This is a genomic window from Helicobacter pylori, from assembly GCF_001998165.1.
In the GTDB taxonomy this organism is placed as follows: Bacteria; Campylobacterota; Campylobacteria; order Campylobacterales; family Helicobacteraceae; genus Helicobacter; species Helicobacter pylori_DL.
The window spans coordinates 1-42,921 of sequence record NZ_MTWR01000003.1; the positions used below are offsets into that span (position 1 = coordinate 1).

The following is a 42,921-nucleotide window of genomic DNA, read 5'->3' on the forward strand; positions in this document are numbered from 1 at the left end:
CCTTTCAATGTTATACCACAACGCAAGCAATTGGGAGTTGTCTCTAACCTATTCAACTATCCACCTGGATTAAACGCAAACGACCTTTTTAAATTCTATCAATTTTTTCACAAAAACTGCACTCCAAATCTATTTGAAAAAAATCTTTTGAATAAAACCTACGAACACCTAAGCGATGGACAAAAACAGTGCTTAAAGATTGACTTAGCTCTTAGCCACCACCCCCAATTAATTATTATGGATGAACCAGAAACTAGTTTAGAACAAAACGCTCTTATAAGACTATCAAATCTCATAAGCTTGTGCAACACCCAACAACTTACAAGTATCATCGCCACTCACATGATCCTATTGTCTTAGATAGTTGCGAATGGGTATTGCTCCTTAAGAATGGCAACATTGCTCAATACAAACCTTTAAATTCTATATTAAAATCTGTAGCTAAAACTTTTAACTTTAAAGAAAAACCAACCACAAAAGACTTATTAGCATTACTAAAGGATATTTAGTGGGAGCAATTCTATCTATCCTAAAACTTGAAATCAAATCTTATCTCACCAATACAAGCGCGTTATTTTGGACTTTTATTTATCCTATTTTAATGCTCCTATTACTAATTTTTGTTTTTTCAAAAAATACCACTGAAATTTTTTACTTTAATAACATTATAGGTCTAATGGGACTTCTTATTATTTCTAGCGCGATCTTTGGTCTCACTCAAGCTATAACAAGCTTGAGAATCGCATAATATATTCTTGTTCTACATGCTATCACCAGCAACTTTCAAACAAATAACTCTAGCATTAATCGCTTCAAGACTAATCGTTGTAATCCTATATGCTTTTATCTTTATTGTTCTCTCTTTTTATGCGCTCAATATCATCACTATTCTTAATTTTAAAGTGCTTATTTTGGGGTTTGTCAGTATTTTTTCAAGCGCATTGTTTTGTTTTTGCTTGGCCATTTTTGTAGCTAGAATTTTTCAAAACGAACAAAGCATCTTAGGATTTTGTAATATCATCAATCTCTATGCACTAATGTCTTGTAATGTTTTTGTTCCTTTAGAATACCTACCTAATATTGGTCAATTATTTATCAAAACATCTATTTTTTACTACCTTAATCAACTTCTAATCAAAGCTTTTCAAGGAATTGATACTATACTGGTTTTAGCAACTTCAACATTTTTCATTATTGGTGGCATCATTTTATTTTTACTAAGCGCTAATCGCATGTTACTAACACCAAAAGAACGCATGCGTTAAATCCTTAATCCCACCATTTATCAATCATTCAATTCTTTTTATTCAGTCGTGGGACAGCCCTTTAATGATACGAACGCTCACTAAATGGCATGAACGCTCCTTGAATTTATTCTCATCTCGCTCCCATTATGCGCTATCAATTAACAAGTTTCAATATAATAATACAAAATCTTTTTATAACTTGTCATTTGTTAAGGATCAAAATGCGCGTGTTTGTTTGCTTTTTAGGGGTTTTTGTGTCTAACGGCTTGGCTCGTTTTGGCTATGTGGTTTTAATCCCCCTACTCATTTTATCAGGGAGTTTAACCCCACACCAAAGCTTCCAACTGGGTATTGCGGTGTTAATGGGCTATGTTTTTGGGAGTTTTTTAATCCAATTTTTAAGCCCGTTAATGTCATTAGAAAGCATCGCTAAAATCAGTTTTGGCTTGATCGCTTTGAGTTTTTTAGTCTGTTATTTTGATAGTATCCCTTTCTTTTGGCTTTGGATCTGGCGTTTTATCGCCGGTGTGGCTAGCAGCGCGTTAATGATTTTAGTCGCTCCTCTCTCTTTGCCCTATGTCAAAGAACATAAAAAAGCCTTAGTGGGAGGGCTTATTTTTAGCGCTGTAGGCATTGGATCTGTCTTTAGCGGGTTTATTCTGCCTTGGATCAGCTCTTATAATATCAAATGGGCATGGATTTTTTTAGGGGGCAGTTGTTTGATAGCCTTCATCCTTTCCTTAGTGGGGTTAAAAACCCGTTCTTTAAGGAAAAAATCCGTTAAAAAAGAAGAAAGCACGTTTAAAATCCCCTTTCATTTGTGGTTATTGCTCATTTCTTGCGCGCTCAATGCGATTGGTTTTTTACCGCACACGCTTTTTTGGGTGGATTATTTGATCCGTCATTTAAATATCTCCCCCACTATCGCTGGGACTTCATGGGCGTTTTTTGGTTTTGGAGCCACGCTTGGCTCTTTAATCAGCGGCCCGATGGCTCAAAAGCTAGGGGCTAAAGAAGCCAATATCTTTATCCTCATTTTAAAATCTATCGCATGCTTTTTGCCCATTTTTTTCCACCAAATCTCTTTACTCAATTTAAGCATCTTTATAATGGGAGCAGCCACAACCGCCAATATCAATTTATTCAGCATGATGGCTTTAAAAATTGCAGGCGCGAAGCATTTCGCTAAAGCGTCTTCGTGGGTGGTGTTTTCTTTTGGCATTTTCCAAGCGCTTTTTTCGTATCTTTTTACGATCTTTTTAGGGGATTTGGGCTATGTTTTGATTTTTGTTATTTGTGGGGTGTGTTTGGTTTTAAGCTTCATCGTTCTTTTCCCTATCAAAATGCAAACAGCTACCAATAAATAGAAAAATTATGGGGTTTCAAAACCCTTGATGCCGAGAAAATCCTTAAAACCCTTTAAGGAATTTAAGATTTTTTCACGCTCTAAATGGCGCACAATAAAAACGAGGTTAGAGCCGTTTTGATCCTTTAAAATATGTTTAGGCGGGTAAATGATATGCATCACGCCGTTAATGCTCACTAAAAGATCGCTTCCAATGTCAATAATCCCCTTTATGCGTAAAATCTGCGTGCCGTATTGATACAACAACAAACTCAGCCAAATCCCAAACGCGCTCCATTCCATCGCCCCTTCAAACCTGATGCTTAAAGTCTCAAAGCCTTGCGAGTGCGAATCTTTTGGCATTCTTGGCATGAAATTTCGCACCCCATTTTTGCGTGAAAAAAAGCTTTCGTAATCTATATTTTTCTTGTCAAAAATTTCTGCGCTAGGGTTAAGGGATTGTATCCACTCTTTTAGTTTTATTAGATCCACGCTGTCGTTTTGCAAATCCGTTTTGGTCAATAAAACGCTATCAGCAAAAACGATTTGCTCTTTAGCTTCGTTGTTGGTTAAATGCGTTCTAGCGTTCAAAACATCCACGCAAGCCACCACGCTTTGAATCTCAAAATGCGCCCCTAAAAAAGTGTCGCTCAAAATCGTCCATAAAATCGGCGCCGGGTTGGCTAAACCGGTGGTTTCAATGATGATGCGCTTTAAAATTTCGCCGCGCCATTCATAGTTATTGAGCGTGGCTTTTAGAGACTCCACTAAATCTAAGCGTTTGTTGCAACACACGCACCCTGCGTTAAGATAGAGCATTTTTTCACCGCAATATTGAACGCTTAAGATGCGCTGATCCAAAGCGGCTTGACCGATTTCATTGATAATAAGGGCAACGCCTTGGTGATCTATTTGGTTTAAATATTCGCTCAAAAAACTCGTTTTACCGCTGCCTAAAAAACCGGTGATGAGCGTGATAGGGATTTTGGGCATCAGTGAGTGGTATTTGCATTTTGATTTAAAAACGCTAACAGATTAGAATCTAGCACGTCCATTTCTTTTTTGGCTAAGTTTTGTGCCTTATTCCACAAATCGCCTAAATCATTCACCATCACGCTCTGCCCTTTTTTATCGCACAGCACAAACTTCGCACCTTGCCAATCATTAATTTTTAGCCCATAAAACGCTAGGATTTGATTGAGCAATCTTACTCGTTTGAGCCTCGCTCTTTTGCGTTCCCTAGCGTTTTCATTCGCGCTAATAACCGCATTTGACCCTCTCAAATTTTCATCGCTCCCATCGGTCCAATGAAAAGAGCTGATAAGTTCCCCGCATAAAACGCACATCTTAATCTCCCAAATCAAACGCCAAAAATCTTTTTGGCGTTATCGCTATTTTTTCCTAGGGTTTCGTTTTAAGAAATCATCAGCGATTTCATTGAACGTTACCCAACGCACGCCCTCGTGCTGGTTGATATGCTCAATGATTTTTTCATGCATGAGCAACACTTGCGGACGGGCGCTCACATCAGGGTGGATTGTCATGCTAAACACCGCATAATCCATCTCACGATAAACCCAATCAAATTGATCGATCCACATTTGCCCTATATCGCGCGGGCTTACAAAACCAAAGCTATTGGGGGATTTTTTGATAAACATCATCGGCGGTAAATCGTCTAAATACCAGTTTGCAGGGATTTCCACTAAATTTGTTTCCACCCCACGGATTAAAGGCTTCATCCAATCCTTAGCCTCCAAACTATAATCAATCTTACTCCAACTATCCCCCACACGCACGAAATAGGGCGTGAAATCATTGTGCATGAGCGAGTGGTCGTATTTGAAGCCGTGTTTTAAAAGCAATTCATTAGTGATATTAGAAAACTCCCACCACGGCGCCACATAGCCTGTGGGGGCTTTGCCGGTGAGATCTTTAATCAACTCAACGCTTTTTAACAAAACGTCTTCTTCTTGCTTGGCCGTCATAGCGATAGGGTTTTCATGCGAATACCCATGTGCACCCACTTCATGCCCTGCATCCACGATCATTTTCATTTGTTCAGGAAAAGTTTCAATAGAATGCCCCGGCGCAAACCAAGTCGCCGGGAGATGGTATTTTTTAAACAATTTCAAAAGCCGTGGGATCCCCACTTCACCCGCAAAAAGCCCGCGCGAAATATCATCAGGCGAATCCTCCCCACCATAGCTCCCTAGCCAACCAGCTACCGCATCAATATCCACACCATAAGCCACTAAAATTTCTTTTGCCATAATCGCTCCTTTTTAAGTGAGTTTTCCAAACCCCTTTTTGGTGAGTTTGGTGTCAAAATCTTGTAAATAAGGGATTTTTTGGCGTTGCAGTGCCACTTCGTTCAAATCCATTTCAGCGATAATGACTTCATTAAGCTTGGTGGCTTGCACGATGATTTTCCCATTGGGCGCGATGATTCTTGAATCGCCGGCAAATTCTAGCGTTTGTTTCAATTGAGCGTTAGTTTCTTCCCCGCTATGATTGCACGCGCACACAAAACAACCATTTTCTAACGCTCTAGCCTTGCTCAATAAATCCCAATTATAAGCCCTGGCTTTGCCAAACGCACTAGGATAGATTAAAACCTCAGCCCCTTGTAACGCTAACAGATTCGCACCCACGCCAAAGCCGATTTCATAGCAAATTTGCAAACCCACTTTCGCGCTAAAATCCCCAAAATCCAGCGTAAAAACCTCGTATTTTTTGCCCCTTTTGAAGCGAGACTTCTCATCGCCCCACAAATAGATTTTACGATGCTTGCCAACGATCCCGACTTTTGGTGGAATGATATAAGCACTGTCGTAGAGTTTTTTATTCGTTTTTTCAATGCTGCATGCCACGATATGCGTATCGCTAGACTTCGCAAAACCGCTTAACGCTCTTAAAGTCTCGTTTTTTAGCGTTTCCTCACCATGCTTTATCGCTTTAAAATCTATCCCAAACTCTACATCCTTATCATTCACGCAATAACCGCTATCAAACAATTCCGGTAACACAATGAGATTCGCGCCTTTGTTGTGGGCTTCTTTGGCCAGATTGAGCGCTAATTGCAGGTTTTCATTTAAGGCGTAAGGTTTAGATTGCATTTGAATCACAGCGGTTTTTAGGATTCTTTTAGCGGGATTTTTTGTTTTCAAGATCCACTCCCATTTTTGTTTTTATTGTATAGGATTAAAAATTAAAAGAGGGTTAAAGGGGTTAAAATCCGCATGCGTTTGTGTCAAAACTTACCATTATTGTTTAAGAATCGCAATAACGCGCTAGAAAGCGAGCTCACAAACACGCCGATAAGAAACGACAATCCGTTAAAAAGATGCGAAAATAAAAGCGCTCCTAAAATGCCTAATAAAACCCCATACCCCCCTAAACGCCACACATTGAAAGACATTTCCAAACCTAGGGCGAATTTTTGGAATTTTTGCTTTTCTTCTTTTTCTCCGTTTTGTTTCCTCAAATCCAAACGCTTTTTAACGCCGTAATACGAAGACAACGCCACGATAAAAAACCCTAAAAACCCCCCTTCAAAATTCAAAACCCCTTGAAATGCTTGGAAAAAATAAACGATAATCGCGCTAACTATATTGATAAAAAGCAAAATAAGCAGGCATTGGATTTGGCACATGGGCTTTTTGATTTATTTAGTTTTATGCGTGTATTTAGGGTCTTTGGCTAGTTCTTCATAGTCTTTTTGCATGTTTTTATAAGCTTTATAGACATTGAGAAAGCTCGCTAACACGCCCCAAATAACCCCAAGCCAAAAAAGCCACGAAATGTGAGTGAGCTTTTTAAGCCCATAGCCTATAGCCACGCCCATAAGGATCGCTACCACCATAGAAAGCCCTAAGCTCAAATAATTCGCCCCCTCTATAAACTTGTAATACTTTGGCTTTTTCAAAAAATTCACACGCCTTTTATGATTTCATCAAAACTTTCATCGGCTTTTGCAACCACCAAATCAATCATCTCTTCAGTCATAGGCTCACAAATAAAGCCGGTTTCAAAGCTTGAACATGCCAAATACACGCCCTTAAAGAGCATTTTTTGGTGGAATTTCGCAAACATTTCGGTATCGCTTTTTAAAGCGTCATCAAAATCACGCACCGCATTTTCGTTAAAGAAAAAGCCAAACATGCTCCCCATATTGAGCGTTTGTAAGGCGATGTTATAGTTTTGAGCGCTCTTTTGTAAGCCTTGAGTCAAACGAACGGCTAAAGCGTTTAAGCGAGCATAAAGGGTTTTGTCTCTTTTGATTTTATAAAGCGCGCTCAACCCCGCACACACCGCTAGGGGGTTACCGCTTAAAGTGCCTGCTTGATACACGCCTCCAATGGGCGAAAGCAAGTCCATAATTTCCGCACGCCCCCCAAAACACGCCAAAGGAAGCCCAGCACCTATCACCTTACCAAAGGTTACCAAATCCGGCACGACGCCATAAAATTCTTGCGAACCGCTCAAACTCGCTCTAAACCCGCTCATCACTTCATCTAAAATCAGCACCGCTTGGTATTTTTCACACAAAGCCTTTAAGCCTAGTAAAAACTCTTTTTGAGCCGGCACTAACCCCATATTCCCGGCAATGGGTTCAATGATGACACAACCCACATCGCCTTTTTTAAAGCATTCTTCTGTGGAGTTCAAGTCGTTATAACGAGCCACTAGGGTGTGTTTGCTAAAATCGTTCGGCACGCCTAAAGAAGAAGGCGATCCAAAAGTAGCGCACCCACTACCCGCTTTCACTAATAAGGAGTCGCTATGCCCATGATAGCACCCCTCAAACTTGATCAAATCGTCTTTTTGGCTATAAGCTCTAGCGAGTCGTATCGCACTCATGGTCGCTTCCGTGCCGCTACTCACTAAACGCACCTTATCTAAGCCTTCATAACAAGAAATGATTTCCTTAGCTAAAGTGGTTTCTAATTCTGTGGGAGCACCAAAAGAAGTGCCTTTTTTTAATGCATTAATAATATTTTCTTCAATCTCTTCATCAGCATGCCCAAAAATCAAAGGCCCCCAGCTTTGCACAAAATCTATATAACGGTTGTTATCCACATCATAAAGATACGCCCCCTTACCTTTTAAAATAAAGGGTGGAGTGCCTTTAACGCTCTTAAACGCTCTCACAGGCGAATTGACCCCCCCAGCGATCACCTGCTTAGCTTCATTAAAATCATTAATGCTGTGCAACAACTCCATGATTTTACATTATCCCTTAATCATGCTTTCAAATTGGATTTCCACTTGCGACCAAGTCAAGCCCTCATGAAAACTCTCGCATCGTTTAGCCAAGCTCGCTAATTCGTTTTTCAAGCCAAAATTCAATAAATCCAAAACCCCTTTAACCACGAGCTTATCCTCAGCAATCGTGTATTGCATAGGCACTTTCACCAGCTTTTCATTCATCCTCACATAAGCCGTGAGAGAACCTACATGATCGCCTTCTATCACATTCCTGAAAGTTACTTTGATGTTAGTGTTTTTAAAAAGAGCGAAAAAAGCTTCTTTAACATTTTTGTTTTTAGTGTCATCGCCCAAATTGACTTTCAAGCTATCCATGCTCGCGCTCGCTCCCTCTAAAAGAGTTTTTAAACTATCTTGAGATTTACCCAATTTATAGGTGATGCTTTCAAAACTCCCATTTACCGGCGTTTTAGCCTTAGTTTTAAAGGTTGTCCATGTTAGCTTAGCCGAAGATAAATCCAAATTCACCGCTTGCAAAAACCCTGCTAGTAAAACCGATACCAAAACCATTTTTTTCATTCATTATCCTTTAATGTGGTCTTATCAATAACGCTTATTATTTTAGTGTAAACAAGCACGCTTACAACTAAAATTATCCATTTTGATAATCATTTGCACTCTAAAGACGACTCAAGAGATACAATTGCGTTTATTTTAAACTCTTTTTGTAAATAATAATGCTGACTGAAACAAACTTTCTAAACCATTCATAAAAAGGTTATAGCGCATGGCTATCCTTAAGGCTATAACCTTGGATACAGAAAAATTCACAGCGATCGGAGTTTCAGCCTGAAACCATCTTCATGCAAATCGCCTTGCTTTAAAAGCTCATCCGCGCTAGGGTTAGAATAATGCTTGGCTAAAATAATGAAATAGGCGTTGTTATGCACTCCGATAAGGTTAGGTTGGAAATAAGGGAAAGTTTCAGGGTTTAGAATCCATGTTGCAACTTTGTTATACGCCACAGAGAGCCTTTTTCCGGCTCCACTGCCCCACAAATCATACCCGTTCTCAAAAAGCAATTCGCCTGATATAGTTAGCGCAAGAAGCGCGAAATTGGTATAAGCTATCCCCTTAATGCCCTTTGTAGGGCCGCCATGATAATCGCTCGTATCGCTCCTAGTGATCGCGCTAGCAATAACCCCATTCTCATCTATGGCTTTAAACACCCACTCCTGCCACCGATTAGCGCTATTGTGCAAGAGGGCATTATCGTCTAACGCTAACGCAGAACTCACATCAAAAAGAATGCCCCACGCCCCATGGTTAGTGTTAAGAGCTGATTGAGAATACTGGCGCATCCGCTTAATAAACTCTTCATATTCTGGGCTAGGAAATTCTTTTTTGACAAACCAATAAGCCATGTTCATATAAGGCATGTAAAAATTGATATTATCCTCGCTCTGATAAGTGTCTACGCTTTGAAGCTCTTTAGCCCAAGCGTTTAAAATTTCTATAGCTTTTAAGCCGTATTGTTTGTTTTGGCTCACCCAATAGCCTAGGGCTAAGTCATAAGACATGAGAGCGGATTTTTTAAAACTCTTGGTGCAAGAATCAGGCTCTCTAACCCCAGTAGCAGTGTAGTGTTTTGATGCGTTAAGTTGCGCGCATGGCTGTATTGTTTGGGAGAGCTTTTTATCAAGATGGAGTTTTTTAGGCAAGTCTGTGGATTTAAAATCCCTAAAAAAGTAATCTTGCTCAGCGTAAGCTTGAACGCAAACGCAAACACACATGAACAATAAAAACAAAACAAATCTTTTCATTCCTCGCCTTTATTTGAATGGTTTAAAAATAGCGTTTTAGGGTAACGCTTTTAACAACACAAATTTAAGCACATGCGTATTAAGAGCGCTAAGCGCTGAAAGGGGCAAGACAAAGAGCGCTGATTTTTCATTAGGGTTATTTTCAAAATCGCTGGTTAAATGGGGGTGCAAAAACCCCAAATACGGCTCTAAACCAAACGCCTCTAATTTTTGCGCTTCTAAATTTAAAAAGGCACAAAAATCCTTAGTCATCTTATCAATGTTTTCTACAACATCGCATTTATTGAGCAACACCCCAAAAGGCTTATTGGCTAAAGCGGGTGAAAATTTTTCCAACTCCAATCTCAAGCGTTGGTATTGCTCTTTAATGCCCAAATCCAACCTGGAAGCGTCTAAAACAAAGGCTAGAACTTTGGTGCGTTCAATATGCTTTAAAAAGCTAATCCCTAAGCCTTTTCCTTGACTAGCCCCTTCAATAATGCCAGGAATATCCGCCATTAGAAATTCGCTTTTTTCATCTACGCTCACAACCCCTAAATTAGGCACTAGAGTCGTAAATTCATAATTAGCGATTTTAGGCTTAGCGTTAGAGATGGTGGAAATGAGCGTGGATTTACCCGCATTAGGGAAGCCCACTAACCCTATATCAGCGATAAGCTTTAATTCCAAACGCACGCTTTTTTCAACCCCCTCTAAGCCTTTTTGTGCGTAAGTGGGTTGCTGTTTAGTCGCGCTTTTAAAATGCGCATTCCCTAACCCCCCCTTGCCTCCTTTTAAGGCTAACACCCTTTCTTTAGGTTCCACTAAATCAAGCCACAACTCATCACCTACAAACACTTGCGTTCCTGGCGGCACGACAATAATTTTGTCTTCGCCCTTTTTACCTGCGCAATTTCGCGTGCCTCCTGGAGCCCCGTTTTTAGCCTTATGGTGTTTAGTGCCTCTAAAACTCGCTAAAGTGTCGGTATTGTTATCCACTTCAAAATACACATCGCCCCCATCGCCTCCATCGCCCCCATCAGGGCCTCCCTTGATGACAAATTTTTCTCGCCTAAAACTCACCATTCCAGGCCCCCCCTTACCCGAAGCGATGATAATTTCCACGCTATCTACAAACACAGCTTAAAAATCCTTTCTTTTATTTGGCAAATCTTTGCATGGATTTTTCCAAATGCGGCACCGCATTGAGTAATTTCTGCGTATAAGGGTGCTTTGGAGCGCTTATTACGCTATCCACATCCCCCGTTTCTACGATTTGCCCTTGATTCATTACGATGATTTTATCGCTTATATGCTCCACCACGCCTAAATCATGGCTGATAAAAATATAAGTCAGCCCCATTTCTTTTTGCAAATCCAAGAGTAAATTCAACACTTGCGCTTGAATGGACACATCTAGTGCAGACACAGGCTCATCGCAAATCACCACGCTAGGATGCAAAATGAGCGCCCTAGCAATGCCGATTCGCTGCCTTTGACCGCCTGAAAATTGGTGGGGGTAACGATCGATCCATTCTAATTTCAAGCCCACTTTTTGCATGATCTCTAGCACTTTTGCTTTGATTTCTTTTTTTGAAAAATGAGAATTTAACAGCAAAGGTTCAGCGATAATCTCGCCCACTTTCCACCGAGGGTTTAGGCTAGAATAAGGGTCTTGGAAAATCATTTGCACCTTTTTGCGGTAATCAAACCAATCCTGTTTGCTAAAATGCAAATGGCGCTTGCCATTGAAATAAATCGCCCCGCTATCTTGCCTTTCAATCCCAGCTAAAATTTTGGCTGTCGTGCTTTTCCCGCAACCGCTCTCCCCCACGATGCTTAAAACCTCATTTTGTTCCACTTCAAAACTGATCCCATTGAGCGCATGGATCACTCTTTTAGGCTTGAATAACCCCCTGTCTATCGCATAGGATTTTTTCAATTCTTTAACTTCTAAGAGCTTCATCGCAACTCCTTTGGAAAACTCAAATAATCTATATTTTCATCCACGGTTTCTAAGCGTTTTTTGCGGTATTCTTTGCCCGGTTTAGGGATCGCGCTTAAAAGAGCTTTCGTGTAAGGGTGTCTTGGATCAGCAAAAAGCTCTTTCGCACTCGCTTGCTCCACCACATGCCCTTTATACATCACCACCACTTCATCAGCGATTTGCGCCACCACGCCTAAATCATGGGTGATAAACAAAATAGAAGTGCCTTTTTTTTGTTGCAATTCTTTCATCAATTCTAAAATCTGCGCTTGAATAGTTACATCTAACGCTGTCGTCGGCTCATCAGCGATCAAGATTTCAGGCTCACACACCATAGCCATAGCGATCATCACCCTTTGGCGTTGCCCCCCGCTGAGATTGAAAGGGTATTCGTGGTATTTATCCCCTGCATGGGGAATGCCTACGCGCTCTAATTCATAGATCACCCTTTCTAAGCGTTCTTTTTTATTAAGGTTAGGGTGGTGGATTTTCAACACTTCATTGATTTGAAACCCCACGGTGTAGGAAGGGTTTAGGCTCGTCATAGGCTCTTGAAAGATCATGCCAATTTTTTTACCCCTGATTTCTTTTTGCATTTGCTTTTCTTTGAGCTGCAACAAATCCTGCCCTAAAAATTGAATGCTCCCCCCCACAATTTGACCCGGTTTTTCAATCAACCCTAAAATAGAGAGCGAAGTGATGCTTTTCCCGCTCCCGCTCTCCCCTACAATGCAGAGCGTTTGAGACTTTTTCAAGCCAAAACTCACGCCATCCACTGCTTTATTCACGCCCTTATCGGTGAAAAAATAAGTTTTTAAATCTTTAACTTCTAAAATCATGCAAGCTCCTTTTAAGAGGCCCGTTTAGGATCTAAAGCGTCCATGATGCCATCGCCTACCAGATTAAAACTCATAACCGTTAAAAAAATCATCACCCCAGGGAAAACAAGCATCCAAGGAGCGGTAGCGATGTATTGCATGGAGTTCATCAACATCGCTCCCCATTCAGGTTTGGGAGGTTGGGCCCCAAGACCTAAGAAGCTCAGCGCGGCCGCTTCTAAAACCGTGGAAGCAAAACCCATTGTCGTTTGCACGATCAAAGGGATAATGCAATTAGGGAAGATCACCTTACACATCAAACGAAGATGCGAAGAGCCATTGATTTTAGAAGCGATCACGTATTCTTTTTCTTTTTCGCCTAGCACAGAGCTGCGCACCAATCGTGCAAATCCAGGAATCCCCACAAACCCAATAGCGAGCATGGCGTTAGTGAGTGAAGGCCCTAACACAGCGACCACAATGACGATCAATAAAATGGAGGGCAAAGCGAACATGATGTCCATGATACGCATGATAATTGCATCTGTTTTCCCTCCAAAATACCCCGCTATTAGCCCTAATATCGTGCCAAAAAAGACTGCAATCCCCATAGAAACAATCCCTATGGTTAAAGAAATCCTGGCCCCATAGATCAAGCGGCTCAAAATATCGCGCCCCAAATCATCGGTGCCTAAAAGGTATTTAGCGTTCCCTCCATGCTCCCATATAGGCTTTAAAAGGCGATCTTGTGCGTTTTGGACATAAGGATCATAAGGGGCTAAAAGGGGTGCAAAAACAGCGCAAACCACCAATAAAAGCACAATCCATGCCCCAACGACCGCCGCCTTATTTTTTTTGAATTGTTGGATAAACTCTCTAAAAGACTCCATTATGACAACCTTATTCTAGGATCAATAAAAGCATATAAAATATCCACTAAGAGATTAGCCCCAATATACATCATGGCGATAATCAAAGACATGGACTGGATAATCGGGAAATCGCGCTGGTTGAGCGCATTAACGATCCACTTACCAATCCCAGGCCATGAGAAAACCGTTTCAGTTATCATGCTCCCCCCTAAAAGCCCGGCCAACATCAAGCCTGCGATAGTCGTTACAGGGATTAACGCATTACGCAAAGTGTGCACAAAAATCACCCTAAAGGAGCTGCACCCCTTAGCTTTAGCGGTGCGCACGTAATCTTCTTTAGACACTTCTGCCATGCTCGCACGAGTCATTCTCGCAATAACAGCGGTAGAAACCGTGGCTAACACAATGCTAGGCAAAATCAAGTGCTTGATCGTATCCACAAACGCCCCATAATCCCTTGCGATCAGGCTGTCTATCAAATAAAGACCTGTGGGGCCATCTAAATAATACACATCGCTCAAACGCCCAAAAACAGGCAACCACCCCAATTGCACGCTAAAGATATAAATCAGCATGAGCCCTAGCCAAAACACCGGCATAGAAATCCCAGCTAAAGCGAAAGTCATGCTAGAATAATCAAACACGCTATAGCGTTTGATCGCAGCCAACACGCCAACGCTAATACCCAAAACAAGAGCCATAAACAAAGCGATCAAAGCTAATTCCACCGTAGCCGGGAATCGTTGCCAAAACTCATGCATCACAGGCTCACCGGTCATGATAGAAGCGCCAAAATTGCCATGCAACACATTATTGATAAAGAAAAAATACTGCTCTATCAAGGGCTTATTCAAGCCAAATTGCTCCCTTAAAGCGTCAATAGCGGCTTGATTGGCCTTTTCGCCTAAAATCACTAACGCCGGATCTCCTGGCACTAAATGCACCATCATAAACACGATGATACTCACTCCAAACAGCGTGGGGATCGCCCACAAAATACGCTTAATGATAAAACTCAGCATGCAACCCCTTTCATTTTTCTAAATACACCTTAAAGAAGCGATTCACGCTCACTCCGGTCGTTTTATAGCCTTTGACTTTAGACAAGTGCGGCACCACTGAATAAGGGTAGGCTAAAGGCACATAGGGTGCGTCTTTATGGATAATTTCTTGAGCCTTTAAATAAAGGGCTTCTCTCTCCTTTTGATCCGAAACCCGTTTAGCCTTTATGAGCAGATCGGAAAAGGCGTCGCTCTTATAAAAAGAACCATTTTGAGTGGGTATGGCTGAAGCGGCTTGCTTGCTCCATAAGGTGTATAAGAAATTATCCGGATCCGCAATGTCTGCCATCCAGCCTGCAAACGCCATTTCATGTTCGCCCAAGCCCGTTCTTTTCAAATAAGCCCCCCACTCATACACTTCAATTTTCACATCAATGCCAATTTTAGCCAGGCTCGCTTGTATGAACACCGCTCCTTTTGGGTTACGAGTGGCAGTGGTAAAAATGGTGGTTTTAAAGCCGTTAGGATACCCCGCTTGCTTCAGTAACTCTTTAGCCTTTTTCAAATCGTATTCATAGGGTTTGATATTGTAGTTATAACCCCATATGGTGGGCGGGAAAGGATTGACCATTTTTTGGGCAAAGCCTTCATAAATCACCTTAATGTAATCATCCACATTAATCGCATGGTTGATAGCTAAACGCACCAAAGGGTTGTTAAAATACTTTTTTTGCGTGTTCAACGAAAGCCAACTCGCCAACAACCCAGCACTTTTGTCCACCACGATATTAGGGACTTTTTCTAATTGTTCCACTTCATTGAGGTTAGGCCCGGTCATGAGCATGATTTCGCCAGTTCTTAACGCCAAGGCGCGAGTGGAAGAATTAGGAATGGTGCGCACCACCACTTTGTCTAAATAAGCTTTAGGCCCCCAATAATCCTGGTTTTTAACCAAAATGATTTTCTCATCTTTATTCCACAAAAAGAATTTGAAAGGCCCTGTCCCAACAGGTTTTTTAGCCAACTCGTCTTTTTTATTATTTTGAGCCAAGTAATCAGCGTAATCCTTACTCAAAATGCTCAAAAAATCCATGCCTAAATTGGCTAAAAACGGGGCTTCTGGCCCATTAAGCGTGAATCTAATGGTATAGTCATCTAAAGCTTCAATGCTCTTGATAATATGAGACATGCCCATGCCTTCCCAATACTTATAGCTTTTAGCCCCCGGGCTATAGTATCGTTTAGCCTTATCCATTTGGCGCTCAAAAGAAAACAGCACGTCTTTAGCGCTAAACTCTACTTTTTTATTCCAATATTTCGTCTGGTGGAAATAAACCCCTTTGCGTAAATGAAAGGTATATACAAGACCATCTGGGGATATTTCCCAACTCGTCGCTAAGGCTGGTTCAATTTCTGTGGTGCCGTATTTGAATTGCACGAGCGTGTCATAAATATTGCCCGTCGCCACATAGCTTTCGCCATCAGTCACTAAGGCCGGATCCATGCTCGAGCCATCAGCGCCTCTTGCAAAAACCAAAACGCCTCCAAAACGCTTTTGCTCTTCAACAGAAATATTTTCTTTAGATGGATCAAGAGTGGCGTTTGGGCTTTCTGAAGCTTTCAAAAAAACCCCAAACAACAATAAAACAGAAAGGGATAAACCCTTAACAAAAACATTATTCATAAGCCAATCTCCACAACAAATTCTATAAAAGGATAGAGATCTAAATTATAAATATTTTATGGTGTTTATAGGCGTTTCACAAACACCCAAAGGTTTAATTAACCTTTAAAGGTTACCCTACTCCCCAAAATTTTGACTAACCACAGAAACCTTTTTGCGGCTTCTGTCTTTATGCTCAAACTTCACAACGCCATCTATGAGCGCGTATAAGGTATGGTCTTTCCCCATGCCTACATTATTACCGGGATGGATTTTAGTGCCTCTTTGGCGCACGATAATATTCCCTGCTCTCACAAATTCTGAGCCAAATTTTTTCACGCCTAAGCGTCTTCCTGCAGAATCTCTGTTATTCTGCGTGCTCCCTTGACCTTTCTTGTGTGCCATTGTTTAATACTCCTTTATGCTACAATTTTAGTGATTCTCACACGAGTGAAATCTCTTCTAAAACCACGCTTGGTTTTGCTGTCTTTTCGGCGGCGTTTTTTGAAAGTGATGACTTTTTTGCCACGCCCTTCATTGATCACTTCCGCTTCAATTTTAGCCCCATTCACAAAGGGTTTCCCAAAAGAGAGTTTGCCCTCTTTGGATACGGCTAACACTTCCACTAATTCCACTAAAGCCTTAGGCTCTTTATTCATTTTATCCAGTAAAACAATATCGCCTTCAACGACTTTATATTGCTTACCACCATGCTTGAATATTGCGTATGACATTTCTATTTCCTTAAAAATTGAACGCTCTTTTTAAAATAAACGCTTATTATAGTGAGTATTTGCTAAAATTTAACTTTAAATTTAGTTTAAATTCACATTAAAAGAATTTTTTTACTCAAAAACACCCCATTTAACCCGCCATTATTACCCCGCATTGCCCCACTCAAACCATTCATGATTATTATTAACTTGTTTTGGAATACTTTTAGCTTGTTTGTTAAAAAACCAATAAGGATTTGATCATGCGCGTTACCTTTGGCTCAAAATACAACCAAATGAATAATTATCAAAACGCTTTACAAAATAAAATCAACGACGCTAACACGCAGATCGCTTCAGGGCTAAAAATCCGTTATGGTTATCAAAACAGCGACATTAACAACCAGAATTTAAAATTCCAATACGAAGAAAACACCTTAAATCAAGGCATTGATGTGGCTCAAAACGCTTACACTTCAACGCTCAATACCGACAAAGCCTTGCAAGAATTTTCTAAAACGATGGAGGCGTTTAAAACCAAACTCATCCAATCCGCTAACGATGTGCATTCAGAAACTTCTCGTGCCGCTATCGCTAACGATTTAGAACGCTTGAGAGAGCATATGATAAATGTTGCTAACACCTCCATAGGGGGGGAATTTTTATTTGGGGGCAGTAAGGTGGATAGACCCCCCATTGATAGTAATGGGAAATACCATGGCAATGGCGAAGATTTAAACGCGCTTATTAGCTCTGATAACCTTGTGCCTTATAATATTAGCGGGCAAGATTTGTTTTTAGGCACAGATAAAGACAAACACAAGCTCATCACCACCAACATTAAATTATTCAATCAAAACAAGCTCCACCCTGATGTGATGGACGCTTTAGAGCATTCTTCATTGCCTGAAGAAGTTTTTATTAAACCCGGTGATACCTTGCGAGAACTCATCGGCGATAACGACAAAGACCCCACCAACGACCCTAAAGAGTTTTTTTATTTGCAAGGCGTTAGGCCTGATGGCTCTAGTTTTAAAGAAAAATTCGCGCTCTCTAAAGCCTACCAAAACCAAGAAAGCGCGACTAAAGTGAGCGATTTATTGGATAAAATCGCTCACGCTTACGGGAACACTTCGCAAAATAAGGTCGTGGATGTGAGTTTGAACAATTGGGGGCAAATTGAGATCAAAAACCTAACCCCCGGCAGTGAAAATTTGGATTTTCATTTGATTTCTAGCGATGGGGATTTTGATGATTTAGATGCCTTGCGTTCTAGCGGTAAAAGGGTTACTGAATATGTCAAAAGCGCGTTTGTAACGGATAGGAGTTTGAGCCAAGTTAAAGCGGTGCCTAACATGTATAATCCCAAGGTGCTTGAAATCCCTAGCGTGTTTGTCACTAAAGACAATGTTTTAGCCAACAAAAACACTAAATTGAGCGAGATTTTTGGCGATAAGGTGGAAACTTTAAAAATCAACGCCAGCCGTTTGGACGATGAAAACGCTATTCAAATCCCAAACCTCCCTATTAATTTGGGTATTCCCATTCTTTTAGACGTGAAAAACTCTACGATTAAAGATTTGAAAGACGCGATTAAAGAACGCTTCAATAATGAAGTGGATGTGGAAATTACAACAAACGGGCGTTTGAGGATCATTGATAATTCTTCTAAAGAATCGCCTATTTCTTTGGCCTTAAGCACCCTAGATCAAAAAGGGCTAGAAGTGGCCGGTATCCCCACTAATAACGCAAGCGAATACCAAAAAACCTACTTCAATAAAGAAGGGGCAAAATTAGAAAGCAATGTCGCTCAGATCGCTCAAAATGGCGCGGCTAATGGCTCTACTAAACTGAGTGAAGTCGCTAAGGGGAGTTTAGAAAATAGCGTTTTTAACATGAAATTAAACGATGTGAATGGCTTATTTTTGGAAGCGCAAATGAACTTGGATAATAATGGGGCTTTTTTGAGTTTGCCTAATGGCATTAAAATCCCGCTTTATGACCCCACAACCGCTAATATTCAAGCTTCTAAACCCAATGAAGTCACTTACAGGCAACTTATGGATGCGATGAGTATTGCGCTCAATTACAGCAATACTGACCCAGCCATCTACCAACAAATCAGCGATAACCCCACTTCAAAAGAAAGCAAGGAGCGCTTTATTGAATTGTTAAAACAAGCTAAAGACAACCTTTCTATTAATTTGAATGAAGAGGGAAAAGTCATCATCCAAGACAACATGCATTCAAACACCAAAATGCAGTTCATGCTTTTTGATAAAGACGCGAAGGATTTTTCTCAAAACGCCTTGCACAGCGACAAACCAAGCCTTAAATTAAACGCTAATAACGCCCTAATTATTGACAAGCCCAGCGTGAATTTTTTTGATCAATTAGAAAATATTATCACTTCTGTAAGAAAAGGGATTTATCGCCCGGACGCTTTAGGGGATACTTATTCTAGCGACATGCGTAATTTAGGCATTCAAAACGGCATCACCCTTATAGATCACTTGAGCGATCACATAGAAAAAATGATCGCTAAAAACGGCTCTCATGGTAAGGCGTTTGAGAACATTATCAGGCGTAATGAAGTTTTAAAAACGCAAGTTCAAAGCATTCGTGGGGAAACGACCGGCACGGATATGGCAGAAACTTACAATAAATTTTCCAATCTCACTAACAACTATAACGCCGTTTTGGCTTCCACGAACAAAATCAATAATCTGTCTTTAACGAAATATTTGTAACCTTTTGGTGGTTTTTAAGCGTTCTAAAAAGAGGTATTAAAATGCTTTCAAGCTTCTATGAAGCCCCCCTCCTTTTGCCCTTATTTCGTGGGCAAATCGCCTACAGGACAAGCGGCCACACCCACGCTTGGGCGAGTGATTTTTTCTACATTTTCTTGAGCTTTTTTGGGGTCATTAACCCAAGTTTTATAGAACTCAAAAGGGCATTCCGCCACACCCTTATCCCCATCGCCACTAGCAAAAACCCCACTATAACCTCTGTGCAAGAGTTTGAAGAGTTGGTTTTGGCTTTGGTCGTATTTTCTCGCATCACGGATTTGTTGCACGGAAAGTTGAGCGTATTGAAGGCCATTTTCTTCTTCCCCGCATTCGCCCAAAGTATGCCCGTCAAAACCAATAATGCTAGAATGCCCGAAATAGGAATACACCCCATCAAAGCCGGTCGCATTCGCTACCGCTACATAACATTGATTAGCCCACGCCATAGCTTTCACTATCGCAATTTGTTGCTCCTTAGCCGGATACATGTAGCCTTGACAGCGCACAATGAGTTCTGCCCCACGCATCGCGCAATCGCGCCAAATTTCAGGGTAGTTCCCATCATCGCAAATGATCAAAGAAACTTTCAAGCCCTTAGGCCCATCAACCACATAAGTTTTATCCCCAGGATACCAACATTCAATAGGGCACCAAGGCAAGATTTTGCGGTATTTTTGCACGATCTCACCCTTATCATTGACAAGAATCAAAGTGTTATAGGGATTCTTTTTAGCTTGCTCATGTTTTTCCCCAGTCAAAGAGAACACTCCCCAAACCTTGTTTTTCTTACAAGCCTCAGCAAAGATTGCGGTTTCTTCCCCAGGAACGCTTGCGGCTGTGTCAAACATTTCTTGTCTGTCATACATGATCCCATGCGTGCTGTATTCGGGGAAAATAATCAAATCCAACCCGGTCAAACCCTGTTTGACCCCACCAATCACCTTAGCGATATTGCGACAATTTTCTAACACCTGTTCTTTAGTGTGGAGTCTAGGCATCTTATAATTAACTACCGCTACACCCACAGTATCAGGGCTGCTACTAATATCTCCATGTCTCATGTTATGTTCCTTGTTTTTTTTTGATGAGAGTTCCTACAAACCCTCTACTTGAATTTATAAAATAGTTGTGTAAATGGATCTATAATGAATATGAAAACTTTAATCATTATGACTATTATGGGCGAGTTTTAACTTTTTTGTAGTAGCCTATTTCTAAAAAATGAGGTTTTAGCCGCTCTATTTTATGGTTATTTGATTTTCACTTCCACTAAGCCATATAGCGCATTGATGCAATAGATTTTAGACGCTCTTTGCAAGTCTTGCAATTTTAAAGGGGCATGCTCAACAAGACCCTTTTTTAACAATCCCATCACACCCGTCCCGTTTAACGCACCAGAGCTAAAATAAGGGGTTAAAAGCCTGTTATGGATTTCTAAAATGAGATTGCTCCTAGCACCCTCAGTGAGTTCTAGATCCTGGTTATAAAAGATTTCATCAAAAATAACGCCTTTTTTAATGAGCGCTCGAGCGTTTTGATAAAAAGGGGCATAAGTGGTCTTATGGTATAAAAAATCATTGCGTTTATCAATGGGGGCTTCACTCAAACGAATTTCTAGGCTTTTTAAAGGCTCTAAGGCTTTGTATTCTTTAATGAGCTTGCCCTTTTTATTGAGTAAAACCCTTAAAACCCCTTCTTTTTCTAATTCAAAGTCTAAAAGATTTTCATCATGTTTGAAATTGAAATATTGGGCGCTATTCATTAAGCGTTCTTTATGGGCGTTTTTATTGTTAATCTCTAATTTTTGATCCTTTTTGATAATTTTCATCGTCTCTACAATCTCAAATTCTATTTTGGGCATCACAAAAAAGGATTTTAAAAAGCTCTCTTCATATTCTTTGGGCGCTTTACTTTTATAAGTTACCCCACTCCCTACCCCTAAATGCAAAAAATCTTCGCACGCTCTTTTTTCTAAAGTGCGGATAGGCACGCTAAAAAGGGCTTTTTTTTCTTCAACCATGCCTATCGCTCCGCAATACACCCCCCTAGGGCGTTTTTCTAAACTTTCAATGATTTGCATGGTTTTTATTTTAGGGCATCCGGTCACAGAGCCGCAAGGGAACAACGCCTTAAAAATCTCAAACAAGCTGGTTTTTAGGGGCAATTTCGCTTCAATCTCGCTTATCATTTGATACACGCTAGGCAAGCTGATGATTTCAAACAATTGATTGACTTTCACGCTATTTTTTAAGGCCAAACGGCTCAAATCGTTACGTAGTAAATCCACAATCATCACATTTTCACTTCTATTTTTGTCATCATTTTGCAAAAACAATCGGTTTTTTTCATCGATTAAGGGGTTATTTGAGCGAGCGATCGTGCCTTTCATGGGTTTTGTAACAATCTTAATCGCTGTGTCTAAAAACTCTAATTCAAAAAACAATTCCGGCGAAAAGCTTAAAACGCTCCCAAACTCATTTTCTATAAAAGCCTTAAAAGGCGTGTTTTGGTTGTGTATCACTTCCTTAAAAACGCGCTTTGGTTTGGCTTTAGTGTCTAAAAATAAATCCATCGTGAGATTCACTTGATAGGTATCGCCGTTTTTGAGATATTCTTTAACGGCTTTAAACTGCTTGAAATAAGTTTTTTGATCTAAAGAGCTGTGGATTTTGGGGTAAAACGCATGCTCTTTTAAAGGCTCTAAAGAATATTTTTTTCTTTCTAAAAATTGTTCAAAATACAAAAAAGGGGTTTGGCTTTGAAAAGTTTCATCTAAAAACGCTAAGCGCGCTTCGTATAAAAGATACCCCACAAAATACCCATTCCCCCTATTTTGAGAGATGAAATCCAAGGCGTTTTTCAGCTCATTAAGATTGGTGGCGGTGAGTTTTTTAATCCTTTTTTGATATTTAAAATCCCCAAAAATCATTTAATTTTTAGCAACGGCTTCGTATTTGTCTATCAAAAACACCGGGTTATAGCTCATTTTAGCCCTTCTCAAACCCTCTAACCCTAGATCTTCTTCTCTGTTAGCGTAAGTCAAATGGCTAAATTCATTCAAAAGCAATTGCTGGTTGATGATTTGATACGCGCCTGCAATATCTGTGCGGGCTTTTTCAATGTGGATGAGCGCGCTCTCTTCATTTAAAACTTCTCCAAAACTAAACGAGACTATTTCCCCATTAACCCTAATAAGCCCCCCTTTCACATCCAAGCTTTCATAATTTTCTAACACGCTTTGAATGCCCTTATTTTCGTTGATTAACCCTATATCATCAGTCTGGCTTTCTAAAAACCATTTTTTGGAGGCTTCTAAAACTTCCTTTCTGTTTTGAGGAGAAATTTTTTCATAAACAAAATTCGCATAATTGGTTAAAAACTGGTTTAAGTGGTTTTTTTTCTTATGGTATTTTTTCCCTTTTAAAGCGATCAATTCTTTAATAGAATAAACATAATCGCTCCTGTCTCGGTTGTAAGTGAAATCAAACACCCCTACAAAATTGTCTTTCAAATCGTCTTTTTGCTCTAAAGTCAGGGAGTGGAATCTTAAATTTTTTTCTAATTTCAAAAGCTCTTTCACGCATTCATGCGGCCTCTTACCGATAGGATAGAAATAAAAGGGTTTTTGATTTTCATAAGTGGTTTGAATCACCAAACAATCCCTAATCACAGCCACTTGAATGAGCCTTGCGTGCTGCCATAAAAAGCAATTCGTAAAACTCACATCTGATAAAACGATTTTTTGAGCGCTTAAAAATCTTGAAAACAAGTCCTTATGCGCTAGGGTAATTTTTTCAAACATAACAACTCTCTTTTATTTTTTTAACTCTTTGAGGGCGTTTTCTTGAAATTTTCTAGAAATCTTAAAAACCTCTGCATAAAAACCCGTAAGAATTTCTCCATTCAAATGCTTGAAATCCCTTTGGCTGAGTCGTTGTAAAATTTCTCGCTCTCTTTTAGGGCAATAAATGGGGCTTTCTTGTTTGATGAGAGCGATTTTTAAAGCGATTTCTAAGCGTTTGTCTAAAAGATCGCTCAATTCATTATCCAACACATCAATTTCAGCCCTTAAATTTTCTAAAAGACTATCCAAATTCTTTTGCATCTAATCAAACCCCTTCTAAACCTTCTATTTCCAAACGCCATAAATCTTCTAAAGCCTCTCTTTTTCTAATCACTCTGATTTTGTGATCTTCTAGGGCTAATTCTAAGAGTTTGGGGCGCGAATTGTATTGACTGGCCATGCTAGAGCCATAAGCCCCAACCTTTTCTATGGCTAATTTATCGCCCGGCTCTAATTCTGGCAAATTGGCGTCTTTTAAAAAAGTGTCGCTGCTCTCACACACAGGCCCTACCACATCGCAAGGCGAGATCTTACGCCCCTTAGAGGGCGTTATAACCCTTATGGCGTGCTTAGCATGATACAAACTGGGGCGTAAAAAATCATTCATGCCCGCATCTACGATTACAAAGCGCTTGTTTTGAGCCTTTTTTTCATATAAAACCTGCGTGATCAATTCCCCACTCTCAGCCACGATCGAGCGGCCCGGCTCACAAATAATAGTCAAATCCAAGCCTTGAAGCGCGTTTAAAATCCCTTGCGCGTAATCATAAAGCTTGATAGTCTCTTCATTTTCATAACTCACGCCAATCCCTCCACCCACATCAAAAAAACGCAAATCTATCCCTAGTGCGATCAAAGATTTAGCGATTTTAGCCACCTTTTGGCTCGCTTCTATAATCGGCTCTAAATCTAAGAGCTGCGATCCGATATGAAAATGCACGCTAACAGGCTCTAAAAACACGCTTTTTTTAGCCCAAAGAAACATTTCTAAAGCTTCTTTTTCTCCCACGCCGAACTTATTTTCTTTCAAACCGGTAGAAATATAGGGGTGCGTTTTAGCGTCAATGTTAGGGTTGATTCTAATGGAAATCCTAGCCTTTATCCCTAAAGATTGAGCGATTGTTTCAATCGTTTTTAATTCCATAAAACTTTCCACATTCAAAAATAAAATGTTGAGTTTTAGGGCTTGCTCTATTTCAAATGCGCTCTTACCCACCCCGCTAAACACGATTTTATAAGGCTTGATCCCAGCTTTTAAAGCCCTTTGTATCTCGCCTATGGAAACGCAATCCGCCCCACTCCCTAAATTCGCCAATAAAGAGAGAATACTCAAATTGGAATTCGCCTTTAAAGCGTAGCAAATCAAAGATTTACGCCCCTTAAACGCTTCTTTATAATTCAAAAAAGCCTGTTTGATCTTGTCAAAATCATAGAGGTAAAAAGGGGTTTTATAAGTTTGAAACAGCTCTTCATAATTAAACATGGAAAAACCTAACCATAAAATTTGAACGAAGCATTATAGCAAAAAAGCTAAAACGCCACTCGCATGCCCACATTCCCAGTGATATTAAGATCTTGGTATTGCAAGCCCATTTTAAGCCCCACCCCCGCATTCACATACATCAAACGCCACAAATGCATTTCGCCCCCTGTGATCACGCTCGCAAAAGTGTTAAAAATTTCCCCCTTGCGGTACAATAAAGTGTTTTCACCCACAAAACGCACCATATTGCCGCCTTTAGATTTGATCAAAAGATCCCTGCCCAACCTCGCCGTTACAAAATAATAGGAATTTTTACCAAAATATTTACGGCTCTCTAGCCCCATGTTGAGCGTTAAAACCGATTCGTTAGAAGGGTTTGAATGCATGACGAATTGTTGGTAAGCTGGATTTTGCATTTTGCCTTTCATCCCGCTCAAGCCTATAAAATGATAGCTCAAGCCCACTTGAGGTTTTAGCACCACGCTTTTTTGTTTGAACATGAAATCATAGCCGTAATTCCCGTTCACGCTCGTTGTCCAGGTGTTGTAGTTGTAGCGTTGGTTCAACACAGAGAGCAAGGAATTAGAAGAATTGATATGACTCGCATTGCCTCCATAAGTTTCATTCGCGCTCAAAGTGAATTCGTTTCTTTTCAAAAAAGCCCTCGCATACATCCCCACATCCACATTATTACCCAAAGAATGCATAATATTCCCATTAAAGTCGCTATAGCCATAAGCCACATAACCCCCAAGGATCACATTTTTAACCAACCTGTCATAGCCCACATTCAAGCCATAAAGCGTGCCATTGCCCCCAGAAATAAAGCTCGCTCCCCCCACCCCTTGAACCCAAAGGTTATTTTGGTGTTTGCTAAGTTGTGAATATTTGACAAAAACCTCTCCAGGGTTAGGATCGCTAAAACGCTTGTTTTTAAGCTCTAACAAGCGCTCAGAAAAATCAGACTCTCCCTCTCTAGCCCTAAAATCAGAGAGTTTGGTTAAACGGCTGGTTTGTTGGGTGTAACTCGCCAATTCTAAAAGGCTGGTAGCGTTATCCCTAAAATTAGGGTTAGAAATCAAGCTTGCAGTGTTTTGAAGATCTTTTGTTACGCCTAAGATTTCATTCAAAGAGTGGTTTTTTAAATAAATCGGTGCAAAAAGCGGGTTTTCTTTAGTGTCCATCATCAATGTTGAAAGCCACTTGATAGCGTTATTCCCCCCTATCGCTTCAATTTGATTGAGCGCGCTTTGCCCTTGAATGCCCACAATGTAATCTTGTAAAGTAGGGGGGGTAAAGTCCATGATCTTGTTGCCATAAGACATTTTAATCTGATCATGAAGGACAGAAAGGCTTAAAATATGGTTTTGAGAGGCATTATTTGAGTCAGGCAGCACTACGCTTAATAATAACCCCTTATCTTGTAATAAAACCCGTTGACCCAAATAAGTCAATACGCCGTTTTTTTCCTCTATGTGGTTTCCGTTGATATTGATTAAGGTATAGAGCTTCAAATACGATTGCAAGCTGTTAGGGTTGATATTGTAATCAATGTAACGGCTGCTTTTTAATAAAGTGTAAGTCGTGTTATTGGCCATGCTGTTATTGACATTGATAAAAGGCGTTTGGGTGGTGTTGAGATTAATGATCCCCTTTGCTTGAATGAGCGGATTTACAGGCGTTTGAGAATTTTCTAAATTGAAATTAATCGTTCCCAAATTATTCAAAGCCCCTCCTACTCCTAACCCATAAATCCCAGTGCTTAAAGAAGCGTTTGAAGCGATCACTAAATTTTGAAGCACCTCTATTTTTTGCGTGGCGTTGTTGTTAAACGCTCCTTGAATGTTTAAGTTATTCGTTACAAAGCTGGCGTTTTTTTCTAACACCGCTTGGTTGGAAATCGTGAGGTTGTTGGCTTGGAATTGAGCGTTATTGTAAAGATACAGGTTTTTAACGTTTGCAGAGCCTTTAATTTTTGAAAAATCAACCACCCCATTAGCGTAAATATTGCCTGAAAAATTGAAATCATTCGCCGTAACCATCAAGCTTTCATCGTTATTGTTCAAGGCGATTGGCGCGTTATTTGACGCGTTATTAGAAGAAGCGCCATTCGCGTTTTGGGCGTTAAGCGCGCAAGGGTTTGTAGCGTTAACTGCAGTTGGAGTGCTTAGTTGTGTGCAACTAGCGTTGATAAAAAGATCGCCTTGAGACACAGAAACATTGTTACTACCGGCGTTAATCTTAAGGCCGTTGCTGGCATCAAGCGTGGTGATGTTAATGTTAGAAACTTGATTGGACAATAAATTGAGCGTTCCAAAATGGTTAGTGAATGCAATATGATTGTTTCCGGCAAAAATGAGCGAATTCCCTGCGTTAAAAGAGAGCGTGCCTCCATTAGCGTTAGAGAAAGTGGAATTTTGCACAAAAACATTGCCTTGCGCGTTGAAACTAAAATCCCCTTTTTGCCACACTTGACTCAAGCCATAGGGAGCGAAAATCCCCTTTTTACCAAGACTAGGGATCAAATCCCCCAAACCTTGTTCATAAACAGGCCCTAAACCTTTAGCCGCTAGGACTTTGTCTAAAACGCTTTTAATCTGTTGGTTTTGCAACAGGCTTTCTAAAGAATTGAGCGTGTCTTGACCTAAAAATTCGCCAATCATTTGCTTGCCTAAAGCCACTACATCGTTTTTTAAAGCGTCGCTCGGCTTGACAATATCTTGCAGCATCACGCTTATGACTTGCCCTATATCGTTAGCGGAAATAAAGCCGGTGATCTGATTGAACAACCCTTTTTTACTCAATAAATCATTGATTGACATGCTGCCTATCAGCTTTTCAGGGTTTTGCAAATCAATGCCCCCTAGTCCGGCTAATCCCCCCACTAGCCCGGTCCAAAAGCCTAATTTTTGTCTGATCAAATCCTTAATCGCCGTGTTCAAACCGCTATCATTCATGAGGTTATCAAAATTATTCTGCCCCAAAAGTTGGCTTAGGGTTTGATTTTTTTGTTCAGGCGTTAAATACCCCCCAATCACACTACCACTCCCTAGCGTATTTACTATCAAATTCCCTAATCCCCCGGCTTTGTTAATGGATTGCACCGCCACTTCGCCCAAAATATTAGCGAGCCCGGCTTGATTGAAAACCTTATTAATACCCTCTTGGCCTAGCATGCTAAAAATCCCATCGGTTTGCGAGCTTACGATATTAGCCTGATTGAGAATGAGCGAAGTTTGGCTGTTAAAAGTTACACTAGCGCTCCCCCCAGTCCCCCATGCGTTCCCACTCCCTAAAGTGCCGGTAAGATAAATTTCTTTAGCGTTAAAAGTCGTGTCAATATAGCCCAAATCAGCCGAGCCAGACTCCAAAAGCTGCCCTAAATAAGTGCCTCTAAATTTTTGGCACACAATATCAGTATAATCACAAGGTGTTTGATAGCCCAAGCCCCCAAAAACCACCGCGCTATTAGTGTCTGTTTGCCCTATTTTAGTCGCTCCTATAATCAAAGCGCCGTTATTGAAATTTTGCACCACCGAATTGTTTGCATTATCAATCAACTCGTTAATGTTTTTCCAATCGCTAGGCGTGATGAGTTTGATAAGCTGGTTTAGCGCATCAGGGTTTAGATCGCTCAAACTTGAAAGCGAAAAATCATTCCCTAATATCTTTTTGATTTCAGGGTAGAGTTTGAGTGCCATTTGCCCTAACGCCTTGATATTATTGAAATTATAGCCCTTGTTATAGATGTGCAACGCGCTGATAGGGTTGCCTTGAGCGTTATAGGTTTGCGAGATGACAGAAGATTCAGAGGTTAGATTGTTATTTTTCGTGGTGTTGTTACTGCCGTTAGCTTGATAGGATTGGTTGGGGTTGTAATAGCCTTTCACGCTGCTAGTGAGATAAAACACGCCTTGTGCATCATCGCTATAAGAATACACGCCGTTAGCGTTGTTATAAACCTTTTGGTAGTTAAAGATTTCAGAGTCAATGTTATAGAGCGTGTTTTTAATGCCCGGGATTTGAGAGAGCGTAACGCTCAGTTGGTTGTCTTTAAAACTCTCGGTGATTTTTAGGGTGTTATTGAGAGGGTTAGTGAAACTATAAGTTTGGTTTTTAGCATCATAAATCCCATCATTGATGCGCATGCCAAAGAAGCTGATACGCTCATACCAATTACCATTCATGTCCGCTTGAATGATGTTATACACACGATTTTTATTGTCGTTTAGATCGCTTAGTAAATCAATGTTAGCGATATTCAAGCTCCCTTGATCGCTAAAAACAAGCTGGCTGTTTTTCAAATTCAGCACGCTGTTATTGTTAGGGTTTAAGAGGTTGCCTCCCAAACTCAAGGGCGCTTTAATGTCAAGAGTTTGATGGAAAGCGATGGGGCTTTGAGAAAAAGCGTTATCATAGAAATTAAACGCCGTGTTAGAGGTGATAGCGCTAGAGCCTTGGAAATCTAAAGAAGAATGATTGCTTAAATTAAACTGCCCTCCTAAAGAGACCGATCCCTTAAACACGATAGAGGAATCACTCAAACTCGTAGTAATATTCGCTGAATTGAAATTGACCGCCCCGTTAAAATTGATATGAGCGTTATTACTCGCAATCAAGCTCGCATAATCGTTGATCGTGGCGTTGTTGGAAACATTAATGGCACTTTGGTTGAGGTTGAGCGAGCTGGTGTCGTTCACATTCAAACCGCCTTGAAGTTCTAAAGTTGAATGGTTGCTCGCATTGATAGAGGCGTTTTGAGAAAGATTGATCGCATTGGCTTTAATGCTGCTTGTCCCCACTGAAACGCTTAAATTGGAATTGTCAAACAACACGCTATTAGCTGAAATTTGATACAAACCAGAGCTTAAATTAGAGCTGTTAGTGAAACTGATCGCATTAACGGCATTGAATTGAAAAACAGACTGCGTTTGCCCCACATAGCCTCTAAAAGAGCTGTTAGAAAAATCCAGATTCAAAGCGTTGAAACTAAAATTAGGGTTGCCTTTATTTTGCGCGGTATCGTCTATAAAATAGGAGTTTTGGGCTTGAATGTTCGCGCTGTTAGAGATAAAATTCATAGATGAGCTTTGCGTGCCAGCAGCGCGGTTATACAGAGTCGCGTTCGTTAAAAGAATGCCTTGAAGCCCGTTAAAATTAAGGCTCGCGCCCCCACCGCTAGAAATGCGATTCCCGCTTTCAATGCTGCCGGTGATGTAAATCTTTTGCGCTTCATAATGCCCTGTGATAAAGCCTATGCATTGCAAATTCCAGCAATGCCCGCTCGCATCATTGCTCCCTGCTCCTTTATTGTCCCCAAAGCGAATGATCACATTAGATTGCGGCGCATCGCTTACGCTCGTCCATATATTTTTAGCCCCAAAAACGATCGCGCTGTTTTGCCCGGTGAACATTTGAGAAAATTCCGCTTTAGTGAATAGAGTTTTCCCGCTCGCATAAAAGTCAATGCTGTTGTCATAATAGTAAATGGTGTTGTTTGCATTCCCTAAATTATTGTTATAGCTATTAGGCATGTAGGTCATAAAACCGACAACATCTTTATAATACAAATGATCCGATTTTTCCATATCCATGTAATCAAACACCATGCCAACGCCCAAGCGCCGGATAGAAATGCTGTTGGGTGAAAAAACCTCTTGGAAATTATAAGTTTGGTTGTTGAAAGAATACACCACATCATAGACGCCATTACCCGCGCTAGAGACGAGTTTTTCACTGCTTGCCCCATGCCCTTGGTAGTTGATGAGCTGCCATAAATTTTTACTGAAAGCGTTGTTGTATTCAATTTCTTTAGAAGAGCTTACAAGGGTGATAGGGTTGCCATTAGTGATAGCTTCATCAATATTAATCACCGAATGAGCGTTAAAAGTGATTGTCCCATCGCCAAAAGACAAAGGAGCGTTCAGGTTTTTTAAAGTGATGTTATTTAAAGTAACCTGCCCTTTCACGCTCGTGTTTGTGGGGCCATTAAAAACCACATTATCAAAAGTTGCATTCCCTGAAATATTCACAGAGCCGGTATTATTAAAATTAGCGTTATTTTGAGAGTTATTAGCAGAATTTCCAAAAACAGCGTTCCCGGCGATTTGCAAATTTGAATTAGCGTTAGTGAAATCCCCCACAAACGAGGTGGTCGCGCTGGAATTATTGAAATTAAAAGAAGCGCTGTTGTTAAAGTTAGCGTTATTGAACGAAGCGTTTTTTGCGCTAATCTCAAACGAACCGCTATTGAACTGGTTGTTATTTGAAAAATTCAAGTTATCGCCGCTGAATTGGTAACTCCCTCCATTAAAGTTGGTGTTTTCAAAAACCGCTTGCCCCGCATTGAAAATGAATTTCCCGTCTTTGGCTTGGTTAGTGAAAGTGGTGCCATACACCAAAAGTTTGCCGTTAGCGTTTAGGCCATTCAAATTCTGCGAATTGTCCATGTTTTGCGTGGAAAAAGTCATAGAGCTTGAATAAATCCCGGCGTTATGTTGCGTGATGGTAGCGTTAGCGATATTGATACTATCTACCCCATTAAAGACTAGATTAGCTGCCCCACCGGTGCCTATACGATTGCCAGAACGCAGATTCGCTGTGATATACACATGATAAGCGCTATAAGCGCCGTTAGTCGTGCCTGTGCATTGGTAATAGGGCCAAGGCCCGCAATGCCCATTAAGAGCGCTCCCTGAAGTGTCCCCAAAAGACACCGTGCCGCTAGAAGAAACGCTATTTCCAGTCCATGTTGCGTTATACCCAATCACCAGATTACTATTACTCGCGCTAAAGGTTTGTTTAAACGAGTTGGTATAGCTCCCCCATATTTGAACGCTCGGCAAGTAATAAGTCCCGCTCTCTGTAAAATTTTGGGATTTGGGGATGTAATATTTATGATCATACCAATGCATGTCAGCATTAATATAATTTGAAGCGGATAAGTCAAATTGTGATCCGCTGATTGTAGGGGGTGGCGTGTAAGTCCCGCTCTCTAAAGCCTGGATAATAATGGAATTGTGGCTGAAAGTTTCTTGCAGTTTGTAGATAGTATCCCCTATTTTGTAGCCCACTTGATAGACTTGTGGGGAGTCTTTAGTGGGTGCAGAGGGCGAAGAGTCAGTGTTTTTAGAGGTTGCAGCGTTTTCATTCAAAAGCTGTCCGGTAACCCCATTGTAAGTGATCATCTCCCACAAACCTTGAGCGAAACTTTGCGGTAATGAAGAGCTTTCGTTCGTTTTTAAGGCGTTTGTTAGGCTGTTGATTGCATGGTTTAAAAGATGATTATAAGTGATCCCACCGCTAGAATTTAAAATCGTTACACTATTTTTATCCCCTAAACTTGTGAGGTTGAAAGTCGTCCCTTGAGCGAGAGTGATTTTAGAACTCCCAAAATCAAGGGTTGCACCATTTTTCAAATCATTCTTACCGCTTAAAGTAACGCCACCGGTAACACTCATGTTGTTAGCATTAATGGAAGTGTTGAACGAAGTGTCATTAAAACTCGCATCTTTTTCTATAGTGATTTTACCGGTATTATTGAAAGTGGCGTTATTAAACGAAGCGTTTTGGATCGTTAGTTGGTGGTTTGAATTGTTAAAGGCTTGTTGGAAATTCACAAAGCCCTTAAGAGTGGTAGCATTACCACTAAAAGAGCTGTTTTGAATTTGGGGGTGCTGAGCGCTTTGATTGGTTTGGTTATTAAAAGTAAAAGTCCCCCCATTAAAGGAGCTGTTTTGGAAAGTGGCTTGATTGTTAAAAGTATAGGAAGCGTTACTAAACGAAGCGCCATTAAAAGAGCTTGCACCTTTAAAAGTGAAACTACCGCTATTAAAGGCGGTGTTATTGGTGGCTTTAAACTCTTTGTTGAAAGTATAACTCCCCCCATTCCATTTCGCCCCGCTAAAAGTGGCGTTCTCTTCAAAAGTGAAACTGCCGTTTGCATTGCTAAAGGTCGTGTTAGTAGCGTTTGTCGTGCCTTTAAAAGAATAGCTAGGCCCAGAAGTGGAGCAATTAGCCCCACTGCCAATTTTAGCTAAAGAACTGCAAGTATCCCCATTTAAAGAAACCGAATTAATGGTAATGGCGCTGTTAGCGTTGCCTATATTCACTTGCGAAGTTTTATACGCGCTGATATTGGAATTGACATTGACTTTATTAGCGTTCAAGTTTAAAGTGGCTGTGCCGGTGTGCGTGCCAGCTCCTGATCCCACACGATTACCCACTTCTACGCTGTTATTCACATTGATAGTCCCAGCGCTAAAAGTAACATTAGTATGCCCATTAGGATACCAAGAGGTGAAGCTATTCCCACTATTCGCACCTAGATTAAAAGTAGCGTTACTGCCTAATTCAATGTCTAAATTCCCCCCATTATACTCCTCTCCGGTGTAGTTATACAGACCGCTTAAAAAATAAGTGCCGTTATCATTTTTTAAATTAGCTGTAATATTTTGGTTGTTTTGAGTGTGGTAGTAATTAGCCGCATTACCCCCTGCCCAAGTTTTTGTGATGAGTTGGTTTCCTGTGAATTGTTGGGTTTTTTCCTCCCATTTATCACAACTCCATAGAGCATACCATGGACGATACACGCATACCCTTTGGCTTTTTTTCCCCCAACTAAGCCCCAAAATATCCGTTCCATCCGCATACGCCCCACTAGCAAACCCGCTGATCAGTAAAGGTGCGAGCCATAAAGGACGCTCTAAAATGATTTTTTGCGATCGTTTTATCTTTTTTGGTTTCTTTTTAAATTGTTTCATTTAAACGCTACCTTCTCATTTCCCAAATGGTAGCCAAAAACTCTCTCATTTGATTAAATCAAAGGGACTAAAGCACATTTTTCCCAAACAAACGCAAGAAAAACAAAGCGCACACCAACACAAGCAATTCCTTAAACAGCCATTCGCTTTGAGCGTGCGAACGGGCAAATTCAGCACTTTGAAGCGCAACTTCGCCCACTTTTTGCGCGTTTAAAATATAAGGCGTGTAATAAAAAACAAAGAGCAAACACAACGCCCCTATCGCCACGCCAAGGATCAAATACACTAACGATCTTTTATCATAAATAAACGAAATGATTTCATAAAGTAACACCACAAAACCGATCGCGCCTAAAAGGAAATTGAAACGCACAATGATTTGCGACATGAGTTTCCCGCTCTCAAACAAAGTCAAATTAAACTCAGGCAAAATGCTTGGGGCTTTGAAAACAATGGGTGCGACCATCATCCCTAAAGTGATCAAAGAGCCACCCAAAATGCCTAAAAGAAGCAAATACACCCCCAAACTAATTTTTTTCATCTTCCACCTTTTTTAAGATTTTTGCAACAAATGGTTATAGTCTTTAAACTGCCACACTTGAACCAAGGGCATAAAAAATTCTAAAAGGGCTTGAATGTCAGTGATCCTGTCTTTTAAACCGATAAACACTTCAATCTTCACGCCCTTTTCCAATAAAAATCTAATTATAGAATCACTATACTTGTAATCCAATAAAAATTCCAATTCTTCTAAAGAACCCTCTCTTTTAAAACGCTCCAATTGGGCGTCCAAGCCCACGGCTTGATAAAAGTTATCCATGTAGCTTTGCGGATCTTTTTGGAACGAAGAAAGTTGCAAGCGTTTGAACGCCAAACTCTTATGCGCTAGCATGCAAGGCGAAAACAATAACAAGGAATGGATGCGCCGTTGTTGCAAGACTTCATTATAAGCGTATTCTATCGCCTTAATCGCCCCCATAGAAAAGCCTGACACATCATAAGCCCCTTTTAAAAGCCACTCTTCAAACAAAACGCTTTCATTGATGAACCCAAAACCACTAAAAAAACGCATTTTCACCCGTTCAACAAATCATAGAAGTTTGCATGCTCTAAACATTCTTGCTCTAACAATAAAACGCTCAACCGCTTACAAGCCGCAATTTGTGGCTTTAAAAACTCCAGTTGCTCTTCATAAAGAACGCTTAAAGACTCTTTTGTAGGGGTTAAAAGAAGCTCGCTAGCCATAAATTCATTCAAAAATTTCGCTTTTTGCAAGTCTTGTTTAGACAGACTATAACGCTCCTTATAGAGCAACTCTAAAATAATCGTCCCGCTCAAATACACTTTAATGTAATTTTTAATCTCACTCTCGCTATGGATTTTATTCTCATTAAAGGCGATAAATTCCCCCAATAAAGGCGCTTTATCAAATTCAATTTCTAGCCAATACGCGCTTAAGGCTTTCGCGCTTTGATACAAAGCGACTAATTCCTTTTGGTTTTCATCTAAGGTTTGGGGCTTTTTTTTGCCGTAAGCGATCTTGTCTTTCACTTCCAAAATATCGCCATGAGTGATTTCTTTTCGTTGGTGTTTGAGAGCGTTTAAAGCGCTTTCATTGATCAAAGTCGCCAACATCGCCCCGCTAAAACCCACGCAAATTTTAGCGATCTTAAGATAATCTAGCGCGTGTTTTTTGTTTTCTAAAAGCTTTTCTAAAATACTCTGCCTTTCTAGTAAATCCGGTAAAGAAATGAAAATACGCCGATCAAAACGCTTGCTCCTTAATAGCGCTTCATCCATCACTTCCATTTGGTTAGTCGCTCCTATCACCACCACCTCATCGTTTTGTAAAAACCCATCCATTTCGGTTAAAAGCTGATTAAGCGTGGCCTCTCTTTCATCGCTCCTATGCCCTCCCCTAGCCTTACCTAAGGCGTCAATTTCATCAATAAAAATAATAGAGGGGGCATGCTTTTTAGCATGCATGAAAAGTTCATGCACTTTTTTAGCCCCAGCCCCCACATAAATTTGAGAAAACGCGCTCCCGCTTTCATAAAAAAACGGCACTCTAGCTTCACTCGCTAAGGCTTTAGCGATCATGGTTTTGCCCACTCCAGGAGGCCCCACTAATAAAACGCCTTTAGGGAGGAAAATCCCTAAATCCTGGTATTTTTTAGGGTTTTTTAAATAATCTATCACTTCTAATAATTCTTCTTTGACTTCATCCACCCCTGCAATGTCTTCAAAACGCACCCCTAGCGCGTCGTATCGCTGGAATGCATTTTCTAATTCGTTTTTGTGCGTGCTCTCTAAACTCATTTTAGTGTCCAATCGTTTGGGCAAGCGCCAAAAGATCCCAAAAAGCATGCTAGAAATGAAAAAAAGCAACGCTAAAAAGATTTTAGAAACCTTGTTTAAACTTTCTCGTTTTTCTATGGGCATGCTCTCTGGGATTTTATAAACCCTTAAAAAGGCTTCTTTGTTGGTTTTATAAAGACCCTTGTTAGCATAAAAATAATTTTCATCTTCAGTTAGAGTTTGTTTAGGGTGAGACTGGATCACATAAAGAAAATCCTTACTGGATATGAGCCTAGAAACATCGCTTAAGATTAAAAAAAGCAACAAGCAAAAAGTAAGCATCAAAAACCCTAACGCCAAAACAAGCGAGCGGTTTTTGATGCGTTTAAAGGGAGCGGTGAGGTTTTCTAAAAATTTAGAAAACGGCATGATTTTCCCTCTCCTTAATTTCATACTCTTTGATTTCTAAAAAACTAGCCCTTAAAGGCTTATCGCTTTTGATTTTAATGGGGTTGAAAAATTGATCTAAGGCTTTAAATTCGCCGTCTTTTTGCGCTTCCACTAAGGCTTTTAGGGGCGTGTTGAGCTTGAGTTGTAATTGCCTGAACGCCTTATTTTTGTGAAAAATCAAATCTTTAATCGCATTCAAACGCTTTTTAGAATCTTCCAAACTCACGCTATCACGCATCAAACTAGAGGGGGTGTCTTTTCGTTTGCTGTAAATAAAAGGGTGGATATGCGTTAAAGGCAAGCTCTCTAAATTTTTAAATGCCTTTTCAAAAACGCTTTCGCTCTCGCCCGGATGCCCCACAATAAAATCCGTACCGATAGCAAAATTCTTAGAAGCGATTATCTCTAATAATTCCCTATCGCTTTTAGTGCGGTTTCTTCGATTCATTCTCTCCAACATGAAATCATGGCCGTGCTGTAAAGCGATATGCAAATGTTTTTCTAAAAAATCCTCTCCTAAAAGCTCTAAAAATTCATCGTTGATTTGATTAGGCTCTAAGCTCCCAATCCTGATGCGTTTTAATCCGGTAATCTGGCTTAATTTTTTAATCAACCTTGCGATATTGCTTCCTCTATCCTTCCCATAGCTCCCCACGTTAGTGCCGGTTAAGACCACTTCTTGAACCCCTTTAGAGCATAAAAGACCCACTTGCTCTAAAATTTTCCTTTCTTCAAAGCTCCTAGCCCTCCCTCTCACGCTTGGGATAATGCAATAATTGCAATCAAAATCACAACCCTCTTGGATCTTGATAAACGCCCTAGTCTTACCCACAAACTCGCTCACCATCGTGGTGTCTAAGTGCTTGTTTTCTAAATTGTCATCTATAAAAAAACGCTTTTTTTCTTGTAAAAGCGCGTTAATCTTTTCTTTATTGTCATGCCCAAAAACGCCCTTTAAAAACCCTTTTTCAAAAAGCTCTTTACCTTGAGTCTTCACCCCACAGCCAGTAAATAGCACTTCCTTATTCAATCGCGCCATTTTTTTAGCGTAACTCCTTACCGCGCTATCGGCCCCATTAGTCACGGTGCAAGAATTGATTACAATAATATCCGCCTCTTGTTCTTCTAAAGTCGCGCTAAAATCCTTTAAATTCTCGCCCATCACTTGCGTGTCAAAAAGATTCGTCCTGCACCCAAAAGTTTTGAAATAGACTTTTTTCATTTTTGTTCCCTTTTATTCCCAAAACCATCGCCTAAAAAATCAGCATCCACTTTAAGCAGCTTGCTGGTCGTATAAGCGATATGGATATTTTCTTCTTTCAAAAAAGCTTCAACGATTTCAGCCACAATCTTGCTCCTTAAAGACATGGTCGCATACGAATTGGTTTGATACCACACCGAAATTTTTATCCCGTTATTTTCAGGCATCAAAAAGCATCGAGGCTTCACACTCAAACTCCTTAAAGAATACCGGTCGCGCATTTTATTGAGCTGTTTATAGGTAATATCCGTGTATTCTTTAGACAATTCTGTAGCGATGTTGAGCGCAATTTTAGAAGCTTTTTTAAAATCAGAATCAAATGTAACGCAAAAATCCACCCCATCCCAAACCGTTTTCATCCCAAAATGGCTGTAATTAGCGAACATGGTGGTGAAAATATAATTATTAGGCACAAAGATAATTCGGCCCGCTCTCCTGTTATTCGTGTAAGTGGTAAAGGTTACGTCTTCTAAAATCGTAATGTGCAACATAGAAATATCCAACACATCGCCAATAAAAATATCCGTCCCCTTAGCGATACGCACCCTATCGCCCACATGCACGCTCCCCCCAATCAAAATGATAAACCACCCAAGCAAGCTCATGAATAAATCCTTCATCGCAATCGCTAAGCCCGCGCTCGCAAAGCCTAAAACCGTTACCAAGTAAGTAACATTTTCTAAATAAGAAAAAAGAAAGATTAAAACGATCACGCTCACATTCACGAAGTTAATGGCTTTATTCACGGTATAGACGCGCTCATTATTTTCAATGTATTTACTGGAAATGATTTTTAAAATCCACGCAAACACCACGCTCAAAAGGGCTGCTAAAAACACATAAACCAATTTAAAAAGCTGGTTTTTAACTTGAGATTTGACAATGCTTATAGCTTCATCGCTGTCTTTTTGGAAAATCCCAATCGTGGTTTTTAAAATGTTTTGAGCCCCTTGCAATTCCAGGCGTTTGGCTTGAGTTTGATAAATCTCATCGCTTAATTTCGCGCTTTTATCCAAAGCATGCCACTGATTTAAAAGCTGGTGCTTTTGATCTAAAAGCTTTAAAACTTCTTCTAAAGCAGTCTGATTGCTTTTGAGACTTTCATGCTTTAAACGCATGCTTTTAATGAAAGAAATGCCATCAATGATCGCAATAGGGTTAGCGATATTAGGGATATTGGGGATATTGGGGCGCTCTATCAAGTCCTTAAAAGGATTGACCCCATAGCTTTCAAACATTTTTTGCTGGGACTCTAAAGCCTTTAAGGTATGCTCTAAGGTGCTAATCTTTAATAAATCCTTGCTTTTTTTGTTTTTTAAACGCCTTAATTCCTGCCTCACGCTCTCTTTTTCGGTATAAATTTGATTGTAGATCTTATAGTTTTCAAATTTTTTCAACCACACGTTATCGTCTTTGGCGAGTTTTTTATCCACCAAAGCCATTTGTTTTTGTATGGACAATAGCTCTTGGCTTTTATCTTCTGCTTGTAAAAACAAAAAACAAAAGAATAATAATACCCTTAATGCCATTTTTCTAACACCTTTAAAATCGTTTCTTTAGGGATATGAGAGACCGCTTCAAACGCTCCAATGCCTTTAGGCAGAATGAATTTGATTGTCTTATTTTCGCTTTTTTTGTCTAAAAACAAGCGTTCGTAAAATTTTTGAATATCGGTGATTTTGTAATGGAATACCAAATCAAATTTTTTCAATAAATTTTCTATGCGTTCGTATTCTTTTAAAGTGAGCATGCCTAAAGAAAGGGCTAAATCATTAGCCATGCACATGCCAATAGCGATCGCTTCGCCATGCAAAAATCGCTCATAATCAGTCTCTTTTTCTATCGCATGCCCAAAGGTATGCCCGTAATTCAACCCGGCCCTGATATTTTGCTCTTTTTCATCTTGCATAACGACTTGAGCTTTGATATTGACGCTTTGAAAGATTACTTCTTCTAAACAATCTTTTAAATCCTTTGTTTCTAATATTCCCACTAAATTTTTATCAAAACATACCGCCATTTTAATGATTTCAGCAACCCCTGCTTGAAATTCCCTTTTTTCAAGGGTTTTTAAAAAAGCTAAATCAATATAAACCGCTCTAGGCTGGTGGAACGATCCGATTAAATTCTTACCATAAGCCGTATTGATCCCTGTTTTCCCCCCCACGCTCGCATCCACTTGAGCGAGTAAAGTCGTAGGGATATTAATAAAATCAATCCCCCTAAAATAAATACTGCTCGCAAACCCCACCATATCGCTTATGACTCCCCCACCAAGGGCTATCATTAAAGAATGGCGGTTTAATTGCATTTCAAAGGCGTTGTTTAAGATGCGCTCTAACGAATGAAAATTCTTGTATTTTTCTCCGGACTCTATCACGCACACTCTGACTTCTAAGGCTTTCAAGCGCTCTAATAAATACGATAAATGCAACCCGGCCACGATACTATCGCTAATGATGAGCGCTTTTTGTTTCAATTTTATTTCAGGCAGTTCCCCCAAAAACACTTTATAGCTTTTTTCTTTTAAAGGGATTACAATTTCTTGCATTCTTTCACTCCGCTACAGGGATAAAAATTTGAGGGTTATCATCGTTTAAAAACGCTAATTTTTCCACTTTAGTGGATAAAAACCACCAAAAGCGCGTGTGCGTGATGCACTCTTCAAAAGGCATGAAATGCAAAATGGGATTTCTTAAAGAATTGAGATACATGATAGGATTTCTAATATCGGTTTGGAAAATCTCAATCTTGCGGTTGAATGCGTTGGCTAAATTTTCATAATGATTGACAATCTCGTTTTTATAGCGCTTGTTAGGGTCAAAATCATAGAGCAACAAGCCCAAATCCATTTGCATAGACACATCAAAGATCACTGAAGACATGTCCTCATTAATATCCAAGCTTTCATTCAACACCACCACGCTTTGAGAGGTTTTAGACAAGCCAAAAGTGTTGGTTTTATAAACCGGGGTGGCTGTTTTATACAAGGCTTTTCGGTGTTTTTTAGATAAAAAAAGCTCTCTGCCTACCACGATTAGGCCCATTTTTTTTTGGTGGTCTTCATGGAGTTTTTGGATAAAACTTTTCCCATAAAAATCAAAATTCACTTCAATGCTTTCGGTTTCTAGCGATAAAAATTTATGGTAAAACTTAGGGCTAGTGGGGTGTAAAACCTGAATGTAGAGCTTGTAGCTCTTTAAATGTTTGTGCAAAAACAAGGCCTGATACACATCGCGCATCATCGCTTTTCTGTTCTGCAAACGCATATCAATGTATAAATAAATGCTCTTACCAAAGGGGGCTGGAAACTGCCCCACATTGCTTTTGACTTGATGATACACCGCGTTTAAAATTTCTGGATTGCCTGCCACTAAGAGAATGTCTCGTGGCTGGATAACCAAAGACTTAGTGGAGAGCAACAAAACATCGTTGCGATAAAGCCCTACAATCCTGTATTCTTTTTGCCTGATAGAGCCAATGTGTCTGTAAGCAAAAATGCTCCCAAAAGGCACATCAATCTCCATGATCTCGCCCTTGCCTAACCCAAACTCTCTAGGGGTGCTAGGGATATTGGGCAAACGAGAAATGAATTTATTGGCTAAAACTTCAAATTCATCAATCAAAATAAGCTTTTCATCTTTATTTTCTTCATTGTTTTCTAAAGTTTTTTCACCATCTCTTTTCATGCTCAAAACCACGCGCATGCGTTTGAAATGGGTTTGAATGATTTTATGAATAATGCGCTGTTCTTTAAAATCTTGTATGATTAAAAACGCATCGCTCACCTCATCGTTTAACACTTGCAAAAGCCTGAAACTAGAAGTCGCATCAAAACAATAAAAAGCGAAAGTGCTCGGGTAGTTTTTAGGGATAAGGCTCTCATTTTTGACAACCACTATATAAAAATTATGATTAGAATAATGCCTTAGCACCAAGTCTAAAAAATTTTTTGCTACAATGCCATCTAAAATAAGGGCGATTTTTTTCAATTCCAAACTTCCTAAAAAATGATTACGCCATTATATCCAAGATTAAGGCTTAAACGATGGATTTTCAACTCCAAGCTATTGACAAACACGCGCGAGCTGGTCTTTTAAATTTAGCCCATTCTCAAGTGGCAACGCCTGTTTTTATGCCCGTAGGCACGCAAGGCTGCATCAAATCTTTAGACGCTACAGATGCGCAAGAAATTTTAGGCGCTAAACTCATTTTAGCCAACACCTATCACATGTATTTAAGGCCGGGCGAGAAAGTGGTTGAACAATTAGGGGGTTTGCATCGTTTCGCTCAATTTCATGGGAGTTTTTTAACCGATAGCGGAGGGTTTCAAGCCTTCAGTTTGAGCGATAATGTCAAATTGCAAGAAGACGGGATCGTTTTTAAATCCCATATTGATGGGAGCAAGCATCTATTCACGCCCTCTAAAGTTTTGGACATTCAATACGCCTTAAATAGCGATATTATGATGGTTTTAGACGATTTAGTGGGCTTGCCCGCTCCCTTAAAACGCCTTGAAGAATCCATTAAAAGAAGCGCTAAATGGGCGAATCTTAGCCTAGAATACCACAAAGAAAAAAACCGCCCCAACAACAACCTTTTTGCCATTATCCAGGGCGGGACGCATCTGAAAATGCGCAGCCTTAGCGTGGGATTAACGCATAAAGGTTTTGATGGCTATGCTATAGGCGGTTTAGCGGTGGGGGAAAGCGCTGATGAAATGCTAGAAACGATCGCGCACACCGCCCCCTTGCTCCCCAAAGACAAGCCTCGCTACTTAATGGGCGTAGGCACGCCTGAAAATATCCTAGACGCTATCAGTTTAGGGGTGGATATGTTTGATTGCGTGATGCCCACCAGAAACGCCAGAAACGCCACCCTTTTCACGCATTCTGGCAAAATTTCTATCAAAAACGCGCCCTATAAATTGGATAATACCCCTATTGAAGAAAATTGTGCATGTTATGCTTGCAAGCGTTATTCTAAAGCCTATTTGCACCATCTCTTTAGGGCTAAAGAACTCACTTACGCTCGTTTAGCCAGCTTGCACAATTTGCATTTTTATTTAGAGTTGGTTAAAAACGCCAGAAACGCCATTTTAGAAAAGCGGTTTTTGAGTTTTAAAAAAGAGTTTTTAGAAAAATACCACTCTTGTTCGCATTGAGTGGTAATAACTAAAACTTTTTAACTTTTTTAAAAAAAATAGGATTTTTAACTTTATTTTTATAGTAAAACTCATTTTGTTAAGGGGATAGGGGGTGTTTTGAAATAACTCTCCCCCTTAACCCCCAACTAAATCCCCCTAACCCAAGAAGACCGCCTTAAGAAATTATCGCTTGATTAAAATCAAGCTCTTTACTATTTATTTTTAAAAA

At 40.2% G+C, this 42,921-nt stretch carries 33 protein-coding genes and 2 pseudogenes; 5 read left to right on the plus strand and 30 right to left on the minus strand.

The genetic code is table 11. The features are described from left to right. The 3 genes and pseudogenes from BZK24_RS00460 to BZK24_RS00475 form a co-directional block, all read left to right on the plus strand. Nucleotides 1–509: pseudogene (locus BZK24_RS00460) on the plus strand (AAA family ATPase); the annotation flags it as partial. Further along, nucleotides 509–1,265: pseudogene (locus BZK24_RS00470) on the plus strand (ABC transporter permease). The pseudogenes BZK24_RS00460 and BZK24_RS00470, both read left to right, overlap by 1 nt. Nucleotides 1,266–1,468: 203 nt before the next feature. Beyond that, nucleotides 1,469–2,614 (plus strand): YbfB/YjiJ family MFS transporter, encoded by a 1,146-nt coding sequence (locus BZK24_RS00475; protein ID WP_001263600.1) that lies wholly within the window; start codon nucleotides 1,469–1,471, stop codon nucleotides 2,612–2,614. Between the two features lie 5 nt (nucleotides 2,615–2,619). On the opposite strand, the gene BZK24_RS00480 is transcribed toward BZK24_RS00475, so the two are convergent. The 17 genes from BZK24_RS00480 to rplU form a co-directional block, all read right to left on the minus strand. Beyond that, nucleotides 2,620–3,585 (minus strand): CobW family GTP-binding protein, encoded by a 966-nt coding sequence (locus BZK24_RS00480; protein ID WP_077656224.1) that lies wholly within the window; start codon nucleotides 3,583–3,585, stop codon nucleotides 2,620–2,622. Further along, nucleotides 3,585–3,938 carry a hypothetical protein gene (locus BZK24_RS00485; protein WP_077656225.1) on the minus strand — a complete coding sequence of 118 codons (354 nt, stop codon included), beginning with the start codon at nucleotides 3,936–3,938 and terminating at the stop codon, nucleotides 3,585–3,587. Before BZK24_RS00485 ends, BZK24_RS00480 begins: the two co-directional genes overlap by 1 nt. A gap of 45 nt (nucleotides 3,939–3,983) precedes the next feature. Next, nucleotides 3,984–4,865, minus strand: a complete 882-nt coding sequence (locus tag BZK24_RS00490; RefSeq protein ID WP_001928972.1) for a polysaccharide deacetylase family protein — start codon at nucleotides 4,863–4,865, stop codon at nucleotides 3,984–3,986. Nucleotides 4,866–4,877: 12 nt separating this feature from the next. After that, a complete protein-coding gene (locus BZK24_RS00495) occupies nucleotides 4,878–5,762 on the minus strand; it encodes a carbon-nitrogen hydrolase family protein (RefSeq protein ID WP_077656226.1) in 885 nt (294 codons plus the stop codon). 83 nt (nucleotides 5,763–5,845) lie between these two features. Then, nucleotides 5,846–6,247 (minus strand): hypothetical protein, encoded by a 402-nt coding sequence (locus BZK24_RS00500; RefSeq protein ID WP_033761443.1) that lies wholly within the window; start codon nucleotides 6,245–6,247, stop codon nucleotides 5,846–5,848. A gap of 12 nt (nucleotides 6,248–6,259) precedes the next feature. After that, nucleotides 6,260–6,529 (minus strand): AtpZ/AtpI family protein, encoded by a 270-nt coding sequence (locus BZK24_RS00505; RefSeq protein ID WP_077656227.1) that lies wholly within the window; start codon nucleotides 6,527–6,529, stop codon nucleotides 6,260–6,262. Next, complete coding sequence (gene hemL / locus BZK24_RS00510) at nucleotides 6,526–7,818, minus strand: glutamate-1-semialdehyde 2,1-aminomutase (RefSeq protein WP_077656228.1); 1,293 nt, start codon at nucleotides 7,816–7,818, stop codon at nucleotides 6,526–6,528. Before hemL ends, BZK24_RS00505 begins: the two co-directional genes overlap by 4 nt. A 9-nt stretch (nucleotides 7,819–7,827) precedes the next feature. Further along, nucleotides 7,828–8,382: a YceI family protein gene (locus BZK24_RS00515; protein ID WP_077656229.1), complete on the minus strand. Its 555-nt coding sequence runs from the start codon at nucleotides 8,380–8,382 to the stop codon at nucleotides 7,828–7,830. A 248-nt stretch (nucleotides 8,383–8,630) separates the two neighbouring features. Beyond that, nucleotides 8,631–9,626, minus strand: coding sequence for an alginate lyase family protein (locus BZK24_RS00520; protein WP_077656230.1), 996 nt, complete (start codon nucleotides 9,624–9,626; stop codon nucleotides 8,631–8,633). Between the two features lie 36 nt (nucleotides 9,627–9,662). Continuing rightward, entirely contained in the window at nucleotides 9,663–10,745 is a 1,083-nt protein-coding gene (gene obgE, locus BZK24_RS00525) for a GTPase ObgE (RefSeq protein WP_077656231.1), read from the minus strand. Between the two features lie 19 nt (nucleotides 10,746–10,764). Next, nucleotides 10,765–11,571, minus strand: a complete 807-nt coding sequence (locus BZK24_RS00530) for an ABC transporter ATP-binding protein (RefSeq protein WP_000770529.1) — start codon at nucleotides 11,569–11,571, stop codon at nucleotides 10,765–10,767. Continuing rightward, on the minus strand, nucleotides 11,568–12,431 hold the full coding sequence (locus BZK24_RS00535) for an ABC transporter ATP-binding protein (protein WP_077656232.1): 864 nt from the start codon (nucleotides 12,429–12,431) through the stop codon (nucleotides 11,568–11,570). Before BZK24_RS00535 ends, BZK24_RS00530 begins: the two co-directional genes overlap by 4 nt. A gap of 11 nt (nucleotides 12,432–12,442) precedes the next feature. After that, nucleotides 12,443–13,300 carry an ABC transporter permease gene (locus BZK24_RS00540; RefSeq protein ID WP_000443401.1) on the minus strand — a complete coding sequence of 286 codons (858 nt, stop codon included), beginning with the start codon at nucleotides 13,298–13,300 and terminating at the stop codon, nucleotides 12,443–12,445. Further along, entirely contained in the window at nucleotides 13,300–14,304 is a 1,005-nt protein-coding gene (locus tag BZK24_RS00545) for an ABC transporter permease (RefSeq protein ID WP_000947978.1), read from the minus strand. Before BZK24_RS00545 ends, BZK24_RS00540 begins: the two co-directional genes overlap by 1 nt. Nucleotides 14,305–14,314: 10 nt before the next feature. After that, nucleotides 14,315–15,967, minus strand: coding sequence for an ABC transporter substrate-binding protein (locus tag BZK24_RS00550; protein ID WP_077656233.1), 1,653 nt, complete (start codon nucleotides 15,965–15,967; stop codon nucleotides 14,315–14,317). Nucleotides 15,968–16,084: 117 nt separating this feature from the next. Further along, a complete protein-coding gene (gene rpmA, locus BZK24_RS00555) occupies nucleotides 16,085–16,351 on the minus strand; it encodes a 50S ribosomal protein L27 (protein ID WP_000940607.1) in 267 nt (88 codons plus the stop codon). Between the two features lie 14 nt (nucleotides 16,352–16,365). Beyond that, nucleotides 16,366–16,680: a 50S ribosomal protein L21 gene (gene rplU / locus BZK24_RS00560; RefSeq protein ID WP_000119333.1), complete on the minus strand. Its 315-nt coding sequence runs from the start codon at nucleotides 16,678–16,680 to the stop codon at nucleotides 16,366–16,368. A gap of 242 nt (nucleotides 16,681–16,922) precedes the next feature. On the opposite strand from rplU, the gene flgL reads away from it, so the two are divergent. Then, the gene (gene flgL, locus BZK24_RS00565) at nucleotides 16,923–19,409 is read left to right on the plus strand and encodes a flagellar hook-associated protein FlgL (protein ID WP_077656234.1); all 2,487 of its coding nucleotides are present in this window, start codon (nucleotides 16,923–16,925) and stop codon (nucleotides 19,407–19,409) included. A gap of 80 nt (nucleotides 19,410–19,489) precedes the next feature. On the opposite strand, the gene BZK24_RS00570 is transcribed toward flgL, so the two are convergent. From BZK24_RS00570 to BZK24_RS00630, 13 genes are all read right to left on the minus strand, one after another. Beyond that, on the minus strand, nucleotides 19,490–20,509 hold the full coding sequence (locus BZK24_RS00570; RefSeq protein ID WP_077656235.1) for an aliphatic amidase: 1,020 nt from the start codon (nucleotides 20,507–20,509) through the stop codon (nucleotides 19,490–19,492). A 188-nt stretch (nucleotides 20,510–20,697) separates the two neighbouring features. Further along, entirely contained in the window at nucleotides 20,698–22,377 is a 1,680-nt protein-coding gene (locus BZK24_RS00575; protein ID WP_077656236.1) for a bifunctional chorismate-binding protein/class IV aminotransferase, read from the minus strand. After that, the gene (locus BZK24_RS00580) at nucleotides 22,378–23,250 is read right to left on the minus strand and encodes a DUF2156 domain-containing protein (protein ID WP_077656237.1); all 873 of its coding nucleotides are present in this window, start codon (nucleotides 23,248–23,250) and stop codon (nucleotides 22,378–22,380) included. Nucleotides 23,251–23,262: 12 nt separating this feature from the next. Then, nucleotides 23,263–23,553, minus strand: a complete 291-nt coding sequence (locus BZK24_RS00585; RefSeq protein ID WP_077656238.1) for a chorismate mutase — start codon at nucleotides 23,551–23,553, stop codon at nucleotides 23,263–23,265. A gap of 4 nt (nucleotides 23,554–23,557) precedes the next feature. Next, complete coding sequence (gene lysA / locus BZK24_RS00590) at nucleotides 23,558–24,775, minus strand: diaminopimelate decarboxylase (protein ID WP_077656239.1); 1,218 nt, start codon at nucleotides 24,773–24,775, stop codon at nucleotides 23,558–23,560. Between the two features lie 47 nt (nucleotides 24,776–24,822). Next, nucleotides 24,823–33,537 (minus strand): immunomodulatory autotransporter protein ImaA, encoded by an 8,715-nt coding sequence (imaA, locus tag BZK24_RS00595; RefSeq protein WP_077656240.1) that lies wholly within the window; start codon nucleotides 33,535–33,537, stop codon nucleotides 24,823–24,825. 67 nt (nucleotides 33,538–33,604) lie between these two features. Beyond that, nucleotides 33,605–34,078 carry a DUF4149 domain-containing protein gene (locus tag BZK24_RS00600; protein WP_000724029.1) on the minus strand — a complete coding sequence of 158 codons (474 nt, stop codon included), beginning with the start codon at nucleotides 34,076–34,078 and terminating at the stop codon, nucleotides 33,605–33,607. A 12-nt stretch (nucleotides 34,079–34,090) separates the two neighbouring features. Continuing rightward, nucleotides 34,091–34,609: a pimeloyl-ACP methyl ester esterase BioV gene (gene bioV, locus BZK24_RS00605; RefSeq protein ID WP_001210552.1), complete on the minus strand. Its 519-nt coding sequence runs from the start codon at nucleotides 34,607–34,609 to the stop codon at nucleotides 34,091–34,093. 2 nt (nucleotides 34,610–34,611) lie between these two features. Further along, on the minus strand, nucleotides 34,612–36,264 hold the full coding sequence (locus BZK24_RS00610; RefSeq protein ID WP_077656241.1) for an AAA family ATPase: 1,653 nt from the start codon (nucleotides 36,262–36,264) through the stop codon (nucleotides 34,612–34,614). After that, entirely contained in the window at nucleotides 36,251–37,507 is a 1,257-nt protein-coding gene (mtaB, locus tag BZK24_RS00615; protein WP_077656242.1) for a tRNA (N(6)-L-threonylcarbamoyladenosine(37)-C(2))-methylthiotransferase MtaB, read from the minus strand. Before mtaB ends, BZK24_RS00610 begins: the two co-directional genes overlap by 14 nt. Next, nucleotides 37,504–39,075 carry a mechanosensitive ion channel family protein gene (locus tag BZK24_RS00620; RefSeq protein WP_077656243.1) on the minus strand — a complete coding sequence of 524 codons (1,572 nt, stop codon included), beginning with the start codon at nucleotides 39,073–39,075 and terminating at the stop codon, nucleotides 37,504–37,506. Before BZK24_RS00620 ends, mtaB begins: the two co-directional genes overlap by 4 nt. Beyond that, nucleotides 39,066–40,097 carry a 3-dehydroquinate synthase gene (aroB, locus tag BZK24_RS00625; protein ID WP_077656244.1) on the minus strand — a complete coding sequence of 344 codons (1,032 nt, stop codon included), beginning with the start codon at nucleotides 40,095–40,097 and terminating at the stop codon, nucleotides 39,066–39,068. The genes BZK24_RS00620 and aroB overlap by 10 nt, the downstream gene beginning before the upstream one ends. Nucleotides 40,098–40,101: 4 nt before the next feature. Next, nucleotides 40,102–41,538, minus strand: coding sequence for a COG3400 family protein (locus BZK24_RS00630; RefSeq protein ID WP_171972352.1), 1,437 nt, complete (start codon nucleotides 41,536–41,538; stop codon nucleotides 40,102–40,104). A gap of 56 nt (nucleotides 41,539–41,594) precedes the next feature. Between BZK24_RS00630 and tgt the strand changes: the two genes are divergently transcribed. Continuing rightward, nucleotides 41,595–42,710 carry a tRNA guanosine(34) transglycosylase Tgt gene (gene tgt, locus BZK24_RS00635; protein ID WP_077656246.1) on the plus strand — a complete coding sequence of 372 codons (1,116 nt, stop codon included), beginning with the start codon at nucleotides 41,595–41,597 and terminating at the stop codon, nucleotides 42,708–42,710. Nucleotides 42,711–42,921: the final 211 nt, after the last annotated feature.

What these genes read in the sequence shown, in the direction of transcription:
- BZK24_RS00475 (WP_001263600.1), top strand. Translation starts at nt 1,469, where the DNA reads ATGCGCGTGTTTGTTTGCTTTTTAGGGGTTTTTGTGTCTAACGGCTTG.
- BZK24_RS00480 (WP_077656224.1), bottom strand. Translation starts at nt 3,585, where the DNA reads ATGCCCAAAATCCCTATCACGCTCATCACCGGTTTTTTAGGCAGCGGT.
- BZK24_RS00485 (WP_077656225.1), bottom strand. Translation starts at nt 3,938, where the DNA reads ATGTGCGTTTTATGCGGGGAACTTATCAGCTCTTTTCATTGGACCGAT.
- BZK24_RS00490 (WP_001928972.1), bottom strand. Translation starts at nt 4,865, where the DNA reads ATGGCAAAAGAAATTTTAGTGGCTTATGGTGTGGATATTGATGCGGTA.
- BZK24_RS00500 (WP_033761443.1), bottom strand. Translation starts at nt 6,247, where the DNA reads ATGTGCCAAATCCAATGCCTGCTTATTTTGCTTTTTATCAATATAGTT.
- hemL (WP_077656228.1), bottom strand. Translation starts at nt 7,818, where the DNA reads ATGGAGTTGTTGCACAGCATTAATGATTTTAATGAAGCTAAGCAGGTG.
- BZK24_RS00515 (WP_077656229.1), bottom strand. Translation starts at nt 8,382, where the DNA reads ATGAAAAAAATGGTTTTGGTATCGGTTTTACTAGCAGGGTTTTTGCAA.
- BZK24_RS00520 (WP_077656230.1), bottom strand. Translation starts at nt 9,626, where the DNA reads ATGAAAAGATTTGTTTTGTTTTTATTGTTCATGTGTGTTTGCGTTTGC.
- BZK24_RS00530 (WP_000770529.1), bottom strand. Translation starts at nt 11,571, where the DNA reads ATGAAGCTCTTAGAAGTTAAAGAATTGAAAAAATCCTATGCGATAGAC.
- BZK24_RS00535 (WP_077656232.1), bottom strand. Translation starts at nt 12,431, where the DNA reads ATGATTTTAGAAGTTAAAGATTTAAAAACTTATTTTTTCACCGATAAG.
- BZK24_RS00540 (WP_000443401.1), bottom strand. Translation starts at nt 13,300, where the DNA reads ATGGAGTCTTTTAGAGAGTTTATCCAACAATTCAAAAAAAATAAGGCG.
- BZK24_RS00545 (WP_000947978.1), bottom strand. Translation starts at nt 14,304, where the DNA reads ATGCTGAGTTTTATCATTAAGCGTATTTTGTGGGCGATCCCCACGCTG.
- BZK24_RS00550 (WP_077656233.1), bottom strand. Translation starts at nt 15,967, where the DNA reads ATGAATAATGTTTTTGTTAAGGGTTTATCCCTTTCTGTTTTATTGTTG.
- rpmA (WP_000940607.1), bottom strand. Translation starts at nt 16,351, where the DNA reads ATGGCACACAAGAAAGGTCAAGGGAGCACGCAGAATAACAGAGATTCT.
- rplU (WP_000119333.1), bottom strand. Translation starts at nt 16,680, where the DNA reads ATGTCATACGCAATATTCAAGCATGGTGGTAAGCAATATAAAGTCGTT.
- flgL (WP_077656234.1), top strand. Translation starts at nt 16,923, where the DNA reads ATGCGCGTTACCTTTGGCTCAAAATACAACCAAATGAATAATTATCAA.
- BZK24_RS00570 (WP_077656235.1), bottom strand. Translation starts at nt 20,509, where the DNA reads ATGAGACATGGAGATATTAGTAGCAGCCCTGATACTGTGGGTGTAGCG.
- BZK24_RS00575 (WP_077656236.1), bottom strand. Translation starts at nt 22,377, where the DNA reads ATGATTTTTGGGGATTTTAAATATCAAAAAAGGATTAAAAAACTCACC.
- BZK24_RS00580 (WP_077656237.1), bottom strand. Translation starts at nt 23,250, where the DNA reads ATGTTTGAAAAAATTACCCTAGCGCATAAGGACTTGTTTTCAAGATTT.
- BZK24_RS00585 (WP_077656238.1), bottom strand. Translation starts at nt 23,553, where the DNA reads ATGCAAAAGAATTTGGATAGTCTTTTAGAAAATTTAAGGGCTGAAATT.
- lysA (WP_077656239.1), bottom strand. Translation starts at nt 24,775, where the DNA reads ATGTTTAATTATGAAGAGCTGTTTCAAACTTATAAAACCCCTTTTTAC.
- imaA (WP_077656240.1), bottom strand. Translation starts at nt 33,537, where the DNA reads ATGAAACAATTTAAAAAGAAACCAAAAAAGATAAAACGATCGCAAAAA.
- BZK24_RS00600 (WP_000724029.1), bottom strand. Translation starts at nt 34,078, where the DNA reads ATGAAAAAAATTAGTTTGGGGGTGTATTTGCTTCTTTTAGGCATTTTG.
- bioV (WP_001210552.1), bottom strand. Translation starts at nt 34,609, where the DNA reads ATGCGTTTTTTTAGTGGTTTTGGGTTCATCAATGAAAGCGTTTTGTTT.
- BZK24_RS00610 (WP_077656241.1), bottom strand. Translation starts at nt 36,264, where the DNA reads ATGCCGTTTTCTAAATTTTTAGAAAACCTCACCGCTCCCTTTAAACGC.
- mtaB (WP_077656242.1), bottom strand. Translation starts at nt 37,507, where the DNA reads ATGAAAAAAGTCTATTTCAAAACTTTTGGGTGCAGGACGAATCTTTTT.
- BZK24_RS00620 (WP_077656243.1), bottom strand. Translation starts at nt 39,075, where the DNA reads ATGGCATTAAGGGTATTATTATTCTTTTGTTTTTTGTTTTTACAAGCA.
- aroB (WP_077656244.1), bottom strand. Translation starts at nt 40,097, where the DNA reads ATGCAAGAAATTGTAATCCCTTTAAAAGAAAAAAGCTATAAAGTGTTT.
- tgt (WP_077656246.1), top strand. Translation starts at nt 41,595, where the DNA reads ATGGATTTTCAACTCCAAGCTATTGACAAACACGCGCGAGCTGGTCTT.